Raw genomic sequence first — 57,671 nt, 5'->3', positions numbered from 1 at the left:
GGCGGCCAGCACCTGTGCACGTTGCCGGGCGATGTCGGTATCCAGCCGCTGCAGCAATGCGCTCCAGCCAGGCGTGCTGCGCAGGGCGGCGAACAGTGGCGTGGTGCGCAGCCACGCCACATCACGGAAGCCGTCATCGACGGCCTGTTGCAGCGCGGCTACAGCATCTGCTGCATGGCCTTGGGCCTGCAGCAGCAACGCGCGCTCCAGCGCCGCATCGGGCCAGCCATCACCCGCTCCCGCGCTGGAAGTGAGCTGCTGCAGGCGCTGGTCGATCCATGCAGCGTCCGCTGGTTGCGTGCCATGCAAGGCTGCCAGGGTCTGGCCCAGCGACTGCTGCGGCCGCAGTTGGCGGCCACGTTCAAACGCATCGGCAGCGCCTGCTGGGTCACCGCCCAGCAGCGCCAGTTCGCCCTGCAGGCGCAGCAGCTGCGGGTGCGGCGTGCTGCGTGCGAGCGCTTCGTCCAGCGCCTGCCGGGCCTGCTGTGGCGCACCGGCCAGGTACAGGCTGCGCGGCCAGGCAATATTGGAAAAGACGTTGTCCGGGTACAGCTGGAAGTTGCGCGCATGGCGTTGTGCTGCTGCCTGGGTGAAGCCCAGCAGCTCCAGTTCGCGCGCCACCTGCACGTCCCGGAAGCGGACACGGTCGGGCGCCGTCAATGACAGGTTTGCCTGCAGCGCCGCAGCCAACTGGCCGCGCTCCTGCTGCAGGTAGGCCAGCGATGCACGGCTGCGTTCGTCGCCGTGGTCCAGTTCCAGGGCGCGGCTGTAGCCGGTCATGGCCTGCCGCATGTCGCCCAGGCAGTCCTGCGCGTATCCCCAGAGGGCATGGGCGGCGGCATCACGAGGGGCGCGCTGACGCTCCTGCTCGGCCAGGACCAGCGCCTCTTTCATCTGCTCGGGGGTGCCGTTGAACAGGCATCCCTGCGCCGACAGGGCGCGTGACAGGCCGCGACGCGCAGGCGCCGATTCGGGATCGGCCTGCAACGCCTGCCGGAACAGACTGATCGCCCGCTCGTTGTTGCTGGCCTGGCCGATGCCCGCGTAGTAATCAGCACGCTGCAGCAGCGATTGCGCCGCGCCCTGCGGCGTCGAACGGGGCCACAGCAGCACCGCGGCGGCCACGCCCAGCACCGCGACCGTCGCCATGCCCCAGCCGAGCCAGCGGGCGCGGGGTGAGGGCGCTGCCGCTGCAGTGGCCGGCAGCGGCGGCGCGCACAGCTGGTAACCGCGGCCACGTACCGAACGGATGTAACGCGGGCGTCGACTGTCATCGCCCAGCGCCTGGCGCAGCAGCTTGACGCGCTGGCTGACCGCATCCTCACCCACCACCGCCGGTGCCCAGACCTGCGCGGCCAGAGTATCGAACCCCACAACATCGGTGCCGTGCGCGAGGAGTACGTCCAGCAGGGTCCAGCTCAGACCGCTGACCTGCAGTACCTCACCGTCGCGCCTGACGCGTTGTGCCGGGCGATCAATGTCCAGGTCGAGCAGGCGCAGGGTATCCATGGTCGAAGCATAGCGGCATGGGTGCGCGGGAATACAGGCAAAGAAAAAGCGGGCCGAAGCCCGCTTTTTCATTTCAGCGATTTCAGGAGCGTGTCAACCAAGGTTGACACCTACCCCCGATTACTCGGCGCTGGCGCCTTCGCCTTCTTCCACGGCCTTCATCGACAGGCGGATACGGCCCTGCTTGTCGACTTCCAGGACCTTGACCTTGACCACATCGCCTTCCTTCAGCTTGTCGCCGACCTTCTCGACGCGCTCGCTGGAGATCTGCGAGACGTGGACCAGACCGTCCTTGCCCGGCAGGATGGTGACGAACGCACCGAAGTCCATGATCTTGGCGACCTTGCCTTCGTAGATGCGGCCCGGCTCGACGTCCGAGGTGATCTGCTCGATGCGGGCCTTGGCGGCCTGGGCAGCGATGGCGTTGACCGAAGCGATGACGATGGTGCCGTCATCCTGGATGTCGATCTGGGTGCCGGTTTCCTTGGTGATGGCCTGGATGGTCGAGCCACCCTTGCCGATCACTTCGCGGATCTTGTCCGGGTGGATCTTGATGGTCAGCAGGCGCGGCGCGTAGTCCGACAGCTCTTCACGCGGGGCGGTCAGGCCGTGGGCCATTTCACCCAGGATGTGCAGACGGCCAGCCTTGGCCTGCTGCAGGGCCTGCTTCATGATCTCTTCGGTGATGCCTTCGATCTTGATGTCCATCTGCAGGGCGGAGATGCCCTCGGCAGTACCGGCCACCTTGAAGTCCATGTCACCCAGGTGATCTTCGTCACCCAGGATGTCGGACAGGACGACGAAGCGATCGCCTTCCTTGACCAGACCCATGGCGATACCGGCAACCGGGGCCTTCACCGGCACGCCGGCGTCCATCAGGGCCAGCGACGAGCCGCAGACCGAGGCCATCGACGAGGAACCGTTCGACTCGGTGATTTCCGAGACGACGCGGATGGTGTACGGGAAGGATTCCAGCGACGGCATGACAGCCAGCACGCCGCGCTTGGCGAGGCGACCGTGGCCGATTTCGCGGCGCTTCGGGCCCATCATGCGGCCGCACTCACCCACCGAGAACGGAGGGAAGTTGTAGTGGAACAGGAAGTTTTCCTTGTACTCACCGGCAACGGCGTCGATGACCTGGCCGTCACGGGCGGTGCCCAGGGTGATGGTCACGATGGCCTGGGTTTCGCCGCGGGTGAACAGCGAGGAACCGTGGGTACGCGGCAGGACGCCGGTCTTCACGGCGATCGGGCGGACGGTGTCCAGCGCACGGCCGTCGATACGGACCTTGGTGTCCAGCACCGAGTCACGCATGGTGCGGTATTCCAGCTCGCCGAATTCCTTCGACAGCTCGGCCGGGTTCCAGCCCTCGGCAGCCACGCGGCCAGCCAGGGATTCGACCACGTCCTTCTTGATCGCCGAGATGGCGTCGCGGCGCTGCAGCTTGTCACGCACCTGGAAGGCTTCGCCCAGGCGCGGGCCGATGGCTTCCTTCAGGGCGCCGATCAGCACGTCGTTCTTGGCCGGGGCTTCCCAGGTCGACGGCTTGGTGCCGGCTTCGACGGTCAGCTCGTTGATCGCGTTGATGACCTTCTGCATTTCGCGGTGACCGAAGGTCACAGCACCCAGCATCACTTCTTCGGACAGCAGCGCGGCTTCGGATTCAACCATCAGCACGGCGTTGGAGGTACCGGCGACGACCAGTTCCAGCTGCGAGTCAGCCAGTTCGCTGACGGTCGGGTTCAGGATGTACTCGCCGTTCTTGTAGCCGACCTTTGCAGCGCCGATCGGGCCCATGAACGGGGTGCCGGCCAGCGACAGGGCAGCCGAGGCACCGATCAGGGCAGCGATGTCGCCGTCCACGTCCGGGTTCAACGACATGACCGTGGCGATGATCTGCACTTCGTTCTTGTAGTCTTCCGGGAACAGCGGGCGGATCGGACGGTCGATCAGACGCGAGATCAGGGTTTCCTTCTCGGTCGCACGGCCTTCACGCTTGAAGAAACCACCCGGGATACGGCCGCCGGCGTAGAACTTTTCCTGATAATCGACGGTCAGCGGGAAGAAGTCCTGGCCTTCGCGCGCGCTATTGGCGGCGACGGCGGTGACCAGCAGTACGGTGTCGTCCATCTTGACGATGACGGCACCGCTGGCCTGGCGGGCGACTTCGCCGGTCTCAAGCGTGACGGTGTGTTTGCCGTACTGGAAGGTTTTGGTGATTTTTGCCACGGAGGGTGTCCTTGGGGATGCTGTCTGCGAATTGGACCGTCGGCGACCCTTGCCGCCAGCGGGTGGCCGGATCGTTCCGGCCTGAATCGGGATTTCGGTACTACAAAACAAAACCGCGGCGCATCGCTGCGCCGCGGGGGATTCGTTGCTTAGCGACGCAGGCCAAGCTTCTCGATCAGGGCCTTGTAACGCTCGACGTCCTTCTTCTTCAGGTAGTCGAGCAGGCTGCGACGGCGGTTGACCATCTGCAGCAGGCCGCGGCGGCTGTGGTGGTCCTTCTTGTGGGTCTTGAAGTGGCCGGTCAGCAGTTCGATGCGGGCGGTCAGCAGAGCGACCTGGACTTCCGGGGAGCCGGTGTCAGCCGAGCTGCGCTTGTTGTCTTCAATGACCTTCTGGGTGTCGATCGACATTTTCTTTTTCTCTGTGATGCGTGGCCGGCAGGAACGCGCTTCGCGCACCGCCAGGCTCGCCGTGGACTACGAGGATGAAGCCCGCGCAAGGCAGGCTGCCGGAAAACGGCCGCGAAATTGTAACGGCCAGGGGCTTCGGGAACAAGGACCGGGGCTGAACCGGCCGGGTCCGGTCAGAGGTTGAACCGGCGCTGCGGGGCCAGCAGGCCACTGTCGTCGACCTGGCCCAGGCCCTGGACAGCATCGTCCGGACCGTATACGGCCACCAGGCCGCGTGGCCAGGCGGCATCGCGCTGGCGCTGGCCGACACAGAAGCGATGGGCCTGCTCAGCGTCCAGATCGACCCGCGGGTATTCAGCCAGGCCGGCCGCCAGTGGCAGCAGCAATGCATCCATTCCCGCCTCGTCGCCGGCCTCGACCATCGCCCGCAGCTGGTCCAGGGTGACCATGGCCGGCGCGTGGAAGGGCTCGACCCACAGCCGGCGCAGGGCACTGATATGGGCGCCGCAGCCCAGCGCCTCGCCGAGATCGCGGGCCAGGCTGCGGATGTAGGTGCCCGAACCGCAGGTCACCCGCAGCCGCAGGCGGTCGGCCTGCTGCTCCAGCACCTCGATGGCATGCACCTGCACTTCGCGCTCCGGCGCCTCGATGGCCTCGCCACGGCGCGCCTTCACATACAGCGGCTCCCCGCCCTGCTTGAGCGCCGAATAGATCGGTGCGCGCTGCAGGATGCTGCCGGTCAGCGGCGTCAGCGCGGCCTGCAGGGCCTCGGCACTGATGGCCGGGACCGGGCGCTGCAGCAGCACCTGGCCTTCGGAATCGTCGGTGTCGGTGGTCTGGCCGAGCTGGATTTCGGCGTCATAGGCCTTGGCCGAGCCCAGCAGCAGGCCGGCGATCTTGGTCGCCTCGCCAAAACACAGCGGCAGCAGGCCGGTGGCCAGCGGGTCGAGGCTGCCGGTATGGCCGCCCTTCTCGGCACGGAACAGGCGGCGGGCCACCTGCAGGGCGGCGTTGGAACTCATGCCGGTCGACTTGTCGAGCAGCAGGATGCCATCCAGGCGGCGGAACTGAATTCGGGTCATGACAGGATTTTGTAGAGTCGAGCCATGCTCGACTGCCGCAGCGCGGTCTGCATCAGAGATCGCGCGGCCGGAATGCAGCAACGCCGGGGCATGCCCGGCGTCGCGCGGTTATTCTTCGTCGCCCTGGCGACGCTTCTCCGCGGCCAGCGTATCGGGCAGGTCGCGCAGCAGGTTGTCGATATGCTCACCACGGTCGACCGAGTCGTCGTAGTGGAAATGCAGCTCCGGCACATGACGCAGCTTCATCGCCCGGGCCAGGTCCATGCGCAGGCGGTAGCCCAGCTCCTTCAGGCCGGCCACGGCTTCAGCCGAACGTTCCGGCATCAACGCGGTGACGAACACCTTGGCATGGGCCATGTCGCGGGTGATTTCCACGTCGGACACGCTCACCGAGGGCAACCCGTGCTCGCGCACGGCGTTGTGCACCAGGGTGCCGAGTTCACGGCGCAGCTGGGCGGAGACACGGTCGGTTCGATGGAAGGTTTTGGGCACGCGGTCGGGCTCTTGATTTGAATGTGACCCGACCAAGGTCGGGCCCTACCAGGAGGAGTGACCCGACCAAGGTCGGGCCCCACCAGGGGGCGGACCGGCCCGTGAGGGCCGGTCCGTTGCAGCATTACAGGGTGCGCGGCACTTCGATACGCTCGAAGCACTCGATCTGGTCACCCGCCTTGACGTCGTTGTAGGCCTTCACCGCGATACCGCATTCGGTACCGTTGCGGACTTCCTCGACGTTTTCCTTGAAGCGACGCAGCGATTCCAGCTCGCCCTCGAAGATGACCACGCTGTCGCGCAGCACGCGGATCGGCTTGTTGCGCTTGACCACGCCCTCGATGACCATCGAGCCGGCAACGGCGCCCAGCTTGGAGCTGCGGAACACGTCGCGGACCTCGGCGATACCGATGATCTCTTCGCGGATTTCCACGCCCAGCAGACCGGAGGCCACCTGCTTCACCTGGTCGATCACGTCATAGATGATCGAGAAGTAACGCAGGTCCACGCCGTTGGATTCGATGATGCGACGGGCCGAAGCATCCGCACGCACGTTGAAGCCGATGACGGTGGCCTTCGAAGCGGCCGCCGAATTGGCGTCCGACTCGGTGATGCCACCCACGCCGGAGTGGATCACGTTGATGCGGATGTCTTCGTTGGACAGCGCAACCAGTGCCTGGCTCAGGGCCTGCACCGAACCCTGCACGTCGGCCTTGATGACCAGGTTGAGGACCTGCTGGCCCTCGCCCTTGCCCAGGGTCGCCATGATGTCTTCCATGCGGCTGCCGGCAGTGGCGACCAGGCGCGATTCACGACGCTTGGTCTCACGCTGCTGGGCAACGTCCTTGGCCAGACGCTCGTCTTCGACGACCACGAAGTCATCACCGGCTTCCGGCACGCCGGACAGGCCCAGGACCTGCACCGGGATGGACGGGCCGGCGAACTCCGGCTGCTTGCCGGTTTCGTCGAACAGTGCACGCACGCGGCCGTACTGGATGCCGCACACCAGGTAGTCGCCCTTCTTCAGGCGGCCCTGCTGCACCAGCACGGTAGCGACCGGGCCACGGCCCTTGTCCAGCGACGATTCGATGACCACGCCCGAAGCGCGGCCTTCGTCGACGGCCTTCAGTTCCAGCAGTTCGGCCTGCACCGACACCGCGTCCAGCAGATCGTCGATACCCAGGCCGGTCTTGGCCGAGATCTCCACCATCTGGATGTCACCGCCGAAGTCTTCGGCCACGACCTGCTCGGAGAGCAGCTCGTTCTTGACCCGCATCGGGTCGGCGCCGGACTTGTCGATCTTGTTGATGGCCACGATCAGCGGCACACCGGCCGAACGGGCGTGCTGGATCGCTTCCTTGGTCTGCGGCATGACGCCGTCATCGGCGGCAACCACCAGCACCACGATGTCGGTCAGCTTGGCACCTCGGGCACGCATCGAGGTGAACGCGGCGTGGCCCGGGGTATCCAGGAAGCTGATGACGCCCTTGGGCGTATCAACGTGGTACGCACCGATGTGCTGGGTGATGCCACCGGCTTCGCCGTGGGCGACCTTGGTGCGGCGGATGTAATCCAGCAGCGAGGTCTTGCCGTGGTCGACGTGGCCCATGATGGTGACCACCGGCGGACGCTGCACGGCTTCGCCCTGGTTTTCACCGGTCGAGGCCAGCAGTGCGTCTTCGGCGTCGTTGTCATTGGCACGGACCGCCTTGTGCCCGAGTTCCTCGGTCACCAGTGCAGCGGTGTCGTGGTCGATGGACTGGGTGATGGTGGCCATCACGCCCATCTTGAACAGCGCCTTCACCACCTCGCCGCCCTTCAGCGCGAGCTTCTGCGCCAGGTCGGCCACGGTGATGGTCTCGCCGATCGCCACTTCACGCACGACCGGTGCGGTCGGACGCTCGAAGGCGTGCGGACCGGCGTTGTTGCCACCGCGCGACATGTCGCGACGGCCGCCGCTCTGGTTGCGACCACCGGGGCGACCGCGGGTGTTGCTGTTGTTGCTGTTGCCACGACGCGCACGGTCGGCAGCCGACAGATGCATCTGGCCGGCGAAGCGATCGCCCGGGCCACGCTCGTTGCGCGGCGCGCTGCGGTTGTTGCGGTCGTCGCTGCGCGGCGGTGCCGGCGGTGCACCACGCGGTGCGGCCGGAGCGGCAGCCGGGGTACGCGGCGGGCGCGGCGCGGTTTCGTCGATCGGAGCGCGTCGGGGCTTGCTGGCAGCCTGTGCCTCGGCAGCCTCAGCGGCCTTGGCGGCGGCGGCAGCTTCCTCGGCGGCCTTCTTCTCGGCTTCCGCGCGTTCCTTGGCGGCAACTTCTTCCTCACGGGCACGGACGATGGCTTCGTCGCGCAGACGATCCTTTTCGGCCAGGGCCTGCTGTTCGGCAAGGTTGCGGGCGCGCGACTCTTCCAGCTTGCGCAGGATGTCGGCGCGCTCTTCGTCCGGGGTCATCGCACGCGCACCATCCTTGACGTAGGTGCGCTTCTGGCGCACCTCGACATTCACGGTCGTCTTGCTGCGACCGGAATTGACCGTCACTTCCTGCTGTTTCCGGCGGTTGAGCGTGATCTTCTTTGCAGACTGATCGGTCTCTTCCGGGGCCTGCTCGGGCTTGCCGTGCGAACGACGAAGGAAGCCCAGGAGCTTCACCTTCTCGGTGCTGGTCACGACCTGGTCGGGACCGCTGAACTTCATGCCGGCACCGGCCAGCTGTTCCAGCAGTTTCTCGACCGGCGTGTTGACCAGTTCGGCAAGCTTGCGGATGGTGGTTTGCTGCGACATTCGGATCCTATGATCTTGTGGGCGCCCCCCCGCAGATGGAGGTGGCGCGGATTCTACGCCCTGATCGGCTCAGGGCCCTGTTCATTGCCGGCTCATTCGCCGCGTTCCAGTCGGGCGATCTCCTCGGCACGCGCGGCCAGGATCAGCGCCGCGGCGCGCTCCTGGTCCAGCCCTTCAATGCCGAAGTCCATGACCTCGTCGGCGGCCAGGTCGGAAAGCTCCTCGCTGGTGCGCACGCCGTGGCCGGCCAGCGCGTACGCGGTGGCTTCGTCCATGCCCTCAAGGGACAGCAGGTCCTGCGCCGGCTGGCCGTCTTCAAGGCCTTCCTCGACTGCCAGGGCCTCATTGAGCAGCGCATCGCGGGCACGAGCGCGCAGCTCTTCGACGATGTCCTCGTCGAAACCTTCCACGGCCAGCAGTTCGCCGACCGGGACATAAGCAATTTCTTCAACCGTACCGAAGCCTTCGCTGACCAGGATGCCGGCGATTTCCTCGTCCACTTCCAGCTTGTCCATGAACAGCTGGCGGGCCGACGACTGCTCGGCTTCCGACTTGGCGGTGACCTGGTCCTGGGTCATCACGTTCAGCTGCCAACCGGTCAGGCGGCTGGCCAGGCGCACGTTCTGGCCGCCCTTGCCGATGGCCTGGGCCAGGCGGTCCTCGGCCACGGCCAGATCCATCGAGTGCTTGTCTTCATCGACGATGATCGACTGCACTTCAGCCGGCGCCATCGCGTTGATGACGAAGTTGGCCGGGCTGTCGTTCCACAGCACGATGTCCACGCGCTCGCCATTGAGTTCGTTGGACACCGCCTGCACGCGCGAACCGCGCATGCCGATGCAGGCACCGATCGGATCGGTACGGGTATCGTGGGCCAGCACGGCGATCTTGGCGCGGTCGCCCGGATCGCGGGCACAGGCCTTGATTTCCACCAGACCCTGGCCGACTTCCGGCACTTCCAGCTTGAACAGCTCGATCATGAACTCCGGGGCGGCACGGCTGATGAACAGCTGCGGGCCACGCGGTTCCGAGCGCACTTCGGCCAGGTAGCCGCGCACGCGGTCACCGGCACGCAGCACGTCACGCGGGATGCCCTTGTCCTTCGGGATGAAGCCTTCGGCGTTGCCGCCGAGATCCACGTAGATGTTGCCGCGCTCGGCACGCTTGACCACACCGGTGATCAGCTCGCCGACGCGATCCTTCCACGCATCGACCACCTGCTGGCGCTCGGCTTCGCGCACGCGCTGCACGATGACCTGCTTGGCGGCCTGGGCGGCGATGCGGCCGAAATCGGGGTTCTCGATCTGTTCTTCGATGTAGTCGCCGACGTCCACGCCTTCGGCTTCGTCGACGGCGTCCATCAGGCGGATCTGCCGGTCCGGCGATTCCATGACCACGTCATCGGCCACCACTTCCCAGCGGCGGTAGGTTTCGTAGCTACCATCCTTGTGGTCGATGACCACGCGGGTCAGCACTTCCTCGTCGGGATAGCGCTTCTTCGCTGCGGAGGCCAGGGCGGCCTCGATCGCATCGAAGATCACTTCACGCGGCACGCCCTTCTCGTTGGCGACCGCGTCCACTACCAGCAACAGTTCCTTGCTCATTGGCTCACTCCGCGCGCGGCTTCTTTGCCGCCGGCTCGTTGGAAGAAGAATTCTTGTCCGGCTTCGGACGCTTCGGCGCCGGGCCGGTCGGCTTGGCCGGGGCCAGGCCCAGGGCAACCCAGTCCGGCATGATCCGGGCCTTGTCGATGTTGTCGGCCGACACGACCACTTCGGTCTTGTCGACGACGAAGGTGACGGTGTCTGCCGCTTCGTCGGTCGCTTCGATGCGGCCCTGCAGGCGACGACGGTTGTCCTGCGGCAGCTTCAGCGTGACCTTGGCCATTTCGCCCAGGTGACGGCCGAACTGCTCCAGGTTGAACAGCGGACGATCGACGCCCGGCGAAGACACTTCCAGCGTGTAGTTGCCGCTGATCGGGTCTTCGACGTCCATCTGCGCGGACACTTCGCGGCTGACCCGCTCGCAGTCGTCCACGTTGATGATGCGCTCGGGCTGTTCAGCCAGCGGCACGTCGATGTAAAGGCGCAGAGTTGCACCGCCGGGGGCCGGCAGATACTCAACGCCCAGCAGCTCCAGGCCCAGCGACACAACGGTCGGGCCGAGCAGATTCGCGATGTCGGTTGCCTTGTCGCTCACAGCCTGCCTTGATCTCTTGGTTGGGTGCCGGCCACGGCCGGCGGGGAAAACATGACGCCCCGGAAACGACAAAGGGCCCGCTGGGCCCCTTTTTCCGGAAAGACTCCGGTGACTGGATTCCGGTTGCAACGCGCTGCGTAAGCGTGTCGCGAGCCCTCCTTCCGGACCGGGTCTCCCGTGGGGAGGCCGCCTTCAGGGGTACTGCCTAGGCCGCTGATGATAGCGGCTGCACCGCGCTGGTGCAAGGTGCGGGCCCGGGGTCAGATCCCTTTTCCAGCAGGTAGTCGAGCATGGCTCGACTCTACAGAAACGGAAGGACCCCAAAGAAAAACGCCCTCGAAGCAGGACTCCGAAGGCGATCTCTTTACTTGGTAGCGGGGGCAGGATTTGAACCTGCGACCTTCGGGTTATGAGCCCGACGAGCTGCCAGACTGCTCCACCCCGCATCAGAAGCGGAATTATGAGCGATGGCTCCGAAACATGCAAGCCTTCCCTCATTCATCAAACCGGTTGGCGCCGACCTGAAGTTTGGTAGCGGGGGCAGGATTTGAACCTGCGACCTTCGGGTTATGAGCCCGACGAGCTGCCAGACTGCTCCACCCCGCACCGGAAGTGTTTGAACTGCTGCCCTGCTCTTTCGAGGAGGGCTACCGCAACGATGTTCTGGCTGAACCGCTGCAGTGACAACTCAGGCTGCGCATATTACACGAATCGCGCAGCTTTGTGTCAACTTTTATGCAAGATGCGCAAATGCCTGCTGGCACCAGATCATGATCGGGTTCCAAGCCAGGCCCAGGGCCAGCAGCGCCAGGGCGTTCACGCCCAGCACCACGCCCAGCACGCGGTCGTTGTTGCGCGGCATGGCCTCGCCCACCGGCTCATCGAAGTACATGACCTTGATGACGCGCAGGTAGTAGAAGCAGCCGACCACAGCGCACAGCACGCCGAGGATGGCCAGCCACAGCAGGCCGCCGTTGACGGCAGCGCCGAGCACGGCCAGCTTGGTCCAGAAGCCCAGGAACGGCGGGATGCCGGCCAGCGACGCCATGATGCACAGCACCAGGCCGGCCATCCACGGGTTGCGGGCGTTCAGGCCCTTGAAGTCCTCGATGTTCTCGGCTTCAAAGCCGGCACGCGACAGGGCGATGATCGCACCGAAGGCGGCGGTGGACATGATGGCGTAGGCCAGTGCGTAGAACAGCGCGGCGGCATAGCCCTGCGCGCCGCCACCGGCGATGCCCATCAGCAGGAAGCCGATGTGCGACACGGTGGAGAACGCCAGCATGCGCTTGAGGTTGCTCTGCGCGATGGCCATCAGGTTGCCGATGACCAGCGAGACGGCGGCCAGGCCGGCGATCAGCAGCTGCAGTTCGGTCGACAGCGGACCCACGCCCATTTCCAGCAGACGGTAGGCCATGCCGAACGCGGCCAGCTTCGGTGCCGAGCTGATGAACAGCGCGATCGGTGCCGGGGCGCCCTGGTAGACGTCGGGCAGCCACATGTGGAACGGCGCGGCACCCAGCTTGAAGGCCACGCCGGCGATCATGAAGACCGCACCGGTGATCAGCAGCACGCGCTCATCCGAATGCGGGATGGCGGCCTGGATGGCATCCAGATGCAGGCTGCCGGTGGCGCCGTAGATCAGCGACATGCCGTACAGCAGCAGGCCCGAGGCCAGCGAACCGAGGACGATGTACTTCATCGCCGCTTCCGAGGCCAGGCCGCTGTCGCGGTTGCTGGCCACCAGTGCGTAGGAGCACAGGGCCAGCAGTTCCAGGCCGAGGTAGACCATCAGCAGGCTGCCGGCCGAAACCAGGATCATCATGCCGGCCGTGCCGAACAGGATCAGCACCGGGATCTCGCCCTGGAACAGGTTGCGGTCGCGCAGGTAGCGCCAGCCATAGACCAGGGTCAGGCCACTGAGCAGCACGATCCCGGTCTTCATCACGTCCGCGGCGGTATCGCGCACGAACATGCCGTGGAAGACCTCACCCTGCCCGCCCACGCCGGTGGCGAGCATGAACAGCACCACGGCCAGCGCAGCGACCGAGAACAGGTGGGTGACGATCTTGTTCCGGTTGCTGACGAACAGGTCGAGGATCATCAGGGCGAAGGCGCTGCCGATCAGCACCAGCTCGGGGGCGAGCGGTGGCAGGTCGGCGGCGGTCAATGGCAGCAGCGGCGAGGTGGTCATCATCAAATCCTGGAATTACAGCAGCTTGCTGGATGCGATCTGCATCGCCAGCTTCGCGATCGAGGGCTCCATCAGGTCGGTCAGCGGCTTGGGGTAGATGCCCAGGGCCAGCACGCCGATGGCGAACACGGTGAGCAGCGCCCACTCGCGGCCGTTGATGTCCTTCAGCTCGGCCACGTGGCTGTTGGCCACTTCGCCGAAGAAGATGCGCTTGTACAGCCACAGGGTGTAAGCCGCACCGATGATCAGGGTGGTGGCAGCGCCCAGGGCGATCCACGGATTGCGCTGGAAGGCGGCCAGGATGACCATGAACTCACCGGCAAAACCACTGGTGCCCGGCAAGCCGGCATTGGCCATGAAGAACAGCATGGCGAAGGTGGCAAACCACGGCATCACGTTGACCACGCCGCCGTAATCGGCGATGCGGCGGCTGTGCATGCGGTCGTACAGCACGCCGACGCAGGAGAACATCGCGCCGGACACGAAGCCGTGCGAGATCATCTGCACCATGGCGCCCTGCAGGCCCAGGCGGGCCGCATCGGCGTTGCCGGCTTCACGCACCAGCCACAGGGCGATGAAGGTACCGAGGGTGACAAAGCCCATGTGCGCGATCGACGAATAGGCGATCAGCTTCTTCATGTCGTCCTGCACCAGGGCGACCAGGCCGACGTAGATCACCGCGATCAGCGACAGGGCGATCACCAGCCAGGCCCACTCGCTGGACGCATCGGGCACGATCGGCAGGTTGAAGCGCAGGAAGCCGTAGCCACCGATCTTCAGCGCGATGGCGGCCAGGATGACCGAACCGGCGGTCGGCGCTTCCACGTGGGCATCCGGCAGCCAGGTGTGTACCGGGAACATCGGCACCTTGACCGCGAAGGCGATCAGGAAGGCGAAGAAGATCCAGGTCTGTTCCTTGGCGCTCAGCGGCAGCGCGTACAGATCGGCCAGCTGGAAGCTGCCGCCCTTCATGTACAGGTAGATCAGTGCCACCAGCATCAGCACCGAGCCGAGGAAGGTGTACAGGAAGAACTTCATCGCGGCGTAGATGCGGCGCGGGCCGCCCCAGACACCGATGATGAGGAACATCGGGATCAGCATCGCCTCGAAGAACACGTAGAACAGCATCGCGTCGGTGGCCGAGAAGATGCCGACGGTGACGCCTTCCAGGATCAGGAAGGCGGCCACGTACTGGTTCACGCGCTTGTCGATGGCGCTCCAGGCGCCCAGCAGGGCCAGCACACCCACCAGGGTGGTCAGCAGGATCAGCGCGATGGCGATGCCATCCACGCCCAGGTTGTAGCCGATCTTGTACGCCGGGATCCATGCATGGGTCTCGACGAACTGCATGCCATCGGCAGCCGGGTTGTAGCCGCTGAGCAGCGAGAGACTCGCAACGAAAGTCAGCAGCGCCACGCCGATGGACGCCCAGCGGGCGGTCTGCGCATTACGGATCGCAAGGATCAGGGCACCGCCGAGGATCGGCAGCCAGATGAGGACACTGAGTAGGGGCCAGTTCGACACGTCTTCTTATTCCGTACAGGTCATCAACGCAGGTAATGCATCAGCACGCCCAGCAGGGCAATCAGGCCGATGATCATCGCGAAGGCGTAGTGATAGAGGAAACCGGATTGGGTACGACGCAGCACGCCGGCTGCGACGTCCACAACACGTGCCGAGAGATTGACCACGCCATCGACGATGTTGCTGTCGATCCAGCGTGCGACCTTGCCGAGCTTGACGCTGCCACCGGCAAAGCCATCGATCCACAGCTTGTCGAAGCCATACTTGTTTTCCAGCACCGACACCAGTGGGGCGAAGGTCTTGCGTGCCTTGCCCGACAGGTCCGGCTTCCACAGGTAGAACAGCGCGGCCAGCAGGAAGCCTGCGACGGTCAGGAAGAACGGCGGCAGCATCATGCCGTGCAGCGCGAACGCCACCGGGCCATGGAACTCCTCGCCGAGGAAGGCCACGGTGTTCTTGGCCGGATCGTAGAAATCGACGATGCCGGTGAAGAACGTGGTCGCCTGGCCCTTGATCGCTTCGTGGGCGTGGTGGCCGGCCCAGTCGGTGCCGTGCAGCATCGGACCGATGCTGAAGAAGCCGATGGCGATCGAGGGGATGGCCAGCAGGATCAGCGGCAGGGTCACCACCCACGGGGTTTCGTGCGGCTCATGCGGACCGTGGCCGTGGCCGTGGTCGTCATGGGCATCGCCGTGGTGCGCGTCGGCGTGGTGTGCATCGGCAGCATGATGGTCGTCATGGCCGTGGTCATCATGGTGCGCGTCACGGAAGCGCTCCGGACCATGGAAGGTCAGGAACAGCAGGCGGAAGCTGTAGAAACTGGTGACCAGCACGCCACCCAGCACGGCCCAGTAGCCATAGGTGGCCACCCAGGTGCCCTGCATGTGGGCGTGGATCTCGGCGGCCTCGATGATGGTGTCCTTCGAGTAGAAGCCGGAGAAGAACGGCGTACCGACCAGGGCCAGCGTACCGATCCACATGGTGATGAAGGTGATCGGCATGTACTTGCGCAGGCCGCCCATCTTGCGCATGTCCTGCTCGTGGTGCATGGCGATGATGACCGAGCCGGCACCGAGGAACAGCAGCGCCTTGAAGAAGGCGTGGGTCATCAGGTGGAACACGGCCGCCGAGTAGGCCGACACGCCCAGCGCCACGGTCATGTAGCCGAGCTGGGACAGCGTCGAGTACGCGACCACGCGCTTGATGTCGTTCTGCACGATGCCGATCAGGCCGGTGAAGAACGCGGTGGTGGCACCGATGAACAGAATGAAGTTCAGCGCGGTCTGCGACAGCTCGAACAGCGGCGACATGCGGGTGACCATGAAGATACCGGCGGTCACCATGGTCGCGGCGTGGATCAGTGCCGAGATCGGGGTCGGGCCTTCCATCGAATCCGGCAGCCACACGTGCAGCGGCACCTGGGCCGACTTGCCCATGGCGCCGATGAACAGGCAGATGCAGATGACGGTGGCGATCGACCAGACAACCGGGTCACTCAGCAGCTGCATGCCGAACAGGGTGCCGTCCCAGATCTGCATCTTGGCTTCCGGGCTGGCCAGTGCGCCGGCCTGCGAGAAGACCTGCGAGTAGTCCAGGGTGCCGAACACCCACAGCACGCCGGCGATGCCCAGCAGGAAGCCGAAGTCACCGACGCGGTTGACCAGGAACGCCTTCATGTTGGCGAAGATCGCGGTCGGGCGCTTGAACCAGAAGCCGATCAGCAGGTACGACACCAGGCCCACCGCTTCCCAGCCGAAGAACAGCTGCAGGAAGTTGTTGCTCATCACCAGTGTGAGCATCGAGAAGGTGAACAGCGAGATGTAGCTGAAGAAGCGCTGGTAGCCCGGGTCTTCTTCCATGTAGCCGATGGTATAGATGTGGACCAGCAGCGACACGAAGGTCACCACCACCATCATCATCGCGGTCAGCTTGTCGACCATGAAGCCGACATGGGCTGAGTACTGGCCCACTTCAAAGAAGGTGTACAGGTTCTGGTTGAACGGCTGCGCGCCGCCCCAGACCAGCTGGTACAGGGTGTACATCGACAGGGCGCAGCTGATGGCCACGCCGAGGATGGTGACGGTCTGGGCGCCGAAGCGCTTGACCTGGCGACCGAACAGGCCGGCGATGATGCTGCCGAACAGCGGTGCAAGCACCACTGCGATCAACAGACTCTTGGAGAGAGTGATTTCCATCTGTGGATCAGCCCTTCAGCGAATCGACTTCGCCGACATTGATTGTGCGGCGGGTGCGGAACAGGGTCACCAGGATCGCCAGGCCGATGGCGGCCTCGGCAGCGGCGACGGTCAGGATGAAGAACACGAACAGCTGGCCTGACGGGTCGCCCAGCTGGCGCGAGAAACCGACGAAGTTGATGTTCACCGACAGCAGCATCAACTCGATGGACATCAGCAGGACGATGATGTTCTTGCGGTTGAGGAAGATGCCGGCAAGGCTGATGCAGAACAGCACCGCGCCCAGCGCCAGGATGTGGCCGAGAGTGATCATGCCTGGGTCTCCTCGTCGCCCGCGACCGGCTTGGTGTTGCTGTGGACCAGCGGCTGTTCGGCGTCCATCTTGACCATGCGCAGGCGCTGGCCCGCCTTGACCATGGTCTGGTCGCCCGGGTTCTGGCTCTTCACGCCGGTACGGCGGCGCAGGGTCAGCATGACGGCGGCCACCACGGCCACGGTCAGGATGACGGCGGCGAACTCGAACGGCAGCAGGAATTCGGTGAACAGGCTGCGTGCCAGCCAGGTGATGTTGGACGTGTCCGCGGCCAGGGCCGCAGCGTTGTCGGTCGGGAAGGCGTTGACCGCCCTGCCTTTCACGCCGATCAGGATCAGCATCTGCACCAGCATGGCCACGGCCACGATCAGGCCGACCGGCAGGTAGCGAACCCAGCCCTCACGCAGGTTCGTGGGATCGATGTCGAGCATCATCACCACGAACAGGAAGAGCACCATCACCGCACCGACGTAGACCAGCACCAGGGCGACACCGAGGAACTCGGCGCCCACCAGCAGCCACACGCAGGCGATGGAGAAGAAGGTCAGCACCAGGCAGAGCACGGCGTGAACCGGGTTGCGCACGCTGATCACCGCACCGGCCGAAACCGTTGCCGCGATGGCGAACACCCAGAAAGCGATATTTACCCAATCCATCTCTCGACCTCAGCGGTAAGCGGCATCGGCGGCACGACGCTCGGCGATCTCGTTTTCGAGACGATCGCCAAGGGCCAGCAGCTGCGGCTTGGTAACGATGTTTTCGCCACGGTTCTCGAAGTGGTACTCGAGGATGTGGGTTTCGACGATCGAGTCCACCGGGCAGCTTTCTTCGCAGAAGCCGCAGAAGATGCACTTGAACAGGTCGATGTCGTAGCGGGTGGTACGGCGGGTGCCGTCCTCGCGCTTGGCCGAGTCGATGGTGATGGCCAAGGCCGGGCACACCGCTTCGCACAGCTTGCAGGCGATGCAGCGCTCTTCACCGTTGGGGTAACGGCGCAGGGCGTGCAGGCCACGGAAGCGCGGCGACTGCGGGAACTTCTCCATCGGGTACATCATCGTGTACTTCGGCTTGAAGCTGTACTTCAGCGTCAGCCACAGACCGGCCAGCAGTTCGAGCAGCAGCAGGCTCTTGAAGTAATGGGTAATCCTGTTCATCACTTAGACGCCCTTTTGAATCACGCCGAAGAACACCATGACGGCGGTAACCGCGATCCACAGAATGGCCAGCGGGATGAAGACCTTCCAGCCCAGGCGCATGATCTGGTCATAGCGGAAGCGCGGGAAGCTGGCACGGAACCAGATGTAGGCACTGGCGAAGAAGAACACCTTGACGAACAGCCACGGTGCACCGCCCTTCCAGATCCAGTCGACCAGCGGCGAGATGTTGCCCAGGTCGACCCAGCCCTGGATCGGGCTCAGCCAGCCGCCGAGGAAGAAGATCGAGATCAGGAAGCTGATCAGGATCATGTTCGCGTATTCGGCCAGGAAGAACAGCGCAAAGGCACCGCCGGAGTATTCGACCATGTGGCCGGCGACGATTTCCGATTCGCCTTCCACCACGTCGAACGGCGCGCGGTTGGTTTCAGCCACGCCCGACACCCAGTAGATGACGAACAGCGGGAACAGCGGCAGCAGGAACCAGTCGAAGAAGCCGGAGCTGCCGGCCTGGGCCATCACGATGCTGCTCAGGTTCAGGCTGCCCGAAGCGATCATCACGCCGACCAGGGCAAAGCCCATGGCGATTTCGTAGCTGATCATCTGCGCCGAGGCGCGCATGGCACCCAGGAATGCATACTTCGAGTTGGATGCCCAACCGGCCAGGATGATGCCGTAGATGCCCAGCGAGGTCATCGCCAGCAGGTACAGCAGGCCGGCGTTGGCGTTGGACAGCACGATCTGCGAGTCGAAGGGCACCACCGACCAGGCGGCAAACGCCGGGGCCAGAGTGATCAGCGGCGCGAGCAGGAAGATCGCCTTGTTGGCGCTGCTCGGCTGCAGGACTTCCTTGAACAGCAGCTTGAAGACGTCGGCGAAGGCCTGGAAGATGCCCATGCCCACGTACATCGGGCCGTGGCGGACGTGCATCCAGCCGATCAGCTTGCGTTCCCAGACCACGTAGAAGGCCACCGAGACGATCACCGGCACGGCGATTACCAGGATCTTCAGGATGATCCAGATCAGCGCGCCGATATCACCGAGGGCAAGCAGCCACTGGTGCAGCGGGTCGACCGCGTTCAACAGCAATTCGTTCATGCAGCCACCACCGATGCGCGAGCGGCACCCAGCGGCGCGGTCGCGCCGTGGCCCGATTCAATCCAGACCGAACCCGCAGCGACGCGGGCGTCGACCACCACCGGCAGGGTGGCCTTGCCGGCATCGGTGCCGACCTTGGCCATCTGCCCTTCCTGCAGCTGCAGGCGCGCGGCATCGTCAGCGTTGAGCACGATGCGCGGGGCGTTGTTCAGCGGATGCGACTGCAGCGCCGGCGCGCGACGGACCACCGCATCGGTGCGGTAGATCGCAGCGGTCGAAGCCACTTCCAGACCTTCGCCGGCAACGGCCGGCTGGGCCGAGGCGGCAACGGTGACCGACACCGGTGCCAGGCTGGCACGCAGGCCGGCCAGGTCGGTGAAGTCGAAACCGGCCAGGGCCATGTCGCCGCCCAGCGCACGCAGCACGCGCCAGCCTTCACGGGCCTCGCCCGGCAGCTTGCCGCCGGCACGGGCCGACTGCTCGCGACCATCGAGGTTGGTCAGGGTGGCATCGATTTCCGGCAGCGCGCCGATCGGCAGGATGACGTCGGCAACGTCGCGGGTAGAGACGCAGGCGAACTGGCTGAAGGCCACCACCTTGGCACCGACCAGCGCCTTGCGCGCGGCCGGAGCATCGGCGAAGTCCAGGCCCGGTTCCAGGCCGTACACCACGTAAGCCTGGCGCGGCTGCGCCAGCATGGTGGCCACGTCCTTGCCGGCCGGCAGCACGCCGGCGCGGGTCAGGCCCACGGCATTGGCGCCCTGCGGGATGCGGCACAGCTTGGCACCGGTGGCGGCAGCGAAATCACGCGCAGCGGCGCGGATCGCGGCGGCCTGCGGGTGGTTCTCGGCGATGCCACCGACGATCAGCACGGTGTTGGTACCGCCCTGCACTGCCGAACGCAGTTCTTCGCTGGCCAGCGCGTCGACGAACTTCGACGGGGCGACGATCTGCTTGCCGGCAATGCTGAAGGCAAAGTCGAAGTCCACCGGGTTGACGACGTGGATCTTCGCGCCCTTGGTGGTCTGCGCCTTGCGCAGGCGGGCGTGCAGCAGCGGCAGTTCGTGGCGGATGTTGCTGCCCAGAACGACGATGCGGTCGGCGCCCTCGATTTCGGCCAGCGGCAGGCCGAACACTTCGGCGGTTGCGGCGTCGGAGAAATCGCGGTTGTTGATGCGGTGGTCGATGTTGTGCGAGCCCAGGCCCTTGGCCAGGCGGGCCAGCAGCGCGCCTTCCTCGTTGGAGGTGGACGGATGCACCAGCACGCCCAGGTGGTCACCCTGGTGGGCCTTGAGGATCTCGGCGGCCGCGGCCAGGCCTTCGGCCCAGCTCACTTCCTTCCACTCGCCGTTGACCTTGCGCAGCGGCTTGACCGCACGGTCTTCGCTGTACAGGCCCTGGTGCGAGTAGCGGTCACGGTCGGACAGCCAGCACTCGTTCACCGCTTCGTTGTCGCGCGGCACGGTGCGCAGCACTTCGCCGCGACGCACGTGCAGGAACAGGTTCGAACCCATGGCGTCGTGGTAGCCCAGCGATTCGCGCGCGGTCAGTTCCCACGGGCGGGCGCGGAACTGGAACACCTTGTTGGTCAGCGCGCCGACCGGGCAGACGTCGACGACGTTGCCGGACAGCTCGGTGGTCAGCGGCTTGCCGTCGTAGGTACCGATCTGCAGGTTCTCGCCGCGGTACATGCCACCCAGTTCATAGGTGCCTGCCACGTCGGCGGTGAAGCGCACGCAGCGGGTGCACTGGATGCAGCGGGTCATCTCGGTGGCGACCAGCGGCCCCATGTCCTCGTCGGGCACCACGCGCTTGCGCTCGTTGAAGCGGCTGACCGAACGGCCATAGCCCAGCGAGACGTCCTGCAGCTCGCATTCGCCGCCCTGGTCGCAGATCGGGCAGTCCAGCGGGTGGTTGATGAGCAGGAACTCCATCACCGAACGCTGGAACTTGAGCGCCTTCTCACTGCGGGTGGCGACCTTCATGCCGTCCATCACCGGGGTGGCGCAGGCCGGCGCCGGCTTCGGCGACTTCTCCACGTCCACCAGGCACATGCGGCAGTTGGCGGCGATCGGCAGCTTCTCGTGGTAGCAGAAGCGCGGAATGGAGATGCCGGCCTTGTCGGCGGCCTGGATGATCATCGAGCCCTTGGGCACGACCAGCGACTTGCCATCGATCTCGATGGTGACGTGATCGGGTGGGACGCTCGGATTTACGGGTTGCGCGCTCATGCAGCGGCTGCCTCCACCTTCTTGCCGTCAACCATCGAATGACCGTTGACGATGTAGTACTCGAACTCGTCCCAGAACTGGCGCAGGAAGCCCTGGATGGGCCATGCAGCCGCTTCGCCGAACGCACAGATGGTGTGGCCTTCGATCTGGCCGGCCACCGCCTTCAGCTGGTGCAGGTCTTCCATCGTGGCCTTGCCGGCGACGATGCGCTCCAGCACGCGGTGCATCCAGCCGGTACCTTCACGGCACGGGGTGCACTGGCCGCAGGATTCCTTGTGGAAGAACTGGCTGATGCGGCAGGCGAACTTGACGCAGCAGACGCTGTCATCGAGCACCACGACGGCGCCCGACCCCAGGCCGGAGCCCAGTGCACGGATGGTGTCGTAGTCCATCGGCAGGCCCTTCAGCTCGGCCGCGGTCAGCACCGGCATCGACACGCCGCCCGGGATCGCGCCCTTCAGGGTGCGGCCCGGACGCAGGCCACCGGCCATTTCCAGCAGGTCGTCGAAGGTGGTGCCCAGCGGCACTTCAAAGTTGCCGCCGTTCTGCACGCAGCCGGAGACCGAGAAGCACTTCGGGCCGCCGTTGGCGGTCAGGCTCAGGCCCTTGAACCACTCCGGACCGTTGCGGATGATCGCCGGCACCGAACCGTAGGTTTCGGTGTTGTTGATCGTCGACGGCTTGCCGTACAGGCCGAAGTTCGCCGGGAACGGCGGCTTGTAGCGCGGCTGGCCCTTCTTGCCTTCCAGCGATTCCATCAGCGCGGTTTCTTCGCCGCAGATGTAGGCGCCGGCGCCCAGGGCACCGTAGATGTCGATGTCCACGCCCGAGCCCATCACGTTCTTGCCCAGCCAGCCATTTGCATAGGCATCGGCCAGGGCCTGTTCGAAGTGCTCGAACGGCTCGTGGTGGAACTCACCGCGCAGGTAGTTGTAGCCCACGGTCGAGCCGGTGGCGTAGCAGGCGATCGCCATGCCTTCCACCACCGAATGCGGGTTGTAGCGCAGGATGTCGCGGTCCTTGCAGGTGCCCGGCTCGGATTCGTCCGAATTGCAGAGGATGTACTTCTGCATGTTGCCCTTGGGCATGAAGGACCACTTCAGGCCGGTCGGGAAGCCAGCGCCACCGCGGCCGCGCAGGCCCGAGGCCTTGACCATCTCGATGACCTGCTCCGGCGGGATCTTCTCTTCGAGGATCCTGCGCAGGGCGGCGTAGCCACCGGTCTTCAGGTAGCTTTCGTACGACCACGGGGTGTCGTAATGCAGGGTGGTGTAGACCACCTGGTGCGGCAGCGGCGCGGGGCCGACCGGACCCTTGGATTCGTGGTGATGTGCCATGCCCTTACTCCAGCCCGTCCAGCAGCTCGTCGACCTTTTCCAGGGTCAGACGCTCATGGTAGTGACCGTTGATGACCATCATCGGTGCGCCACCGCAGCCAGCCAGGCACTCTTCCTCACGCTTGAGGTAGACGCGGCCGTCCGGGGTGGACTGGCCGTGCTTGATGCCCAGCTTCTTCTCGCAATGGCGCACGATGTCTTCGGCGCCATTGAGCCAGCAGCTGATGTTGGTGCAGATGGCCACGTTGTTGCGGCCCACCTTCTCGGTCTCGAACATCGAGTAGAAGCTGGCCACTTCGTAGGCCCACACCGGCGGCAGGTCCAGGTACTTGGCCACGCCGGCGATCAGCTCGTCGGTCAGCCAGCCCTCGTTCTGCTCCTGGGCCGCGTGCAGGCCCTGCAGCACGGCAGAGCGCTTGCGGTCCGGCGGGAACTTGGACAGCCAGTGATCGATGTGAGCGCGCGTCTTGTCGCTCAACACCACCATCGGGTCGACGTCGCGCGCCGCCTCGAAATTACCTGTCGCCTTCATCGGCCGACCTCAGCGAAATGCATAACGTGAAATTGCAGAAACTGCGGCGCCGGCTTGCGCCGGCTGCCTGCAGCGGGCGTTGGCGTGGCGGACGGCATTACCGGTCAACCTCGCCGAACACCAGATCGTAGGTACCGATCATGGCCACCACGTCGGCCAGCATGTGGCCGCGCACGATCGAATCGATCGAGGACAGATGGGCGAAGCCGGGGGCACGCAGGTGCACGCGGAAAGGCTTGTTGGCGCCATCGGAGACCAGGTAGCAGCCGAACTCACCCTTCGGGGCTTCCACCGCCGAATAGGTTTCACCGGCCGGCACACAGTAGCCTTCGCTGAACAGCTTGAAGTGGTGGATCAGCGCTTCCATGTCGTCCTTCATGTCCTCGCGCCTGGGCGGAGCGACCTTGAAGTTCTTCACCATCACCGGGCCCGGGTTGGCCTTCAGCCACGCCACGCACTGCTTGATGATGCGGTTGGATTCGCGCATTTCGGCAACGCGGACCAGGTAGCGGTCGTAGCAGTCGCCTTCCTTGCCCAGCGGGATGTCGAAATCGACGGCATCGTACTTGGCGTACGGACGCTTCTTGCGCAGGTCCCAGGCAATACCCGAACCGCGCAGCATCACGCCGGTCATGCCCCACTGGTGGGCCAGTTCCGGGCTGACCACGCCGATGCCGACCGTACGCTGCTTCCAGATACGGTTGTCGGTCAGCAGGGTTTCGTATTCGTCGACACGACCCGGGAATTCGTTGGTGAAGTTTTCCAGGAAGTCCAGCAGCGAGCCTTCACGCGAAGCATTGAGCTGCTTCAGCGCCTTGCCCTTGTGCCAGCGCGATTCCTTGTACTTCGGCATGTGGTCCGGCAGGTCGCGGTAGACGCCGCCCGGACGGTAGTACGCTGCGTGCATGCGCGCGCCGGAGACGGCTTCGTAGCAATCCATCAGCTCTTCGCGTTCGCGGAAGGCGTACAGCATGACCGCCATCGCACCCAGGTCGAGCGCGTTGGAGCCCAGCCACATCAGGTGGTTCAGGATGCGGGTGATTTCGTCGTACATGGTGCGGATGTACTGCGCACGCTCGGGCGCTTCGATACCCATCAGGGTTTCGATCGCGCGCACGTAGGCGTGCTCGTTGCACATCATCGACACGTAATCCAGGCGATCCATGTAGCCGATCGACTGGTTGAACGGCTTGGACTCGGCCAGCTTTTCGGTACCACGGTGCAGCAGGCCCACATGGGGGTCGGCACGCATGATGGTTTCGCCGTCCATTTCCAGGATCAGGCGCAGCACACCGTGGGCGGCCGGATGCTGCGGGCCGAAGTTCATGGTGTAGTTGCGGATTTCCTGGCGCAGTTCGGCCGGGTTGCTCGCAAATGCCTGGTGGGCTTGATGGAACTCACTCACTTCACTGCCTCCTGCGCGCGCTCACCCTCTGCGGTCTGCAGACGGGCGTCGTCGCGGATCACGCGCGGCACGCCGACGCGCGGCTCCACCGAGGTGACCGGTTCGTAGACCACGCGCTTCTTTTCTTCGTCGTAGCGGACTTCGACGTTGCCGATCAGCGGGAAATCCTTGCGGAACGGATGGCCGACGAAACCGTAGTCGGTCAGGATCCGGCGCAGGTCCGGGTGACCTTCGAAGATCACGCCGTACAGGTCGAACGCTTCGCGCTCGAACCAGTTCAGGCCCGGCCAGATGCCGGTCAGCGAGGACACCACCGGCAGTGCTTCGTCAGGGGCGAAGCAGCGCAGGTGCAACATCAGGTTGTGCTGGTAGGAGCGCAGCTGGGCGACCACGGCGAAACGCTGGGTCGGCATGTGCTGCGGGCTCGCGCCGTCGGCACCGTTTTCCTCGGTGGGGAACTCGCCCCACGCGAAACGGCCCTGGGCCTTGCCTTCGACACCCCGGCTGAAGCCCTGCGAGGACACGTCAGCGGTGTCCCATTCGTCGGAGCCATAGCCCAGGTAGTCGACGCCGCAGAGATCCACGGCCTGCTCGAAACCAAACTCGTCACGCAGCGCCAGCGCGGTGGCATGCCACTCGGCGGCAGGCACCTCCAGCGTCACTTCGCCGCGGGGTTCGACCACGATGACCTTCGCACCAGCGAAACGTGCGGACAGTCGGTCGATGAAGGATGCTTGCTCTGCCATGGGGGCTTGGCGCGCTCTTGTAGTGTGGAAGGGTCAGCGGGCGATGGTCTGTGTACGCCAGATCTTCTTCTGCAGCTGCAGGATCCCGTACACCAGCGCCTCGGCGGTCGGCGGGCAGCCCGGGACGTAGACGTCCACCGGCACCACGCGATCACAGCCGCGCACGACAGAATAGGAGTAATGGTAGTAGCCGCCGCCGTTGGCGCAGCTGCCCATCGAGATGACCCACTTCGGGTCCGGCATCTGGTCGTAGACCTTGCGCAGCGCCGGGGCCATCTTGTTGACCAGGGTGCCGGCCACGATCATCACGTCGGACTGACGCGGCGACGGGCGGAACACCACGCCGTAGCGGTCAAGGTCCAGGCGCGCGGCGCCGGCGTGCATCATCTCGACCGCGCAGCAGGCCAGACCGAAGGTCATCGGCCACATGGAGCCGGTGCGGGCCCAGTTCAGCAGCGCGTCGACGCTGGTGGTGACGAAGCCCTTTTCCAGCAGCGGGTTGTCGCCTTCCGGCCGCAGGATGTCATCAACCCGCCCTTCCGGGACCGGATTGTTCATGAGGCCATCGAGAGTCTGAATCACTCCCATTCCAGCGCTCCCTTCTTCCAGACGTAAATGAAACCGAGGAACAGCATGCCGACGAACAGGCCCATGGTGACGAGCGAACGGGCGCCCAGCTCCATGAAGACCTGGGTCCACGGCACGATGAAGATGATTTCCAGGTCGAAGACGATGAACTGGATCGCGATCAGGTAGTAGCGCACGTCGAACTTCATGCGCGCGTCTTCGAAGGCCTCGAAGCCGCACTCGTACGGCGAGAGCTTTTCCAGATCGGGGCGGCGGGGACCGAGGAATCGACCGATCAGCATCAGCGTGATGCCGATACCGGTCGCGACGATCAGAAACAGCAGAGACGGCAAATATTCGGCCAGCACAGCGATTCTCTCTTGCCTCTGCCGCCGCGCCTGCAGGCGCTTTGGCATGGGGGAGTGGACGGGAAACGGCTGGCGCGTTGCGCGCCAGGAGAACCCGCTTTACTTACAAATGGTGCCCAAGAGGGGACTCGAACCCCTACGACCTAAGTCGCTACCACCTCAAGGTAGTGCGTCTACCAATTCCGCCACCTGGGCAAACGATCACATCAGTCAAACCACCCGATGCGCCGCATATTGTAACCGTCTTCAGTCTTTCTGGGAGCCTTCCGAGGGCTTTTCTTCACCAGAAACCGAAGATTCCGCCTGAGGCGGCACAGTCGCGGCCGGAACCGGGGCTGCCGGGACCGCATCGGCCTTCGGAACGGCCGGGAGTTCACCTGCCGGAGCGGCCGGAGCGCTGGCCGCCGGAGCGGACATCAGGCCCAGGTCCTGGTCGGCCGCCGGACGGCTGCCGTGGCCGGCATACCAGGCCATGAAGAGGCTGATGCCGAAGAACACGACGGCCAGCCACTTGGTCGACTTGGACAGGAAGTTGGACGCGCCACGCGCGCCGAACACGGTGCCCGAGGCGCCAGCGCCGAAGCCCGAACCAGCCGCCGCACCCGAACCACGCTGCATCAGGATGAGCGCGATCATGGCCACGGCCACGAGCACGTAGACGACATTGAGGATCAACATCAGCATTGGGAATCCGCCCTCGGACAATACTTACAAGGATTAGTTCGCGACCGCCGCCTGCGCGATGGCCAGGAAGTCCGCGGCCACCAGGGAGGCGCCGCCGACCAGCCCACCATCGACATCCGGCTGCGCGAACAGTTCCCCGGCATTGTCGGGCTTCACGCTGCCGCCGTAAAGAATGGGCAGTGAATCAGCGATTCTAGCATCGATGCGCGCCACTTCGCCACGGATGAACGCGTGGACCTGCTGCGCCTGTTCCTTGCTGGCGGTCCTGCCGGTACCGATGGCCCAGACCGGCTCATAGGCGACCACGGCATTGGTGAAGCCGCTGGCGCCCACCAGGGCCAGCACCGGGGCCAGCTGGCCGGCGATGACCGCCTCGGTCTGCCCCGCCTCGCGCTGTTCGAGGGTTTCGCCCACGCACAGCACCGGCACCAGGCCGGCGTGCATGGCCGCAGCGAACTTGCGCGCGACCAGCTCACTGCTTTCATTATGGTACTGGCGGCGCTCGGAGTGGCCGACCAGGCCGTAACGGGCCCCGACCTCATGCAGCATGGCCGCACAGACCTCGCCGGTGTAGGCGCCCTTCTCGTTGCTGCTGACGTCCTGGGCGCCGAACAGCAGGCCGGTTTCGCCGAAATCCTCGACCAGCTCGCCCAGGTAGGGCAGCGGCGGAAGGATGACCACGTCCACCCCGGCCTTGGGCAGCCCCGCAGCCACCTGGCCCAGCAGGTCAGTGGCGAATTGACGGCTGCCGTGCAGCTTCCAGTTTCCGGCGACGATCTTGCGGCGCATGAGCGGGTGGCTCCTGTATGAAGTCAGCCGCCCATGATACCCGTTACGGCAAAAACCCGTTTCCTTGTAAGCGGTTACATGGATTTTCAGCGAACGGCGCAGCCCCTCGTGGCGGGTCGGCTGGGTTGGTCGCGAAAGGCCCGGTTGGATTCGGTGGCTTGGTCGGCGAGGCAGGGGCGCGGGACACGCCGTGAACCCATCCATGGGGGCTCGTAGGCGCCATCCATGGCGTCTGCGGTCCCGCGCCCCTGCGCCGCCCGGCCTCTGACACATCCCGGCGGTTCCGGCCGCCACGGAAAGAAAAAAGAAGAGCAAGAGCAAGAGCAAAAGCAAGAGCAAAAGCAAGAGCAGCACTTCGGCCTGTTCCGGGGTCGGATCCCTCCCCGCAGGAGAGGGATCTGACCCCTACCCCACTTCGATCTGACAGATGTGTCGACCAAGGTCGACACCTACCAGGAGCCGCCCGTACCCACCGTCACCGGGAAACTGTCGAAGGCGGGGAGGTGTCGGATGGCGGGGTGTCCGCGGCATCGATGCCGCGGCCAAGCCCCCAGGGATGGGTTTACGGCGTCCCCGCCATCCGACACCTCCCCGCCCGACAAGCAATAACCCAGAGCCGCCTTGGCTTTGGCTTTGGCTTTGGCCTCTGCGGGTGCAGGGCGGCAGCCCTGCAAAGAAAAAGCCGCCTTTCGGCGGCCTTCTCATTACTTCAGCTTGATTTCGCGCAGGCGTTCCTCGAGGAAGCCGTGGGCGGTGATCGGCTCCGGGTACCGGCTCGGGTTTTCCGGGGTGATGCACGAGGGCAGCACGTCGATCAGGAAATCCGGGTTCGGGTGCAGGAAGAACGGCACCGAGTAACGCGGCTGGCGGGCCAGCTCACCCGGGGGATTAACCACGCGGTGGATGGTCGACGGATACACGTGGTTGGTCAGGCGCTGCAGCATGTCGCCGATGTTGACCACGATGGTGTCGGCGTCGGAGGTGAACGGCACCCACTCGCCCTCATGCGACTGCACTTCCAGGCCCGCGGCGCTGGCGCCGACCAGCAGGGTGATGAAGTTGATGTCGCCATGCGCACCGGCACGCACGTTCGGGATGTCGTCGGTGGTGATCGGCGGGTAGTGGATCGGGCGCAGGATCGAATTGCCGAAGTTGGTCTTGTCGGCGAAGAAGTCTTCCGGCAGGCCGATGTGCAGGGCCAGCGCCGACAGCACGCGCGAACCCAGGTTGTCCAGCGCCTGGTACAGGCCGTAGCCGCGCTCACGGAAGCCCTCGACCTCGGACGGCCACAGGTTCGGCGCCATCACGTCACGGTACTTGGAGTCGTCGGCGATCTCGCGGCCGATATGCCAGAACTCCTTCAGGTCGAAGTGCTTGGAGCCCTTGGCGGTTTCCACGCCGAACGGGGTGTAGCCGCGGGCGCCGCCGCTGCCGGCCACATGGTATTTGCGCTTGACCTCGTCCGGCAGGGCGAAGAAGGCCTTGAACACGTCGTAGGCCGCGTCGATGTCGGCCTGCGCGATGCCGTGGTTGCGGATGCCCGCGAATCCCCATTGGCGGTAGGCCGCGCCCAGCTCGGCCACGAAGGCCTCGCGGTCGCTGTCAAAACGGGTGATGTCGAGGGTCGGGATCTGGCTCACAGCGGTTCCTGGCTTGTCGTTGGGTCAAAGGGCCGGCAGCTGTCTGCCGGCCAGCCTGAACATTGTGACATATCGGCCAGAACGCACCGCCGACACAATGAAACAAACCGATACAATGCGCCACCCGCGCGAGCAGGCGGCCCCTGCGGGCCCTCATGCAGCCCGCCCCCCCATGCCGCACGTTCCAGTCTCTGCCCGCCCCCTGCACCATGTCCGTTGTCCTGCCCAACTCCGCCCCTGCCCTGCTTTCCGCATCCAGCCGCCGCTGGCAGCGCCTGGCGTGGTGGTCGCTGTTCATTACGGGCACCGCCGTTCTGGCCCTGCTGATCACGCTGGGCAACGTGCCGCTGCGCGACAACCCCGGTGGCGACCTCGGCCTGGCCTATCTGGCCGTGGCCCTGCCCGGCCACCTTCTGGCCCTGGGCGCATTGGCCGGCGCACTGCCGCTGGCCATCGGCCTGTGGCCGCGCAGCGTGCGCACATTGACGCTTTCAGCTATCACGCTGCAGGCCCTGTGGCTGTGCCTGCTGCTGGTCGACGCCAAGGTCTTTGCGCTGTACCGGTTCCACCTCAATGCGATGGTCGCCAACATGGTGTTTGGCGGCGCGCTGCAGGACCAGGTCAGCCTGTCGTGGAAAACCTGGCTGCAGGTGGCCGGCCTGGTCGCTGCGATCTTCGCCGCACAGACGCTGCTGGCCTGGGCCTGCTGGAAAGTGCTGCCGCCGGCAGCACAGCGCCGCCGCGTCCTGCAGGCCTGGGTCGTGATGGCCCTGCTGATGGTGGGCGGCCAGGCCGCCACGGTCTATTACGACGCGCGGGGCGAGCGGGCGGTGATCGCCCAGTGGAACTACCTGCCCTGGGCGCAGCCCATAACGGCCAAGAGCTTCATGCGTCGGCTGGGGGTGCACAGCCAGGCCCAGGCCGGCCTGCCCGACCCGCGCCATGCGCAGCTGCAGTACCCGCTGCAACCGCTGCGCTGCCAGAGCCATCGCCGCCCGAATGTACTGATGGTGGTGCTCGAATCACTGCGCCACGACGCGCTGACCCCGCAGTACATGCCGCACACCTGGACACTGGCAGGCTCGGCCCGCGTCTACGACCACCATTTCAGCACCGGCAACGCGACGCGCTACGGCCTGTTCGGTCTGCTGTACGGCCTGCCCGGCGGCTACTGGCCGAGCATGCTGGATGAGCAGCGAGGCTCCCAGCTGTTCAAAGTGCTGCAGCAGCAGGGCTATGACCTGCACCTGTATGGCAGTGCGCCGCTGTACAGCCCCGAGTTCGACCGCACCGCCTTTGCCGACGTTCGCGACCAGCTGCACCAGGGACCGGCGGAACTGGATTCATCCGCGCGTGACCAGAGCATCGTCACCTCGCTGCAGCAGGACATCACCCGCAGCCAGGCCGGGCAGCGCCCGTGGTTTGGTTTCGTGTTCCTCGATTCCACCCACGCGCCGTACCAGATGCCGGCCGGCTACCCGCCGGTAGCCACGCCGATGGCCACCAGCATCGACTTCCTCAAGTTCGGCCCGGACCATGACCCGACGCCGGAACTCAACCGCTATCACACCGCCGTGCACTATGCCGACAGCCTGGTCGGCCAGCTGCTCGAGCAGCTGCGTGCGCAGGGCCTGGAGCAGGACACCATCGTGCTGGTGACCGGCGACCACGCCGAGGAGTTCAACGACCTCAAGCGCAACTACTGGGGCCACAACGGCAACTTCTCCAACCACCAGCTGCAGGTGCCATTCGTACTGCGCTGGCCGGACGAAGCCGGCGGCCACGACACACGCACCAGCTCCCACGAGGACTGGGTGCCAACCCTGATGCGGCATGCGCTGGGCTGCGAGAACGCGCTGACCGATTTCAGCACCGGGCAGGACCTGCTCGCCGTGCCGCAGGGCCCGCGCTCACTGGTGGTGGAGAGCTGGTCGCAGCGCGGCATACGCCATGGCGATGCGATCTACGTCTTCGACAAGTTCGGCAACGCCACCGCGCTGGACCAGCGTTACCAGCCGCTTCCGCAGCAGGCACCGGACCCGGCCAGCCTGCGCACCGCATGGGACGCGCTCACCCGCTTCCGCAACCGTTGAAATCCAGGACAGATTCACGATGAAACGCCCGTTGCGCATCCTCCACACCGAAGCCGCCAAAGGAATGGGTGGCCAGGAGATCTACATCCTTCGCCACATGCAGGTGATGCGTGCACGCGGCCACGAAGTCGCGCTGCTGTGCCAGCCCGACGCGCGGCTCGCCACGCTGGCCCGCGATGATGGCTTCACCGTGCACACCCTGCGCATGGGCGGCATGGCGCGGCTGATGCGCGGCATCTGGTCGGTGTCGCGGCTGGTGCGCCGCGAGCGCTACGACGTGGTCAACACCACCAGCCGCCGCGACACGCTGATCGCCGCAGCCGGTGCGCGCCTGGGCGGCACGCCGCTGGTGGTTCGCTCGCGCCACCTGATGAGTCCGGTCAACTCGCTGCTGACCTACACCGGCCTGCCGCACCGCGTCATCACCGTGAGCCGCTTCGTGAAGCAGCTGCTGGCCGAGCGCGGCATCGCCAGCGACACCATCGGCATCGTGCCGCCCATCGCGGTACCGCCGCGCTGGACCGACATCCGCAAGGATGACCCGTGGCAGTGCCTGCAGGACGTCCGCGCCGAGGTCCGCGCCGAACTCGGCTTCAGCGACGAGGACATCGTGGTTGGCTGCGTGGCGGTGCTGCGCGAGCCGAAGGGCCATGCCGACCTGCTGCGTGCGATCGCGCCGCTGTGCAGGGCCAACCCCCGCCTGCACCTGGTGGTGGTCGGCAACGGCGAGACCGTCATGCAGCGCCTGCTGGAAATGCGCGAGGAACATGGCCTGCAGCAGCAGGTGCACCTGCTCGGCTACCGCGACAGCGCCTGCCGGCTGATGACCGGCTTCGACATCTTCGCCCTCGCCTCGCACAAGGAGGCGGCCGGCACGGTGTTCCTCGAGGCCGCCTACGTGGCGGTGCCGATCGTCGCCACGCGGGTCGGCGGCGTACCGGAAATGGTGGCCGAAGGCAGCAATGCCATCCTCACCCGGCTGGGCGACAATGGCGCGTTGACCGCCGCCCTGCGCCTGCTGGTGGATGATCCGCAGCGCCGGCAGATGATGGGCCGTGCCGGCTGGGACTGGATGCGCAATGCGCACGATTTCAGCCCCGCCGGGCATGGCGAAACCACCGAACACTATTACCACCAGTGGCTGAAGGAGCTGGGACATGGCTGATGCGCGAACCGTTCCGGTGCTGATGCACCATCACGTCAGCCCCTCGCCGGGGATGATCACCGTCTCGCCGGAGAACTTCGAGAGCCAGATCGCGTGGCTGGCCAGCAACGGCTGGACCTCGCTGACCCTGGACCAGTACGCCGGCTTCCTGGCCGGCAAGCCGGTGCCGCGCAGGTCCATCGTCATCACCTTCGATGATGGCTACCTGGACAACTGGGTGTACGCACACCCGATCCTGCAGAAGTACGGCATGCACGCGGTGGTGTTCGTGGTGACCGGCTGGATGGGCGAAGGCGAGGTGCGCCCGCATGCAGGCATCGCCGGCGCGGCGCTGCCGTCGACGCCGGACCACCGTGGCTGCGAAGCGGCGATCTTCGAGAACGACCGCAGCGACGAGGTGATGATGCGCTGGAGCGAGGCACGCGCGGCGATCGAGGCAGGCACCTTCGAGGTGCATTGCCACACCCACACGCACACCCGCTGGCTGCGCCGCGACGACCTGGACCGCGCGCAGCGCCGGGCCGGCATCAGCCAGGACCTGGCGATCTCGCGGCAGGTGCTGCAGGACAACCTGGGCGAAGTGTCCGACACCCTGTGCTGGCCCTATGGTGATTTCGACCAGGACCACGTCGAGGTCGCGCGCGAGCATGGCTTCCGTTACCTGCACACCACCCACCCGTTCGGCCGCAACGTGGTCGGTGGCGACCCGGAACGCATCTACCGCTTTGCGATCCGCAACCGTCCGGCCAGCTGGCTGCGCAAGCGCATCGCGCAGAGCTACAACCCGCTGATCGCGCCGTTCTTCAATGGGTTCAAGGCGCGCCAGAAGAAGATGGTGCCGGGGCCCTGAGCGGCCCAGGCCATCACCCCATCGCTGTGGAACAAAAAAACGCCCCGGTCTCCCGGGGCGTTTTCAGTCTGGACCGGCGGCAGGTGGCTCAGGCCGATGCCGCCGCCTTCACCGCAGCGGACAGGCGGTCCAGCGTGTCCTGCATCAGCGAGGCTTCGTCGGCTTCGACGGTAACGCGCACCACCGGCTCGGTGCCGGAGGGACGCAGGAACGCGCGGCCGCGGCCGGCCACCGCCTGCTGTGCGTCGGCCAGCGCCGACTGCACGCTGTCGGCCTGCACCGTGGCCTTGGCCGAGACATCGCCCAAACGCACGTTGACGGTCTTCTGCGGGACCTTGGCCAGCGGCTGCAGCGCCTGGCGCAGGGTCTGCCCGGTGCGGCGCAACGCCACCAGCACCTGCAGGGCGCTGACGATGCCATCGCCGGTGGTGGCCCGGTCCAGGCACAGCAGGTGGCCGGAGGCTTCGCCACCGAGCACGCCACCGCCTTCAACCAGCGCCTGGTGCACGTAGCGGTCGCCGACATTGCTGCGCACGAACGGAATCTGCAGCTCGCCCAGGGCCTTTTCCAGGCCGAAGTTGCTCATCAGCGTACCGACCACCGGGCCGCGCAGGCGGCCGTCGGCCTGCCACGCACGAGCCAGGATGTAGAGCAGATCATCGCCATCGACCGGGTTGCCCTGGTCGTCGGCCATCAGCACCCGGTCGCCGTCGCCATCGAAGGCAATGCCCAGATGGGCGCCGGTCTCGCGCACTTTGGCGGCGAGGTTGTCGATGTGGGTCGAACCCACGCCGTCGTTGATGTTGACGCCGTTGGGCTCGGCACCGATGCCGATCACCTCGGCACCCAGCTCACGGAACAGCAGCGGCGCGATCTGGTAGGTCGCGCCGTGGGCGCAATCGAGGACCAGGCGCACGCCGCGCAGGTCGAAGCTGCGCGGTACGCTGGCCTTGCAGAACTCGATGTAGCGGCCGACGGCTTCACGCGCACGCGCAGCCTTGCCCAGCTTTTCCGATTCGGCCGTGGTGAACGGCACATCCAGCGCCGCTTCCAGCGCCAGCTCGGTGGCATCGTCGAGCTTCTCGCCCTGGGCGGAGAAGAACTTGATGCCGTTGTCGTAGTGCGGATTGTGCGAGGCACTGATGACGATGCCGGCATCCACACCCAGGGTACGGGTAAGGAAGGCCACCGCCGGGGTCGGCATCGGCCCCAGCAGCTGCACGTCGGCACCGGCAGCCACCAGGCCGGCCTCCAGCGCCGCTTCGAACATGTAACCGGAAATGCGGGTGTCCTTGCCGATCACCACGATCGGGCGGCGCCCATCGTGGCCGCGCTGGTCGACCAGCACGCGGCCCAGCGCATTGCCCAGACGCAGCACGAAGTCGGCCGAGATCGGGCTCTGCCCCACCCGCCCACGGATGCCGTCAGTACCGAAGTACCTGCGGCCTGCCATCACGCCACCTCCGGCGCCGGCTGGCGGCCGAGCATGGCCAGCAGGTCGGACAGGCGGTCACGCATTTCACGACGGTCGCAGATCTGGTCGATGGCACCGTGTTCCAGCAGGAACTCGGAACGCTGGAAGCCTTCGGGCAGCTTCTCGCGCACGGTCTGCTCGATCACGCGGGGGCCGGCGAAGCCGATCAACGCCTGCGGCTCGGCGATGTTGATGTCACCCAGCATGGCGAACGAGGCCGACACGCCACCGGTGGTCGGGTGGGTCAGCACCGAGATGTACGGCAGGCCCGCTTCGCGCAGCTTGCCCAGCGCGGCCGAGGTCTTGGCCATCTGCATCAGCGAGAACAGGCCTTCCTGCATGCGCGCGCCGCCGCTGGCGGAGAAGCACACGTAGGGCGCACCGATCTCCACGGCGGTTTCAGCGGCGAGGGCGAAACGCTCACCGACCACCGAACCCATCGAACCGCCCATGAAGGCGAAATCGAAAGACGAGGCCACCAGCGGGCGACCCTTGAGCAGGCCGCGCATGGCGATCAGCGCGTCGTACTCACCGGTGTTCTTCTGCGCGATCTTGATGCGTTCGCTGTACTTCTTCTGGTCCTTGAACTTCAGCAGGTCCGTCGGCCCCAGGCGGGCACCGATCTCGGTGGTGCTGTCCGCATCGAACAGTGCCGCCAGGCGCGCGCGCGCGCGGATCGCCATGTGGTGACCGCACTTCGGGCAGACCTCCAGGTTCTCTTCCAGCTCGGGACGGTACAGCGCGCTGCCGCAGCTGCTGCACTTTTCCCACAGGCCCTCGGGGACACTGCGCTTCTTGCTGGGGGTGTTGTCGGTGCGGATGCCAGACGGCATCAACTTGCTGAGCCAACTCATGCGGGAGGACACTTCCGTTCAGGGCGGCCCGGGAGCCGCAAAGGCGGACAGTCTAGCTCTGCTGCCCCCGCCCGTGCACCCCTTGCAGGGCACGGGCTGTCAGGAAAAAACCATGCTGGGACGTACGTTTAGCGTTGGAGGTAGTGCCGGCCAGCGGCCGGCACTACCGTCAGGCGTCCAGCGCCTGCCGCAGCGGGGCCAGGAAAGCACCGGCACGCTGCGCGGCCTCGTCGGCCGAGCCGGCATCGGCCAGGGCCGCCACCAGCGCACTGCCGACCACCACGCCATCGGCCTGGCGGGCCATGGCGGCGGCACTGGCCGCATCCTTGATGCCGAAGCCGGCCACGACCGGCACGCTGGCGCGTGCACGCAGGGCCTGCAGGCGTGCGCTGGCGGCATCACTGTCCAGGCGTTCGGAAGCGCCGGTGACACCGGCGAAGCTGACGTAGTAAAGGTAGCCGCGGGCCAGCGCCAGCAGCTTGTCGGCGCGCGCCTCGCTGGTGGTCGGCGAGGCCAGCAGGACCAGCGCCAGGCCGGCGGCATCGAAGGCCTGCTGCGCTTCACCGGCTTCTTCCGGCGGAAGGTCCACCAGCAGCACACCGTCCACGCCGGCGCCCACTGCAGCCTCGGCGAAGGCCGCATAGCCGTGGATCTCCACCGGGTTGAGGTAACCCATCAGCACCACCGGGGTTTGCGCATCGCGCTGGCGGAACTGCGCCACCGCCTGCAGCACGTAGCGGCTGCCGGCACCGCGGGCCAGCGCACGTTCGGAACTGCGCTGGATGGTCGGGCCATCGGCCATCGGATCGGAGAACGGCACACCCAGTTCGATCACATCGGCGCCGGCCTCGACCAGCGCATGCATGACCGGCACGGTGGCCTCCAGCGACGGATCGCCAGCGGTGATGAACGGGATCAGCGCCTTGCGCTGCTGCTCGCGCAGGCGCTGGAAACAGGCATCGAGTCGGGATACGGACATGTCAGGTACATCCTTCGATCAGGTCAACGGCGCCGCTGGCGCCCCAGTACATTCGGGAAACGGTGCCGTCGACGATCTCCACGCGGATCGCCAGGTCGGAACCGGGGTCCTGCCAGAGCAGGGTCTCGCCGGCCTCGGCATCTTCACCGTAGGGCCGCGCGATGGCGCCCCGTGGCAGCCGCTGCAGGGCCTGCGCGCGCGGCATGTCCAGGCGCAGGCCGAACGGCCCGGGCTGCACCACCACCTGGCCCGAATCGTCGATGGGGGCCAGGTCGAAGCGCACCACGTCGCCGTCCTGCACCATCATCGCCACGCCTTCGGGCAGCGTGCCGCGCTCGTAATACTCACAGCGCCCGGCCGTGGCCTCGCCCAGCCCGGCCGAGTGCCACTGCGCTTCGTCCTGCAGCTCGCTGAAGGGCTGGCCGATCAGCACGTCGCCGGCATGGTCCAGCGCGACCGAGACCACCGCCGGAGCGGTTTCATCATCGGCCTGGTTGTCGGCGGCGGGCGCCGATGCATCCTCGATGGGGCGATACGCGGTGTCATCATCATTGCTGGCCAGCTGGCGTGCCGGAGCGATCGCTGCGGGCGATGCCGGCGCGGGTGCCAGCACCGGCGGATCCGGCGGCGTGCAGCCGCCCAGACCGACCGCCAGCACCAGCGCGCCACCGTGGCGCAGCACGTAGTTCACAGCACCAGGCCTTCGCGCGCGGCGATGGTGTGCACGTCCTTGTCGCCACGCCCGGACAGGTTGCACAGCACGATCTGGTCGCGCGGGCGCTCACGGGCCAGCTTGATGGCCTGGGCCAGCGCGTGGCTGGATTCCAGCGCCGGCAGGATGCCCTCGACATGCGCCAGCAGGTGGAAGGCCTGCAGCGCCTCCTCATCGGTGATGCCGAGGTAGGTGGCACGGCCACTGTCGGACAGGAAGGCGTGTTCCGGACCGACGCCGGGGTAGTCCAGGCCGGCCGACACCGAGTGGGTCTCGATGATCTGGCCATCGTCATCGCACAGCACGTAGGTGCGGTTGCCGTGCAGCACTCCGGGGCGGCCAGCGGCAATCGAGGCGGCGTGGCGGCCGGTGTGGATGCCGTCGCCGGCCGCTTCGGCGCCGAAAATCTCGACCTGGCGGTCGTTGAGGAAGGCATGGAACAGGCCGATGGCGTTGCTGCCACCGCCGACGCAGGCGGTGATCGCATCAGGCAGGCGACCGTACTCGGCCAGCATCTGCTCGCGCGCTTCGCGGCCGACGATGGCGTTGAAGTCACGCACCATGCGCGGGTACGGGTCCGGGCCGGCCACGGTGCCGATGATGTAGAAGGTGTCCTGCACGTTGGTCACCCAGTCGCGCATGGCTTCGTTGAGCGCGTCCTTCAGGGTGGCCGAGCCGGAGGTGACCGGCACCACCGTCGCGCCGAGCAGCTTCATGCGGTAGACGTTGATCTTCTGCCGCTCGATGTCGGTGGCACCCATGTAGACCACGCATTCCAGGCCCAGGCGCGCAGCGACGGTGGCGCTGGCCACGCCGTGCTGGCCGGCACCGGTCTCGGCGATGATGCGCTTCTTGCCCATGCGCGCGGCCAGCAGGGCCTGGCCGATGGTGTTGTTGATCTTGTGCGCGCCGGTGTGGTTCAGGTCCTCGCGCTTGAGCAGGATCTGCGCACCGCCGACATGGTCGCTCAGGCGCTGGGCGTGATAGATCGGGCTCGGCCGGCCGACGTAATGGGCCAGGTCCTTGTCGTAGGCCAGCTGGAACGCCGGGTCCTGGCGGGCCTGGTCATAGGCCTGGGCCAGTTCCTGCAGCGGGCCGACCAGGGTTTCGGCGACGAAACTGCCGCCATAGCGGCCAAAGTGGCCTTGGGCGTCCGGGAAGGCGTGGTAGTCGGCAATGGGGGAGGCAGACATGGAAGCGACCGCTGGTTCAAGACAGGTGGATACTCTAGCGCACGGATCCTGACCGGAATATCGATATTATCTGGCGCATATCGTCAGGAAATTTCACATGAGCACCTCGCTGCTGCCACCGCTCAACGCCCTGCGCGCCTTCGAGGCCACCGCCCGTCTGGGGGGCGTGGGCCGGGCCGCGCAGGCCCTGCATGTGACCCACGGTGCGGTGAGCCGGCAGCTGAAGCTGCTGGAAGACCATCTGGGGCTGCCGCTGTTCCAGCGTGCCGGGCGCGGGCTGCGCCTGACCGAGGCCGGGCAGCGCCTGCATGCGGCCTGCGGCGAGGCCTTCGCCGGCATCGAGGCCTGCGTGCGCGAACTGCGCCAGCCGACGCGCTCCCCGGCGCTGGTGCTGGGCTGCAGCGGCAGCGTGCTGGCGCGCTGGATGATTCCCCGGCTGCCAGCGCTTCAGGCCGCCCTGCCCGGGGTGAATCTGCAATGGTCGGCGCTGGATGGGGCCTTCACCGAGGCGCAGGCGGCGCTGGATGCGGTCCTGCTGCTGGCGCAGGGGCCATGGCCGCGCGGCTGGCAGATACGCGAGCTGGCACCGGAACGGGTGGGCGTGGTGGTGGCGCCCTCGCACCCGGCGGCGCAGCGGCTGCGCCATGGGCCGCCCGACGCCCTGCTTCAGGAAACATTGCTGCACACCAGCTCGCGCCCGCAGGCATGGCCGGCGTGGGCGCAGATGCACGGGCTGGACCCGGCGCAGTTGCGGCTGGGCACCGGATTCGAGCACCTGTACTACCTGCTGGAAGCGGCAGTGGCGGGGCTGGGGCCAGCGATCGCACCGGAGCCGCTGGTGGCCGAGGACCTGGCTGCCGGACGCCTGATCGCGCCCTGGGGGTTTTCCGCCACGGGCGGGTTCTGGGTGCTGGCGCGCCCGGATGGCCCGGCCGACCCGCGCGTGGATGCACTGGCCGACTGGGCGGTGGAGCAACTATGAAAAAAGGGGACGGAGGGGATTAAGTCGTTTGTGAAAAAACGACTTAATCCCCTCCGTCCACTTTTTCAGGGGGCGGTCGGGGCGGCCAGGCGTTGCTGCAGATCCTCGCGCAGGCGCGACAGTTCGACTTCGGCCTGCTGGCGCTGCTGCATGCCCTCGCGGTGGATGCTGCGCACTTCCTCGACCGTGGCGATCAGCTGCTCGTGGACGTGGCGCAACGTGGCCACGTCGATCACACCACGCTGGTTGCTGCGCGCGGTGTCCACCGACGCCTGGCGCAGCAGGTCGGCATTGCGGCGCATCATCTCGTTGGTGGCATCGTCGATGGCGGTGGACAGTTCGACCGCCGCCTTCTGCTCGCCCAGCGACAGCTGGATCGCGAACTGGCGCTTCCACGACGGGATGGTGATCTCGCGCACCGTGTTGAATTTCTCGATCAGCTGCAGCGCATTGGCCTGGATCAGGCGGATCATCGGCAGCGACTGGTCGGCCGCATGCTGCATCAGCTGCAGGTCGGAGACGCGCTTTTCGATCAGGCGGATCGCATTGTCGATCTCGCTCTGGCGGATGCGCTGCTGCGGATCCTCACTGCCCTGCCCGGCCAGCTGCTCGGCCTGCAGTTCGCCCAGGCGCTGCTTGCCGGCGGCGGCATACAGGCCGAGCGCGTGGCGCTCCTCGCGCACGATCTCGTGCATGCGGTCGAACTCGCCCACGCGCTTGCCCATCAGCGCCTGCTGCACGCCCACATCACCCAGCAGCTGCTCGATCTGCGCATTGGTATCGCTGAATTTCTGCACCAGCTCGCCCTTGGACACGCGCAGGCGGTCGATCAGGCCGCCGATGACCGGCACCTTGGAACGCTGGGCGAAGCCATCCAGCTTGAGGCTGCGCGCGATGCGCACCACCTCGCCCAGCTTGTCGCCGCTGGCATCGAGGTCGCGGTTGCGCACCTGGTCCAGCAACTGGCTGGAAAACGCGGCGGTGCGCGAGGCGGCTTCGCGGCCGAACACCTGCAGGTTACCCGGCCGCAGGTCGTCCAGTTCCTGGCGGATCTCGGCGATGCGGGGAAGATCCTCGCGGACCAGGCCCAGGGCCTGCAGCGCGCCCTCGTCCAGTGCGGAAGGGGTGGCCGGGGTCGGCACGAGGGTGCCGGGGTGCTGGCTGTCCTGGTTCATCGGGCAGTGTCCTTGCAGTTGGGTAGGCGGCAGCGGCGGCCGGCTCAGCGCAGTCTAGCCTGAGCCGCCGCGACCTCGTCGTCGATCTGTGCATGCAGCGTGGCCGCCTGGGCAGCGCGCGCCGCGCCGGTGGCGGTGTGCATGGCCACGGCAGCCTGCCGCCACGCGGGCAGCAGCACGTCATGGATGCGGGTGAAACGCTGCAGCAGCGCAGCATCCTGTTCCTGCAGCAGCTGCCATTGGCCGGCTTCGATGCGGCGCAGTGCTGCCAGCCGCTGCAGATGGTCAATACGCAGCGACAGCGCCGCCTGGCTGGCGGCGTCCAGTCCCGGCAACCACGCTGCCGCCGCGTCCGCCCAGGCCTGCAGCGCGTCCGCAGCCTGGCTGGCTGCAGTGATGGCCGCAACCCGCAGCGCACCGTACTGCTGCAGCTGCTGGGCCTGTTCGCGTGCCTGCAGGGCCAGGACGCCCAGCTGCGACTGCAGCTGGCGGCCCTCGGCTTCGCGCTCGACATCGCGGCCGAGCAGGCGGCCCCACCAGTTTTCCTGCCGCCGCAGGCGCACCGGATCGGCCGACTGCAGGGCCAGCGCGATGCGTGCCAGCGCCGCCACCAGGCCGTCGCCGGCCGTCGCCGGCAGCGCGGCTTCGCGTGAGGCCAACGCCTGCAGCAATGGCGCGCCGTACTCGCCCACGCGCGCGACATCGGCCGTGTCCGGCCGCTGCGGCGTTGGCAGGGGCGCCGCGTTGGTCACGGCAGCGGCGGCGGCATCGGTGTGCCATCAGCGGCATCGGCGGGCAGCGACTCGCCGTAGAAGTGGCGCATCAACGCCTCATCCAGTGCGCGCTCCTCCGGCGTGCTGGCCCGCCTGACACGTGGCCGGCGCACGGTGGCGGCGCTGCTGCCACCTGCACCTTCAACCTGCTGCCGTGCCCATCCAGCAAATGCGGCCAGGGTCTGCGACACCTGCTCCTGCTGCGCCTGCGAAGCAACCAGCAACTGCACCAGGGGCGCCAGCCCGGCCTGCAGATCCTCGGCGAGCGGCGTTGCCGGTGCAATGGGCGCGGCGACCGGTGCCGGCGCCTGGACCGGCACGGCTGCAGCCGGTCGTGCTTCGGCCAGGCGCTGCAGCGCCTCCAGCAGTGCCGGCCACGGCGCCGGCTCCGCGGCCACCACCGGCGCGGCCGGCGGCAGCTGCAGGGCACTGGCGATGTCGGCCAGCTGCGCGACCACGCGCCCACCGACATCGCTGTCGTCGGCGCCCATGGCCTTGTTGCGCAGGAAATCACGCTTGATCTGCGCCCAGCGCTGCACCTGCGCCTCATCCAGCACGCCACGCAGCTCGCCCAGCTTCAGCAGGTTCTCCTCGGCGCCGGTGGTCAGCAGCTGCGCCTCGCCCAGGTAGTGGTCGGAGATCAGCTGCTGCAGCTCGTCCTCGTTCATCACCGGCGAGATCTTCTCGGCCAGCTTGTTCATGTTGCGATAGCTGCCCTGCAGGCGGAACGGCGGCTCGGTGCGGTAGCGATCATCCTGCGCGGCACTGGCGATGTACTGCTGGTTGACCCGGTACACCACGTCGCGCACGCGCAGCATGCGTTGCAGGGTGGCGGTGATCTCGTTGACCTCGGCAGCGCTGTAGGCGTGGCTGAGCCCGTTGGTCGACACGTCCTTGCCCATCGCGCGGTCGACCAGGAGGTACAGATCGGCCATGTCGCGCGTAGCCAGCGGTGCCAGCACCGGGTTGGACGTCAGGCTGTTCTCGATGTAGCTGAGGGTGAACGCCGCCTCCATGCCGCCCAGCACGTCGCCCAGGTTGTAGATGTCGGCACGGTTGGCCAGCATGTCCGGAATCTTGAACACCTCGCCCGACTCGGTGTACGGGTTGCCGGCCATGACCACGCAGAACTTCTTGCCGCGCATGTCGTAGGTGCGGGTGCGGCCGCGCCATACGCCTTCGATGCGGCGGGTGCCATCGCACAGCGAGATGAACTTCTGCAGGAACTCGGGATGGGTGTGCTGGATGTCATCGACATACAGCATGGTGTTGTTGCCCATCTCCAGGGCCAGGTTGAGCTTTTCCAGCTCCTGCCGCGAAGTTGCATCCGGTGCCTGTTCCGGATCCAGCGAGCGCACGTCGTGACCCAGCGCCGGTCCATTGATCTTCATGAAGACCAGGCCGAGCCGGTGCGCCACGTATTCCATCAGCGTGGTCTTACCGTAGCCCGGCGGCGAGATCATCATCAGCAGGCCCATCAGGTCGCTGCGCTTGTTCTCGCCCACCGTGCCCATCTGCTTGGCCAGGTTGTCACCTATGACGCCGAGGTAGACGTCGTTGATGAGCTTGTTGCGCACGAACGAAGACAGTGGCCGCGCCTTGAACTCGGACAGGCGCAGGGTCTGCCGTTCACGGTTGATGATGCCCTGGCGCACCGCCTGGTAAGCGTGGAAATCGGGCACGAAGCGCTTCAGGTGATGCTGCAGGCGTGCCAGGAAATCATCCAGCGACAGCGACAGGGTGCCGCCGTGGATGCGCGGGTGCTCGCCGAGCAGGCCGGCGACCTCCACGCGCAGCGGTGCGTCGCTGCCGCGCGTGCGCAGCTGGCGCTGCACCAGCAGCAGCGCCGCGGCCTCGTCGGCATAACCGGCGTGCGCGGCCTGGGCAGGCAGACCGGCGAGCGCGCGCAGCCATTGCCCGGCCAGCCCCCAGCGGGCCGCCAGCGGGTCCTGCGCACGCTGCAGGGCGCGTTCCAGCGCTTCGCGCTGTCCGGCCTGTTCCAGCTGCTGCGCCAGCGCATCCAGCAGCGCCTGTGCATGCCTGCTGGTGCTGAACACCGGCTCGCCATTGACCAGCTCTTCGCCCAGGTAGGCGGCCGCCGCGTCGGCGGCTTCATCGTCGAACGGCAAGGCTTCGGCCTGCACGAACGCGGCGATGGCCGCCGCCATTTCCGCGCGCAGGGCGCTGCGCCCTTCGTCGGAGCCGAACAGACGGGCGATGGTCTCCGCACCCGCCCGGCGGCTGGGCCATTGCTTCACCGCGTCCTCGCGCTGCTGCGCGGCCCAGAACAGCAGGGCCAGCGCACGCACGCGCGGTCCATGCCGCAGTGCGCCTGCCGACTGCTGCAGCGGCAGCAGTGCGCGCAGGATCAGCGCGGCGTCATGGTCGTGGATGCCGCGCTCGTAGCCTTCGCGGTAACGCGGTGCGGCGAACGCGCGCACGCGCTGGTCCAGCGCCTCGGGGTCGGCCACGTCGTGCTGCAGCTGGGCCAGGTCCAGGCCATCACTGCCCGCCTGCGCGGCCAGCAGTACGCTGCCGGCCAGGTACTCGCCGCGGTAGATCGCCTCGGATTCCGAATCCAGGGTCACCGGCCAGAACGGCTTCAGTGCATCCAGCTCCGGATCGTGCAGGGTTTCCAGGAAGTCGGTGCCGGTGAGATGGATGGCCAGTGTGTCGCCACGTGGCAGCAGGGTCAGGTCCAGCGCCTGCGTGTTGACGCTGAAACGATGGCGCGGACCGAGCCGGACCACGTTGCCACCGGCCTCGTACAGGTCACTGCGGTCGCGCAGCTGGCGCACCGCCTGGTCGCGCACGCCCTTCAGGCGCGCTTCGATGTCATCCGCCTTGACGTTGTCGCGCAGCGCACGCAGGCGCTCGGCCAGTTCGCGCAGCTTGAGGATCAGCGGATCGCCGGCAAAGAACGCGTTGAGTTCGTCGGCGCTGGCGAAGCGCTCGGTGCGCTTGGCCAGGCCATCGAGGATGCGGTTGGCCGCATCGAGCACCGAGCGCGCCTTGCGCTGGCGGTCATCCAGCAGCGCCTGCTTGTGCGTCTCGAAGGCCTCGACCAGTTCCTCTCGCTTGCTGAGGATGTCGCCGAGGAACTGCTCGTGCTCGCCGAACTGGCTTTCCAGTTCTTCCAGCTGCACCAGCAGGCGCGACAGCTGCTCGTCGGCCTTTTCCGGGTCGCTGGCCATCGCCAACGCACTGGTGATGGACTGCGAGAACAGGGCGAACTGCGCGGCGAACTGGGCCACGGCCTCGGCCGAACCGAGGGTGCGGCGTCGTTGCTCGGCACGCGTGCGCGCCTGGTTCAGGCGGCCGTACAGCGCGGAAATCGATTCGACCACGCGGGTGCGGGCGGTGGCATCGTCCACCTTCAGCCCGGCCATCAGTTCGGACAGCATGTCCAGGTCTGCCGCCATGCCGCGCAGCCCGTCCAGCTGCTCGTCCAGCTGGCGCGCACTGGCTGCCTGCTGCGCGGCTTCATCGAGCACCTGCAGGCGGCTGCCCAGCGGCGCCAGCGCGGCATCGCCGGCGAGGAATTCACCGGTGGCGGCACCGACGCGGTCCTGCGCCTGCACCAGTTCGGCGGCCATCGCCTCGATGCGCGCGGTGTCGATGTAGCGCAGCTCGCGGAGGGTCAGCAGGCGCCCGCGCAGCGCAGTGATCTCGTTCAGTGCCTCGACGAAGGCCTGCACCTCGTTCCAGTTCTGCGGCTGCAGCCGGCCAAGCAGGGCCTTGTAGCTGGCCTCCGCTTCGACCATCGCCTGCGCCGACTGCTCGCGGATGGACTGGACCTTCTCGTACTCGTCCAGCACCGATTCGCCGGTGGCGCTGATCTGCCGCAGCAGCGCCTCGGCACCGTCGCAGGCCTCGTCGCCCAGCCAGTGGTGGGCGTCGAACAGACGGCGGGTGTCGGCCACCAGACGCTGGTAGCGCTGCACCGAGACATCCTGGCCGTCGATCTCGCGGGCCAGGTTGAACAGGTTGGAGATGCCGCGCACCAGTTCGGCATTGCCGATGCGGCCCATGAAGGTGTTGCCGGACGGACGGCTGGCAGCGAATTCATCGCTGCTGAACGGCGTCTGCCAGACCTGCATGGGATGGATGCGCGTGGGTTCGGTGCCCTCGGCATGGAACAGCACCATGCGCCCATCCTGCATGAAGGCGTAGCCGTGGCCGAACACCGGGTTCTGCAGCACGCGCTGGATGGTGTTGTAGACGAACAGCGCCGAGCGCCCGCCTTCGCGCTCGTAGAAGATGTACAGCACGTCCTCGCCATTGGGCGAACGGATGCTGCGCTTGAACTGCATGCCGGCCATCGAAGCATCGAAGGCCTTGTGCTCGCCGCCCTGCAGGTAATAGCCGCCGGGGAAGATGACGCCATGGTCTTCGGGCAGCTGCACGCAGGCCTGGACGATGGCGTCGTTGCGCACGATGTCGCCGGTGAGCGTGTTGTAGATCAGCCCGCGCCAGACGGTCTCGCGGTAGGGCAGCACCTTCAGCAGCAGCAGCGAACCGACGCGGGCGAACTCGAACTGGGCGTCGTCCAACGACTGGGTGCTGTCTTCCACCGGTTCGCTGTAGATGCCCTGCCCCGTCTCGGTATTGTTCTCGACCTTGATGGTCAGGTCGCCACCGGTGGTCTCCACGAACAGGGTGTCGAGGATGTTCAGGTGCGAATGGCGGCCGTTGACCGCGAGGTCGCGAGTGGCCCTGGTCCATTCAAAGTCGAACGGCGGCGGCAGCGCGATATCGCGTTCGCCGCGCGCATCGAGATAGGTCAGCTCGCCTTCGCGCGACAGCGCCCAGCGGAACACGCGCACGTCGCTGCTGCGCTCGCCGATCTGGAACGAGGCCAGCAGCTTGTCGCCGACGACGATCAGCTGCAGCAGGCGCGCGTGCTTGTAGTAGGAATAAAGCTCGTTGAAGTCGTGCACGAAGCCGGGCTGGTCGAGGAAGCTGCCCTTCAGCTCCAGCGAGGCGACGTCGTAGCCATCACTGCCCTGCACCAGACGGTACAGGCCGAACACATCCTCGATGCGGGTGTGGGTCTTCAGCCCGATGTAGACGTTGTAGCCGAACAGCAGCCGGTCGGGCCCGACCTGGACGATGTCACGACCAACGCAGTTGTTCTCGCTGCGGATGCGGAAGCGGCCCACCACTTCCAGGCGGCTGTCACCGAATTCGGCCAGGCGCTGGCGGTTGAGCGTTTCGGCCAGGGCCCGCAGGCGCTGGCCCTGCTCACCCAGGCGGCGGCGCAGGACTTCGTAGGCACCGCCCTGGGCAACGGCCTGGTCGACGGTGTTGCCGCCGGCCTCCGGCGCGGGGGTTTCGGCGGACGGATGGGTTTCAGACATCAGCAGGCTTCCGGCTCACGGACGGCCGGCCGTGGTTGCGGCCGGCGCGGGCGGGCGATGGCCGGACGGCCACCGCCCGATGCATCAATGGGCGCTGTCGACCACAGCGGCCGACACCGTCGGCACCGCATCGGCGTCCTCGGCGATCCGCCGCGGTGCCGGCTCGGCCACGGCCACGCCCAGATAGCGCTGCATCAGCTCCTGCACGATCGGGCTCTTGCCGGCGAAGCCTTCAATCGACTTGCCCAGCGAGACAGCCTTGACCAGATTCTCGAACATGCCGCCGTCGCCGCCGACCAGATCGATGTCGGCATTGCGCAGCGCGCTGGCGATGACGTTGGCGTTCTCGCGCGAGACTTCCTTGCCGGCTTCGATCGAGGCCAGAGCCTGCTTCAGGCTGTTGTCCAGCATCATGCGGAACTCTTCGTGGCCACGCGCCTGGTCGCTCAGCGAGGCGATGGCTTCGAACTTGCGCACCAGGCCCTCGGCCTCGGCCAGCAGCTTCTTCTGCACCACGCCGGCTTCGGCGTTGCCCAGCGATTCGGTGGCGGTGGCGCGGGCCAGGCCCATCTTCTCTTCGCCCTGGGCCTGCGCCTGCAGGGTCTGCGCCAGCACCTGGGCCTCGTTGCTGCCCTGCTTCAGGCTGGCTTCGGCCTTGGCTTCGATCACGCGGGCTTCGGCAATGCCGACCTTCTCGATGGCCAGCGCGGAGGCTTCACGGACCTGCGCTTCGGCCAGGCCCGGTGCCGCCTGTTCGGCGCGCAGTGCGTCGGCCAGCAGGCGCTTGGCTTCGGCCTGCTTGCCGGCCGCCTCGTGCTCGGCCTGGGCCAGGGTGGTCAGTTCCACTGCACGGTGCTTGGAGGCGGTCTCCCGTGCCTGCGCTTCCTTCACTTCGCGCACCAGCGATTCCTGCGCCTTGGCTTCTGCTTCCAGGATCAGCACCTGCTTCTGGCGGTCGGCCTCGGAGACCTCGCGCACTTCCTTGATGCGCTCTTCTTCCTGGGCCACGGTCTTGTCGATGGAGATGCGTTCGCGGGTGATGTTGGCCACGTCCATCTTGCCCTGCTCGACCACCTTGTCACGCTCCACGCCCTGCAGCTGTACTTCGCGGTCGGTGGTGACCTGCTCCAGCTGGCGTGCGCGCTCCACGCGCTCGGCTTCGATGGCCACCGCGCGCTGGCGGTTCTGTTCGGCCACTTCCACTTCGCGCAGGCGGTTCTGGTCACGGATCTCGATCAGCTGCTGCGCTTCGATGCGCGCGTTCTCGGACAGCTGGCGCTGCTCTTCCTGCACCTTGGCGGTCTCGGCTTCCTCGCGGGCACGGATGGTCTCGATCTCGCGCTTCTGCCGCGCCTCGGCCTCGGCCTGCTGGCGTTCCAGCGCCAGCAGCGCTTCGCGCGCTTCCACGTTCTTCTTGGTGATGGCGAGCTTCTCGTTCTGTTCCAGCTCGTTGGTCACCACGTTCTGCGCGGCGGTCAGCTCGGTGATCTTGCGGATGCCCTGCGCGTCGAGGATGTTGAACTGGTCCAGCAGCGACTTCGGGGTCTGCTCCAGGTAGTCGATCGCCACGTCTTCAAGCACATAGCCGTTCAGGTCGTTGCCGATGACCGCGATGATCTCGTCGCGGAACTCCTGGCGCTTCTCGAACAGCTCGGTGAAGTCGAACTTCTTGCCGACCGTCTTCAGCGCCTCGGAGAATTTGGCGTTGAACAGCTCGTCCACCGCGTGCTTGTCCGAGGCACGGTCGGCGCCGATGGCCTTGGCCACGCGCAGCACGTCGGCCTGGGTCTCGTTGACCCGCAGGTAGAAGGCCACGGCGATGTCGGCGCGCATGTTGTCGCGGCAGATCAGGCCTTCCTTGCCGCGGCGGTCGATCTGCAGGGTGATCAGGCTGATGCGCATCAGCTCGGCGCGGTACAGCACCGGGATGATCAGGGCGCCGGTGAAGTGCACCTTGGGCGTGGCGCTCATGTCATTGACGATCAGGGCCACGCCCTGGTCGACCTTGCGGTAGAACGCCTTGAACAGTCCGGCCAGGCCCAGCAGCAGGCCTACGACGACGATGATCCCGATCAGGAAGGGGGCCGCGCCAGCGAAACTCATCAGTGATTCTCCTTGTTGCCCGGAAGCAGGTTGTCCTGGAAATCGAGGGCGACCGCATCGGCGCGGACCACCCGGTAGTAGTGCTGCTCGGCCACGTGCTCGACCAGCACGATGCGCTCGCCACGCTGCAGTTCGATGTCGCTGCGCACCTGCAGGATCAGCCCGGCGCCACCGTCATCCACATTGGCGTGGCCGCTGCGTGCATCCACCCGCGGCGAGGCCACCACGCCCACCCTGCCCAGCAGCGAGGCCTGCGCCACCGGCTGCAGGCGCAGCAGGAAGCTGCGGATGGGCCGCAGCAGCAGCGCGGTGACCGGTACCGCCGGCAACGGCGCGAGCACGGCCACGAGCGTGCCGAACCCCCAGCGCAGCAGGTCCGGCAGGGGCAACAGTACGAACAGATGAATGAAGTAGGTCAAGGCCCAGCCGAAGAACCCCAGCAGGGTGACCACGACCATGACCGGCACGCCGCCCAGCCCGAAGCGCTGCAGCAGGGCCGACAGGCCGCTGAGGTCGCTGCCGCCATCCAAAGCACCGTCGGCGCCGAGGTCGCCGAAGCCGTCATCTACCAGGCCAAATGCGGCAAGCCCCCAATAGACCAGCGAAACCGCCAGCACGATGCTGTACGGCAGGGTCGGGTAGCCGAAAACAACAGTGAGAAACTCCTGCATCGCTTGCCTTCCAAGGCTGAGGGGCGCGTGGCACCTGTCCGGAATCCGTCCCCGAGGGCGGTTCCGTGCATCCGGCAGCAGCCTTCATGGCCGCAGCGTTGCTTTCATCCTATGTGAAGAGTGCGTGCAGGGACAAATGTGAAGGTGCAGGCCGCCCGCAGACGGCCCCGCACATGGCCCCTGCCCGGCTCACTCCAGCACGGTGCAGTCGGCGCTGCGCACTTCCTCGACGAACGTGCGCATCTTGTAGCCGTCCTTGATGCCCGGCTCGACCTCGATGCCACTGGACACATCCACGCCCCACGGCAGGGTCGCGAGGATGGCGTCCTTCACGTTTTCCGGATTCAGACCCCCGGCCAGCAGGAACGGACGGTGCAGGCCGGTGGGGATGCGTGCCCAGTCGAAGGCCACGCCGGTGCCGCCACCGCCGCCCGGGGCGTGGCTGTCGAACAGGAAGCCGGCCGCGCTGGGGTAACGCAGCTGCAGGGTGCGTGCGTTGACGTCTTCGCGCCCGCCCATGGCGATGGCCTTCAGGTAGGGCATGTTGAAGCTGCGGCAGAAGCTCTCGTCTTCCTCGCCATGGAACTGCAGCAGGGTCGGACGCACGGTGCGCAGCACTTCACGCACCTCTTCCTTGCTGTTGTTGCGGAACAGCGCCACCACGTCGACCATCGGTGCGATCGCCTGGCGCATCGCCCGGGCTTCGGCCGGGGCCACCCGGCGGCTGCTTTCACGGGCAAAGATGAAACCCACCGCGTCCACGCCGAGTTCGCCGGCCAGGCGCACATCGCCGGCGCGGGTCATGCCACAGAACTTGATGCGGGTACGGTAGTAGGAGCGGCTCATAAGGTGACCTCGGCAGGCAGTTGCCAGTTGTCGGGGTACAGCGGCCCCAGGAACACCAGCCCCTGCGGTGGTGCGGTAGGGCCGGCAACGGTGCGATCACGGCCGGCCAGCAGCTCGGCGATCCACTCCACCGGTTTCTCGCCGCTGCCGACCAGGATCAGCGAACCGACGATATTGCGGACCATGTGATGAAGGAATGCATTGCCACGCACGGCCACCTCGATGACCTCGCCGTGGCGGCTGACCTGCAGCGATTGCAGCTCACGCCGTGCATGCAGCGCCTGGCACTGGACCGAGCGGAATGCACTGAAATCGTTCTCGCCGAGCAGGGCCTGGCCGGCCGCGTGCATCAGGGTCTCGTCCAGCGACCGCCGTTCCCAGCTCAGGGTCTGCCGGTCCAGCGCCGGGCGCACCTCGCGGTTGAGCAGGCGGTAGCGGTAGCGGCGCGCGCGCGCCGAGAAGCGGGCGTGGAAATCATCGGCCACCGGCACGCACCAGCGCACCGCGATCGAGCGCGGCAGGCGGGTGGTGGTACCCAGCATCCAGGCGCGCGGGTCGCGCACCACGTCGGTGTCGAAATGCACGACCTGGCACTGGCCGTGCACGCCGGCATCGGTGCGGCCGGCACAGACCACCTGCAGCGGCGCGTCGGCCACCGAGGACAAGGCCTTCTCCAGGCTGGCCTGGACGCTGGGTCCGCCCTCGCCCAGGTTCTGCCAGCCCCTGAAATCGCTGCCGTCGTACTCGACGCCGAGCGCGTAACGCATGTGCTGCTACCTCGATGTTGCCGGTGGGGCGGCGCTCAGGCCGGATCGCGTTCGGACCAGACCGCCAGTTCGTTGCCACCGGGCTCGACGAACTGGAAGCGGCTGCCACCGGGGAAAGAAAAAACGGGCCGGACGATCTGCCCACCGGCCGCGCGCACCGCGGCTTCGACCGGGGCCAGCAGGTCGGCATACAGCACCAGCAGGGGGGCGCCGGCCTCCGCACGTTGCGGCTGGCCACGGAAGAAGCCGCCCTGCAGGCGGCCATCGTCGAAGGCGGTGTAGTCCTCGCCGTAGTCGACGAACGACCAGCCGAACACTGCCTCGAAGAAGGTGCGGCTGGCGGACGGGTCGGCCGAGGCGAACTCGACGTAGTCGATGCGGTTGTCGCGGCTCATGGGTGGCCCCTGTGGTCCAGTGGTCAGTCCAGACGGGCGAGCAGTTCGCGCGCCTGGGCCTGGCAGTGCACGTCGCCGTCGGCGGCGACCTCTTCCAGCAGGGTGCGCGCCGTCTGCGCGTCGCCCAGATCGAGGTAGGCGATGGCCAGTTCCAGCCGCTCCTGGCCCACGCGCGGGGCCCAGCCGTAGCTGTCGGGCTCACTGGCCAATGCCGCCTCTTCGCCGGGGGCCTCGACGGGCAGCGAAGGCTCGTCCTGCCCAGGCTGCTCGGCCGGCAGATCGAACACACCGCGGAATTCGGGCTGCTGCTCGGCCTGCAGCGCGTAGTCGGGCACGTCGATTCCATCGGCGGGCTCGGGGCTCTGATCGCTCTGCTCCGGCGGCACGGGCGCGGGCTCGTCCCAACGCGGCGCATCGCTGACCGGCGGCGGCAGTTCGTCGCCCTCATCGGTCACCAGCGCGCCCACCTGCCAGGAGGCTTCGACATCGGCCGGCGGTGGCGTCAGCGCCTGGTCGTCGGCTGCGAAGGGCACTGGCGGCTCTTCATGAGCGTGCTCCAGATGGGCAGGCTGCTGGGCCACATCATCTTCTTCCAGCGCCCACGCCGGCATCGAAGGCTCCTGGCGGCCCGCCTCCGGTTCGCCGGACGCCCACGAGGACTGTTCGGCCAGCGAATCCAGCGCGGCACCGGCCGGTACCGCTGCGGCCAGGGCGGCGGCATCACCTTCCTCACGCAGCGGCGGCAGCGGCGAGGGCTTGCGTCGACGCAGCAGCCAGGCGGCGCCGGCCACCAACAGCAGCAGCGGCAGGCCCAGCCAGTACCACGGCGTGCCGCCGGCCGGCGCACCGGGTGCCTGCGCCAGGCGCTGCTGGGCCGCGGCCAGGTCGTTGTCCTTCATCGCGATCAGCGACTGCTGCTGGTCCTTGAGCTTTTCCAGCTCGGCCACGCGCTGCTTCAGCTCACCGATCTCGGCATCGCGGGTGGCGACGTCTTCCCTGGCCTGCCGCAGTTGTTCATTGCCCAGCATGTCACCCTCGCTGCCGGCACCGGTGCCGGTGGTTGTGCCCGCATGCGCGGCGTCGGACGCCAGCGCCGGAGCGATCTCAAGACGTGCCCCGGCGGTCGCGGCGGCAGACGGGGCCGCAGCGCTGGCAGGCCCGGCAGCGGGTGCCGGCGCACCGGCCGGCTGCGGCACGGTGCGTGCCTGCCGCCACTGCGCGGCATGCTCGCGTACCAGCGCGGCCGCTTCATTGCCGTCGATCGCGGCCAGCGCATCGCTTCCGGGTACGCGCAGCACCGCGCCCTGCTTGAGCAGGTTCACGTTGCCGCGGATGAAGGCCTCGGGGTTGGCACGCAGCAGGGCGATCATCGCCCGGTCGCGGCTGATCTGGTTGCCCCGGGCCAGCGCGCCGGCAATCTGCGACAGGGTCTGGCCCTGCTGCACCTTGATGCTGCCGTCGGCGACGGCCGGGGCCACCGGCGCGGACGCACGGGAGCCGGGGGTTGCCGTGCGTGGCGCTGCCGGGCGGGTGGCATCGGCAGTTGCCGTTGGCGCGGGGGCCGCAGGCGTATCGCGGGCGATGGTGTTGGTCAGCACCCCGGACGGGGCGACGATTTCCGGCTCGGCCACGGCCAGCGCACTGGCCGGGGCATCGACCAGCGCGGAGTATTCGCGCACCAGACGGCCCTGGCCCCAATCGGCCTCGATCAGGAAGCTCAGCGACGGGGTTTCCACCGGCGCCTGCGAGGTCACCCGCACCACCGCCCTGCCCTGGCTGTTGGTGGTCAGTTCGAACTGCAGTTCGCTGACCAGGCCGGTGGGACGCTGCAGGCCGACGCGTTCGAAGGTGACCGGCGACGCCAGCGCCACGCGCAGGTGTTCAAGCTCGGAGGGATCGGCGGACACCACCGGGATTTCGGCCAGCAGGGGTTGGCCGGGCCGCGACAGCACGCGGATGTCGCCCAGACCCAGGGCCATGGCCGAGCTGCTGGCCAGGGCCAGCAGCGCGGCGGAAAGATAGGTGAGCGGGCGCGATGCGCCCTTGGCCCGTTTGTTCATGGGCGACACTATAAAGCGTGCGGACCACGGTCCGCACCCACCCAGGGCGGCGGCACCCGGTAGAGTCGAGCTTGCTCGACTGCCTTCAAAGCAGTCGAGCAAGCTCGACTCTACGAAGGGCAGAAGCAGCCGGCCATGGCCCGGCTCTACAGGACAGCAGTGATCAGCGCGGTTCGGCGGCGACCAGCTCGGCCAGCTGCACGGCATTCAATGCCGCGCCCTTGCGCACGTTGTCCGAGACGATCCACAGGTTCAGGCCGCGCGGGTGCGACAGGTCTTCACGGATGCGGCCGACGTAGACCGCGTCGGTGCCCGAGGCATGGGTGACCGGGGTCGGGTAGCCACCGGCTTCATGGCGGTCGACCACTTCCACGCCCGGCGACTGTTCCAGCAGCGCGCGCGCTTCAGCCACGGTGACCTTGTCGCGGGTTTCGATCGCCACCGATTCGGAGTGGCCGTAGAACACCGGCACGCGCACGGCGGTCGGGTTCACCAGGATGCTCTCGTCGCCGAGGATCTTGCGGGTTTCCCAGACCAGCTTCATCTCTTCCTTGGTGAAGCCATTGTCCTGGAAGTCGTCGATGTGCGGGATCAGGTTGAAGGCGATCTGCACCGGGAAGCGCTGCGGATCGATCTCCTGGAAGCTCAGCAGCTGCCCGGTCTGCTTGCCCAGCTCTTCCATCGCCGAACGGCCGCCGCCGGACACCGACTGGTAGGTGGACACGTTGATGCGCTCGATGCCGTACTTGCGGTGCAGCGGCGCCAGCGCCACCAGCATCTGCATGGTCGAGCAGTTCGGGTTGGCGATGATGCCGCGCGGACGGTTGCCGACCTGGTCGGGGTTGACCTCGGACACCACCAGCGGCACGTCATCGTCGTAACGGAAGGCCGAGGAGTTGTCGATCACCACCGCACCGGCGGCGGCGAACTTCGGCGCGTATTCCTTGGACACGCTGCCACCGGCCGAGAACAGGGCGATTTCCACGCCGCTGGGATCGAAGGTGGCCAGGTCCTGGATCTTCACCTTCTGGCCTTCGAACTCGACTTCGCCGCCGGCCGAGCGCTCGGAGGCGAGCAGGCTCAGGGTGCCGACCGGGAAGTTGCGCTCGGCCAGGATGGCCAGCATGGTTTCGCCGACGGCGCCGGTGGCACCGACGATGGCGACGTGGAAGCTGCGTTGTGCATTGCTCATGGGGGAACTCTCACGAAAACGGGAAGGGGGAAAACTCACGCACGACAGCTGGGTTCGGGGAACCTCCTCAGGCGGGGCGCGCAGAGGTTCCCTATCGTTTCCCGGTTTTTTTGCCCAGCGCGGCACGCGCGGCGAGGGCCGCGTCGGCATTGATCGCGCTCGGCATGCGCGCCGCTTCGCCGGCCAGGCCGAGGCCGGCCAGCAGGTTGTCCACGGCCAGCTGCACCATGGCCGTACGCGTGCCCAGCGAGGCGCTGCCGATATGCGGGGTCAGCACCACGTTGCGCAGCGCCAGCAGTTCCGGGCGCACCTTCGGTTCGCCTTCGTAGACATCCAGGCCGGCGGCGGCCAGGCGGCCATGGGCCAGCGCATCGGCCAGGGCCAGTTCGTCGACGATGCCGCCGCGGGCGATGTTCACCAGCGTGGCCGACGGCTTCATCTTCGCCAGCGCCGCCGCATCGATGATGTGGTGCGAAGCCGCGGTGTAGGGCAGCACGGTGACCAGGTGATCGGACTGCGCCAGCAGCGTGTCCAGGTCGACATAGGTCGCGCCGAGCGCGGCTTCGGTCTCGGCCGGCAGGCGCGAACGGTTGTGGTACAGCACCTTCATGCCAAACCCGAGCGCGCCGCGGCGGGCCACGCCCTGGCCGATGCGGCCCATGCCGAGGATGCCCAGCGTGCTGCCATGGATGTCGGCGCCGAGCATGGTCTGGAACGACCACTGCCCCCACTGCCCTTCGCGCAGCCAGCGTTCGGATTCGGTGATGCGGCGCGCGGTGGCCATCAGCAGGGCGAAACCGAGGTCGGCCGTGGTCTCGGTGAGCACGTCCGGGGTGTTGCTGGCGAGGATGCCGGCCGCGCTCAGCGCGTCGACATCCAGATTGTTGTAGCCCACGCCGACGTTGGCGATCACCTGCAGCTGCGCGGCATCGGCCACCTGGGCCGCGCCGATGCGCTCGTTGAGGGTGATGATCGCGCCGTCGACCGAGGCCAGGCGCTCGGCGATCTGCTGCGGCGACCAGGCGGTGACGGTGTCGGTGGCCAGCAGCTGCACGCGATCGCGCAGCGGCGCGATGGCCGCATCGATCAGCGGCTGGCTCACCCACACCGTCGGCCGGGTATCAGCCATCGATCTGCCCGGGAATGCGCGGGGTGATGGTGCCGACGTCGCCACACTGCGCACGGTGGCGCAGCGCCTGGTCCATCAGCACCAGCGCCATCATCGCCTCGGCGATGGGCGTGGCGCGGATGCCGACGCAGGGATCGTGGCGGCCGGTGGTGACCACTTCGACGACGTTGCCTTCGGTATCCAGCGACGGGCCCGGCAGGCGCAGGCTGGAGGTGGGCTTCAGCACGATGGAGGCGACCACCGGCTGGCCGGTGGAAATGCCACCGAGGATGCCGCCGGCGTGGTTGCTGGCAAAGCCCTGCGGGGTCAGCAGGTCACGGTGTTCAGTGCCCTTCTGCGCGGCGCTGGCGAAACCATCGCCGATCTCCACGCCCTTCACTGCGTTGATGCTCATCATCGCGGCGGCGAGGTCGCCGTCGAGCTTGCCGTAGATCGGCTCGCCCCAGCCTGGCGGCACGTTGTCAGCCACCACGTCCACGCGCGCGCCGACCGAATCACCGGACTTGCGCAGCGCATCCATGTAGGCCTCCAGCTCGGGCACCTGTTCGGCGTGCGGCCAGAAGAACGGATTGTCTTCCACCGCCGACCAGTCGAAACCGGACGGGCGGACTTCGCCCAGCTGCGACAGGTAGCCGCGCACGGTGACGCCGAAGCGCTCAGCAAGCCACTTCTTGGCGACCACGCCGGCAGCCACGCGCATGGTGGTCTCGCGGGCCGAGGAACGGCCCCCACCGCGCGGGTCGCGGATGCCGTACTTGTGCCAGTAGCTGTAGTCGGCGTGACCCGGCCGGAACTGCTGGCCGATGTTCGCGTAATCCTTGCTGCGCTGGTCGGTGTTGCGGATCAGCAGCGCGATCGGGGTGCCGGTGGTCAGGCCCTCGTACACGCCGGACAGGATCTCGACCTCATCGGCCTCGCGGCGCGCCGAGGTATGCCGGCTCTTGCCGGTGGCGCGACGCTGCAGGTCGTGGGCGAATTCGGCCGCATCCAGCGCCAGGCCCGGCGGGCACCCATCGATCACGCAGCCGATGGCCGGCCCGTGCGATTCGCCGAACGTGGTGACGGTGAACAGCTTGCCGAACGAATTGGAACTCACGGGCGCTGCGCCGCCAGTTCGGTGATGCGCGCACTGTGGGCGATCAGTTCGCGGCATTCGACCGCGAAGATGCCCATCTGGCCAACCTTGAATTCAATCCAGGCAAAGTCGACTTCCGGCAGCAGCTTGATCAGGTGCTGCTCGGATTCACCCACTTCGCAGATCAGCAGGCCGTCCTCGCTGAGGTGCAGCGGGGCGTCGCGCAGGATCTTCAGCACCAGGTCCAGGCCATCGTCGCCGGCACGCAGGCCCATTTCCGGCTCGTAGGAGTATTCCTGCGGCAGGGCATCGGTCTCGTCGTTGGTGACGTACGGCGGGTTGG

Annotated in this window: 46 protein-coding genes, 3 tRNA genes and 1 pseudogene (1 of these 50 running past the window's edge); 4 read left to right on the top strand and 46 right to left on the bottom strand. The window is 66.8% G+C overall.

Annotated features, from left to right (window positions below; all coding sequences use genetic code 11):
* The 28 genes from VER16_RS01460 to VER16_RS01325 all read right to left on the bottom strand — a co-directional run.
* Positions 1 to 1,509: the 5' portion of a winged helix-turn-helix domain-containing protein gene (locus VER16_RS01460; protein ID WP_324805100.1), read on the bottom strand. Its footprint begins 60 nt before the window's first position; only the first 1,509 of its 1,569 coding nucleotides appear in the window; it begins with the start codon at positions 1,507 to 1,509; its stop codon lies off the left edge, out of view.
* A gap of 120 nt (positions 1,510 to 1,629) precedes the next feature.
* On the bottom strand, positions 1,630 to 3,738 hold the full coding sequence (gene pnp, locus VER16_RS01455; RefSeq protein ID WP_324805099.1) for a polyribonucleotide nucleotidyltransferase: 2,109 nt from the start codon (positions 3,736 to 3,738) through the stop codon (positions 1,630 to 1,632).
* Between the two features lie 149 nt (positions 3,739 to 3,887).
* Positions 3,888 to 4,148 (bottom strand): 30S ribosomal protein S15, encoded by a 261-nt coding sequence (gene rpsO, locus VER16_RS01450; protein ID WP_005410445.1) that lies wholly within the window; start codon positions 4,146 to 4,148, stop codon positions 3,888 to 3,890.
* Between the two features lie 173 nt (positions 4,149 to 4,321).
* The gene (gene truB, locus VER16_RS01445) at positions 4,322 to 5,230 is read right to left on the bottom strand and encodes a tRNA pseudouridine(55) synthase TruB (RefSeq protein ID WP_324805098.1); all 909 of its coding nucleotides are present in this window, start codon (positions 5,228 to 5,230) and stop codon (positions 4,322 to 4,324) included.
* A 108-nt stretch (positions 5,231 to 5,338) separates the two neighbouring features.
* A complete protein-coding gene (gene rbfA, locus VER16_RS01440) occupies positions 5,339 to 5,722 on the bottom strand; it encodes a 30S ribosome-binding factor RbfA (protein ID WP_324805097.1) in 384 nt (127 codons plus the stop codon).
* A gap of 124 nt (positions 5,723 to 5,846) precedes the next feature.
* Positions 5,847 to 8,504, bottom strand: coding sequence for a translation initiation factor IF-2 (gene infB, locus VER16_RS01435; protein WP_324805096.1), 2,658 nt, complete (start codon positions 8,502 to 8,504; stop codon positions 5,847 to 5,849).
* A gap of 92 nt (positions 8,505 to 8,596) precedes the next feature.
* Positions 8,597 to 10,108: a transcription termination factor NusA gene (nusA, locus tag VER16_RS01430; RefSeq protein WP_324805095.1), complete on the bottom strand. Its 1,512-nt coding sequence runs from the start codon at positions 10,106 to 10,108 to the stop codon at positions 8,597 to 8,599.
* Between the two features lie 4 nt (positions 10,109 to 10,112).
* A complete protein-coding gene (gene rimP, locus VER16_RS01425) occupies positions 10,113 to 10,703 on the bottom strand; it encodes a ribosome maturation factor RimP (protein WP_324805094.1) in 591 nt (196 codons plus the stop codon).
* Positions 10,704 to 11,072: 369 nt separating this feature from the next.
* A tRNA-Met gene (locus tag VER16_RS01420) sits at positions 11,073 to 11,149 on the bottom strand.
* 83 nt (positions 11,150 to 11,232) lie between these two features.
* Positions 11,233 to 11,309: transfer RNA gene (locus tag VER16_RS01415), tRNA-Met, on the bottom strand.
* A gap of 127 nt (positions 11,310 to 11,436) precedes the next feature.
* Positions 11,437 to 12,897 (bottom strand): NADH-quinone oxidoreductase subunit NuoN, encoded by a 1,461-nt coding sequence (nuoN, locus tag VER16_RS01410; RefSeq protein WP_324805093.1) that lies wholly within the window; start codon positions 12,895 to 12,897, stop codon positions 11,437 to 11,439.
* Between the two features lie 15 nt (positions 12,898 to 12,912).
* On the bottom strand, positions 12,913 to 14,421 hold the full coding sequence (locus tag VER16_RS01405; RefSeq protein ID WP_324805092.1) for an NADH-quinone oxidoreductase subunit M: 1,509 nt from the start codon (positions 14,419 to 14,421) through the stop codon (positions 12,913 to 12,915).
* A gap of 23 nt (positions 14,422 to 14,444) precedes the next feature.
* Entirely contained in the window at positions 14,445 to 16,616 is a 2,172-nt protein-coding gene (nuoL, locus tag VER16_RS01400) for an NADH-quinone oxidoreductase subunit L (RefSeq protein WP_324805091.1), read from the bottom strand.
* Between the two features lie 7 nt (positions 16,617 to 16,623).
* Entirely contained in the window at positions 16,624 to 16,929 is a 306-nt protein-coding gene (gene nuoK, locus VER16_RS01395; RefSeq protein ID WP_053519917.1) for an NADH-quinone oxidoreductase subunit NuoK, read from the bottom strand.
* Entirely contained in the window at positions 16,926 to 17,585 is a 660-nt protein-coding gene (locus tag VER16_RS01390) for an NADH-quinone oxidoreductase subunit J (protein ID WP_108765757.1), read from the bottom strand. The genes nuoK and VER16_RS01390 overlap by 4 nt, the downstream gene beginning before the upstream one ends.
* 9 nt (positions 17,586 to 17,594) lie before the next feature.
* Positions 17,595 to 18,083 carry an NADH-quinone oxidoreductase subunit NuoI gene (gene nuoI, locus VER16_RS01385; RefSeq protein WP_005410456.1) on the bottom strand — a complete coding sequence of 163 codons (489 nt, stop codon included), beginning with the start codon at positions 18,081 to 18,083 and terminating at the stop codon, positions 17,595 to 17,597.
* Positions 18,084 to 18,086: 3 nt separating this feature from the next.
* Positions 18,087 to 19,181 carry an NADH-quinone oxidoreductase subunit NuoH gene (gene nuoH / locus VER16_RS01380; protein ID WP_324805089.1) on the bottom strand — a complete coding sequence of 365 codons (1,095 nt, stop codon included), beginning with the start codon at positions 19,179 to 19,181 and terminating at the stop codon, positions 18,087 to 18,089.
* The gene (gene nuoG / locus VER16_RS01375) at positions 19,178 to 21,412 is read right to left on the bottom strand and encodes an NADH-quinone oxidoreductase subunit NuoG (RefSeq protein WP_324805088.1); all 2,235 of its coding nucleotides are present in this window, start codon (positions 21,410 to 21,412) and stop codon (positions 19,178 to 19,180) included. Before nuoG ends, nuoH begins: the two co-directional genes overlap by 4 nt.
* Positions 21,409 to 22,749 (bottom strand): NADH-quinone oxidoreductase subunit NuoF, encoded by a 1,341-nt coding sequence (nuoF, locus tag VER16_RS01370; RefSeq protein ID WP_108765760.1) that lies wholly within the window; start codon positions 22,747 to 22,749, stop codon positions 21,409 to 21,411. Before nuoF ends, nuoG begins: the two co-directional genes overlap by 4 nt.
* 4 nt (positions 22,750 to 22,753) lie before the next feature.
* On the bottom strand, positions 22,754 to 23,281 hold the full coding sequence (gene nuoE, locus VER16_RS01365) for an NADH-quinone oxidoreductase subunit NuoE (RefSeq protein WP_108750221.1): 528 nt from the start codon (positions 23,279 to 23,281) through the stop codon (positions 22,754 to 22,756).
* A gap of 97 nt (positions 23,282 to 23,378) precedes the next feature.
* Positions 23,379 to 24,686 carry an NADH-quinone oxidoreductase subunit D gene (locus VER16_RS01360; protein WP_108765761.1) on the bottom strand — a complete coding sequence of 436 codons (1,308 nt, stop codon included), beginning with the start codon at positions 24,684 to 24,686 and terminating at the stop codon, positions 23,379 to 23,381.
* Positions 24,683 to 25,432, bottom strand: a complete 750-nt coding sequence (locus VER16_RS01355) for an NADH-quinone oxidoreductase subunit C (protein WP_324805087.1) — start codon at positions 25,430 to 25,432, stop codon at positions 24,683 to 24,685. Before VER16_RS01355 ends, VER16_RS01360 begins: the two co-directional genes overlap by 4 nt.
* A 33-nt stretch (positions 25,433 to 25,465) precedes the next feature.
* The gene (locus VER16_RS01350; protein ID WP_079222612.1) at positions 25,466 to 26,020 is read right to left on the bottom strand and encodes a NuoB/complex I 20 kDa subunit family protein; all 555 of its coding nucleotides are present in this window, start codon (positions 26,018 to 26,020) and stop codon (positions 25,466 to 25,468) included.
* Complete coding sequence (locus VER16_RS01345) at positions 26,011 to 26,367, bottom strand: NADH-quinone oxidoreductase subunit A (RefSeq protein ID WP_079222613.1); 357 nt, start codon at positions 26,365 to 26,367, stop codon at positions 26,011 to 26,013. Before VER16_RS01345 ends, VER16_RS01350 begins: the two co-directional genes overlap by 10 nt.
* Positions 26,368 to 26,477: 110 nt before the next feature.
* Positions 26,478 to 26,562: transfer RNA gene (locus VER16_RS01340), tRNA-Leu, on the bottom strand.
* Positions 26,563 to 26,613: 51 nt separating this feature from the next.
* Entirely contained in the window at positions 26,614 to 27,051 is a 438-nt protein-coding gene (gene secG, locus VER16_RS01335) for a preprotein translocase subunit SecG (RefSeq protein ID WP_324805086.1), read from the bottom strand.
* Between the two features lie 33 nt (positions 27,052 to 27,084).
* Positions 27,085 to 27,840 carry a triose-phosphate isomerase gene (tpiA, locus tag VER16_RS01330; RefSeq protein WP_324805085.1) on the bottom strand — a complete coding sequence of 252 codons (756 nt, stop codon included), beginning with the start codon at positions 27,838 to 27,840 and terminating at the stop codon, positions 27,085 to 27,087.
* Between the two features lie 704 nt (positions 27,841 to 28,544).
* On the bottom strand, positions 28,545 to 29,480 hold the full coding sequence (locus tag VER16_RS01325; protein ID WP_324805084.1) for an isopenicillin N synthase family dioxygenase: 936 nt from the start codon (positions 29,478 to 29,480) through the stop codon (positions 28,545 to 28,547).
* A 209-nt stretch (positions 29,481 to 29,689) separates the two neighbouring features.
* On the opposite strand from VER16_RS01325, the gene VER16_RS01320 reads away from it, so the two are divergent.
* From VER16_RS01320 to VER16_RS01310, 3 genes are read left to right on the top strand one after another with little or no spacing between them, the layout of a single operon-like run.
* Positions 29,690 to 31,573, top strand: coding sequence for a DUF3413 domain-containing protein (locus VER16_RS01320; protein ID WP_324805083.1), 1,884 nt, complete (start codon positions 29,690 to 29,692; stop codon positions 31,571 to 31,573).
* 19 nt (positions 31,574 to 31,592) lie between these two features.
* Positions 31,593 to 32,738, top strand: a complete 1,146-nt coding sequence (locus VER16_RS01315; protein WP_324805082.1) for a glycosyltransferase family 4 protein — start codon at positions 31,593 to 31,595, stop codon at positions 32,736 to 32,738.
* Complete coding sequence (locus VER16_RS01310) at positions 32,731 to 33,588, top strand: polysaccharide deacetylase family protein (protein WP_324805081.1); 858 nt, start codon at positions 32,731 to 32,733, stop codon at positions 33,586 to 33,588. Before VER16_RS01315 ends, VER16_RS01310 begins: the two co-directional genes overlap by 8 nt.
* A gap of 88 nt (positions 33,589 to 33,676) precedes the next feature.
* On the opposite strand, the gene glmM is transcribed toward VER16_RS01310, so the two are convergent.
* The 5 genes from glmM to trpB form a co-directional block, all read right to left on the bottom strand.
* Positions 33,677 to 35,041 carry a phosphoglucosamine mutase gene (glmM, locus tag VER16_RS01305; RefSeq protein WP_324805080.1) on the bottom strand — a complete coding sequence of 455 codons (1,365 nt, stop codon included), beginning with the start codon at positions 35,039 to 35,041 and terminating at the stop codon, positions 33,677 to 33,679.
* On the bottom strand, positions 35,041 to 35,916 hold the full coding sequence (gene accD, locus VER16_RS01300; protein WP_108769466.1) for an acetyl-CoA carboxylase, carboxyltransferase subunit beta: 876 nt from the start codon (positions 35,914 to 35,916) through the stop codon (positions 35,041 to 35,043). Before accD ends, glmM begins: the two co-directional genes overlap by 1 nt.
* A 169-nt stretch (positions 35,917 to 36,085) precedes the next feature.
* Positions 36,086 to 36,895, bottom strand: a complete 810-nt coding sequence (gene trpA, locus VER16_RS01295; protein ID WP_324805079.1) for a tryptophan synthase subunit alpha — start codon at positions 36,893 to 36,895, stop codon at positions 36,086 to 36,088.
* Position 36,896: 1 nt separating this feature from the next.
* A complete protein-coding gene (locus VER16_RS01290; protein WP_324805077.1) occupies positions 36,897 to 37,586 on the bottom strand; it encodes a hypothetical protein in 690 nt (229 codons plus the stop codon).
* Positions 37,583 to 38,800, bottom strand: coding sequence for a tryptophan synthase subunit beta (gene trpB, locus VER16_RS01285; protein WP_324805076.1), 1,218 nt, complete (start codon positions 38,798 to 38,800; stop codon positions 37,583 to 37,585). Before trpB ends, VER16_RS01290 begins: the two co-directional genes overlap by 4 nt.
* A gap of 97 nt (positions 38,801 to 38,897) precedes the next feature.
* Here trpB and VER16_RS01280 point away from each other — a divergent pair, with 97 nt between their 5' ends.
* On the top strand, positions 38,898 to 39,782 hold the full coding sequence (locus VER16_RS01280; RefSeq protein ID WP_324805075.1) for a LysR family transcriptional regulator: 885 nt from the start codon (positions 38,898 to 38,900) through the stop codon (positions 39,780 to 39,782).
* Between the two features lie 65 nt (positions 39,783 to 39,847).
* Here the strand turns inward: VER16_RS01280 and VER16_RS01275 are convergent, their stop codons facing one another.
* From VER16_RS01275 to VER16_RS01215, 13 genes and pseudogenes are all read right to left on the bottom strand, one after another.
* A complete protein-coding gene (locus VER16_RS01275; protein ID WP_324805074.1) occupies positions 39,848 to 40,957 on the bottom strand; it encodes a toxic anion resistance protein in 1,110 nt (369 codons plus the stop codon).
* A 44-nt stretch (positions 40,958 to 41,001) separates the two neighbouring features.
* A complete protein-coding gene (locus tag VER16_RS01270) occupies positions 41,002 to 41,709 on the bottom strand; it encodes a hypothetical protein (protein WP_324805073.1) in 708 nt (235 codons plus the stop codon).
* Entirely contained in the window at positions 41,706 to 47,090 is a 5,385-nt protein-coding gene (locus tag VER16_RS01265) for a DNA repair ATPase (RefSeq protein ID WP_324805071.1), read from the bottom strand. Before VER16_RS01265 ends, VER16_RS01270 begins: the two co-directional genes overlap by 4 nt.
* Before the next feature lie 84 nt (positions 47,091 to 47,174).
* Positions 47,175 to 49,193, bottom strand: a complete 2,019-nt coding sequence (locus tag VER16_RS01260; RefSeq protein WP_324805070.1) for a hypothetical protein — start codon at positions 49,191 to 49,193, stop codon at positions 47,175 to 47,177.
* Positions 49,193 to 49,864, bottom strand: coding sequence for a hypothetical protein (locus VER16_RS01255; protein WP_324805069.1), 672 nt, complete (start codon positions 49,862 to 49,864; stop codon positions 49,193 to 49,195). The genes VER16_RS01260 and VER16_RS01255 overlap by 1 nt, the downstream gene beginning before the upstream one ends.
* A gap of 189 nt (positions 49,865 to 50,053) precedes the next feature.
* Positions 50,054 to 50,710, bottom strand: coding sequence for a phosphoribosylanthranilate isomerase (locus tag VER16_RS01250; RefSeq protein WP_108747095.1), 657 nt, complete (start codon positions 50,708 to 50,710; stop codon positions 50,054 to 50,056).
* A complete protein-coding gene (gene truA, locus VER16_RS01245) occupies positions 50,707 to 51,477 on the bottom strand; it encodes a tRNA pseudouridine(38-40) synthase TruA (protein WP_324805068.1) in 771 nt (256 codons plus the stop codon). The genes VER16_RS01250 and truA overlap by 4 nt, the downstream gene beginning before the upstream one ends.
* Positions 51,478 to 51,512: 35 nt before the next feature.
* Positions 51,513 to 51,872, bottom strand: a complete 360-nt coding sequence (locus VER16_RS01240) for a VOC family protein (protein ID WP_324805067.1) — start codon at positions 51,870 to 51,872, stop codon at positions 51,513 to 51,515.
* Positions 51,873 to 51,895: 23 nt separating this feature from the next.
* The gene (locus VER16_RS01235) at positions 51,896 to 53,932 is read right to left on the bottom strand and encodes a FimV/HubP family polar landmark protein (RefSeq protein ID WP_324805066.1); all 2,037 of its coding nucleotides are present in this window, start codon (positions 53,930 to 53,932) and stop codon (positions 51,896 to 51,898) included.
* A gap of 163 nt (positions 53,933 to 54,095) precedes the next feature.
* Complete coding sequence (locus VER16_RS01230) at positions 54,096 to 55,124, bottom strand: aspartate-semialdehyde dehydrogenase (protein ID WP_324805065.1); 1,029 nt, start codon at positions 55,122 to 55,124, stop codon at positions 54,096 to 54,098.
* Between the two features lie 91 nt (positions 55,125 to 55,215).
* Complete coding sequence (locus VER16_RS01225; RefSeq protein WP_324805064.1) at positions 55,216 to 56,253, bottom strand: D-glycerate dehydrogenase; 1,038 nt, start codon at positions 56,251 to 56,253, stop codon at positions 55,216 to 55,218.
* Positions 56,246 to 57,349 (bottom strand): chorismate synthase, encoded by a 1,104-nt coding sequence (gene aroC, locus VER16_RS01220; RefSeq protein WP_324805063.1) that lies wholly within the window; start codon positions 57,347 to 57,349, stop codon positions 56,246 to 56,248. The genes VER16_RS01225 and aroC overlap by 8 nt, the downstream gene beginning before the upstream one ends.
* Positions 57,346 to 57,671: pseudogene (locus tag VER16_RS01215) on the bottom strand (50S ribosomal protein L3 N(5)-glutamine methyltransferase); the annotation flags it as partial. The gene aroC and the pseudogene VER16_RS01215, both read right to left, overlap by 4 nt.

It is taken from the genome of Stenotrophomonas sp., assembly GCF_035634915.1.
GTDB lineage: Bacteria > Pseudomonadota > Gammaproteobacteria > Xanthomonadales > Xanthomonadaceae > Stenotrophomonas.
The sequence above is the reverse complement of the archived record's forward strand: the minus strand, read 5'-3'. Positions and strand labels throughout refer to the sequence as shown.

Excerpts from the sequence above, each read along its gene's own strand:
- rpsO (WP_005410445.1), bottom strand. The coding sequence starts at position 4,148 with ATGTCGATCGACACCCAGAAGGTCATTGAAGACAACAAGCGCAGCTCG.
- truB (WP_324805098.1), bottom strand. The coding sequence starts at position 5,230 with ATGACCCGAATTCAGTTCCGCCGCCTGGATGGCATCCTGCTGCTCGAC.
- infB (WP_324805096.1), bottom strand. The coding sequence starts at position 8,504 with ATGTCGCAGCAAACCACCATCCGCAAGCTTGCCGAACTGGTCAACACG.
- nusA (WP_324805095.1), bottom strand. The coding sequence starts at position 10,108 with ATGAGCAAGGAACTGTTGCTGGTAGTGGACGCGGTCGCCAACGAGAAG.
- nuoN (WP_324805093.1), bottom strand. The coding sequence starts at position 12,897 with ATGACCACCTCGCCGCTGCTGCCATTGACCGCCGCCGACCTGCCACCG.
- nuoL (WP_324805091.1), bottom strand. The coding sequence starts at position 16,616 with ATGGAAATCACTCTCTCCAAGAGTCTGTTGATCGCAGTGGTGCTTGCA.
- nuoK (WP_053519917.1), bottom strand. The coding sequence starts at position 16,929 with ATGATCACTCTCGGCCACATCCTGGCGCTGGGCGCGGTGCTGTTCTGC.
- VER16_RS01390 (WP_108765757.1), bottom strand. The coding sequence starts at position 17,585 with ATGGATTGGGTAAATATCGCTTTCTGGGTGTTCGCCATCGCGGCAACG.
- nuoI (WP_005410456.1), bottom strand. The coding sequence starts at position 18,083 with ATGAACAGGATTACCCATTACTTCAAGAGCCTGCTGCTGCTCGAACTG.
- nuoH (WP_324805089.1), bottom strand. The coding sequence starts at position 19,181 with ATGAACGAATTGCTGTTGAACGCGGTCGACCCGCTGCACCAGTGGCTG.
- nuoG (WP_324805088.1), bottom strand. The coding sequence starts at position 21,412 with ATGAGCGCGCAACCCGTAAATCCGAGCGTCCCACCCGATCACGTCACC.
- nuoF (WP_108765760.1), bottom strand. The coding sequence starts at position 22,749 with ATGGCACATCACCACGAATCCAAGGGTCCGGTCGGCCCCGCGCCGCTG.
- nuoE (WP_108750221.1), bottom strand. The coding sequence starts at position 23,281 with ATGAAGGCGACAGGTAATTTCGAGGCGGCGCGCGACGTCGACCCGATG.
- VER16_RS01355 (WP_324805087.1), bottom strand. The coding sequence starts at position 25,432 with ATGGCAGAGCAAGCATCCTTCATCGACCGACTGTCCGCACGTTTCGCT.
- VER16_RS01350 (WP_079222612.1), bottom strand. The coding sequence starts at position 26,020 with ATGGGAGTGATTCAGACTCTCGATGGCCTCATGAACAATCCGGTCCCG.
- secG (WP_324805086.1), bottom strand. The coding sequence starts at position 27,051 with ATGCTGATGTTGATCCTCAATGTCGTCTACGTGCTCGTGGCCGTGGCC.
- tpiA (WP_324805085.1), bottom strand. The coding sequence starts at position 27,840 with ATGCGCCGCAAGATCGTCGCCGGAAACTGGAAGCTGCACGGCAGCCGT.
- VER16_RS01320 (WP_324805083.1), top strand. The coding sequence starts at position 29,690 with ATGTCCGTTGTCCTGCCCAACTCCGCCCCTGCCCTGCTTTCCGCATCC.
- VER16_RS01315 (WP_324805082.1), top strand. The coding sequence starts at position 31,593 with ATGAAACGCCCGTTGCGCATCCTCCACACCGAAGCCGCCAAAGGAATG.
- VER16_RS01310 (WP_324805081.1), top strand. The coding sequence starts at position 32,731 with ATGGCTGATGCGCGAACCGTTCCGGTGCTGATGCACCATCACGTCAGC.
- glmM (WP_324805080.1), bottom strand. The coding sequence starts at position 35,041 with ATGGCAGGCCGCAGGTACTTCGGTACTGACGGCATCCGTGGGCGGGTG.
- accD (WP_108769466.1), bottom strand. The coding sequence starts at position 35,916 with ATGAGTTGGCTCAGCAAGTTGATGCCGTCTGGCATCCGCACCGACAAC.
- trpA (WP_324805079.1), bottom strand. The coding sequence starts at position 36,895 with ATGTCCGTATCCCGACTCGATGCCTGTTTCCAGCGCCTGCGCGAGCAG.
- trpB (WP_324805076.1), bottom strand. The coding sequence starts at position 38,800 with ATGTCTGCCTCCCCCATTGCCGACTACCACGCCTTCCCGGACGCCCAA.
- VER16_RS01280 (WP_324805075.1), top strand. The coding sequence starts at position 38,898 with ATGAGCACCTCGCTGCTGCCACCGCTCAACGCCCTGCGCGCCTTCGAG.
- VER16_RS01275 (WP_324805074.1), bottom strand. The coding sequence starts at position 40,957 with ATGAACCAGGACAGCCAGCACCCCGGCACCCTCGTGCCGACCCCGGCC.
- VER16_RS01265 (WP_324805071.1), bottom strand. The coding sequence starts at position 47,090 with ATGTCTGAAACCCATCCGTCCGCCGAAACCCCCGCGCCGGAGGCCGGC.
- VER16_RS01260 (WP_324805070.1), bottom strand. The coding sequence starts at position 49,193 with ATGAGTTTCGCTGGCGCGGCCCCCTTCCTGATCGGGATCATCGTCGTC.
- VER16_RS01255 (WP_324805069.1), bottom strand. The coding sequence starts at position 49,864 with ATGCAGGAGTTTCTCACTGTTGTTTTCGGCTACCCGACCCTGCCGTAC.
- VER16_RS01250 (WP_108747095.1), bottom strand. The coding sequence starts at position 50,710 with ATGAGCCGCTCCTACTACCGTACCCGCATCAAGTTCTGTGGCATGACC.
- truA (WP_324805068.1), bottom strand. The coding sequence starts at position 51,477 with ATGCGTTACGCGCTCGGCGTCGAGTACGACGGCAGCGATTTCAGGGGC.
- VER16_RS01240 (WP_324805067.1), bottom strand. The coding sequence starts at position 51,872 with ATGAGCCGCGACAACCGCATCGACTACGTCGAGTTCGCCTCGGCCGAC.
- VER16_RS01235 (WP_324805066.1), bottom strand. The coding sequence starts at position 53,932 with ATGAACAAACGGGCCAAGGGCGCATCGCGCCCGCTCACCTATCTTTCC.
- VER16_RS01230 (WP_324805065.1), bottom strand. The coding sequence starts at position 55,124 with ATGAGCAATGCACAACGCAGCTTCCACGTCGCCATCGTCGGTGCCACC.
- VER16_RS01225 (WP_324805064.1), bottom strand. The coding sequence starts at position 56,253 with ATGGCTGATACCCGGCCGACGGTGTGGGTGAGCCAGCCGCTGATCGAT.